Raw genomic sequence first — 57,671 nt, 5'->3', positions numbered from 1 at the left:
AAATTCTAGCTTATTTTTTATAAAAAATGGTTAAAATTATTCACATAAAAATTTAAATTTCACATCTATGTGAATAAAAAGGTGAAAAGTTTGAAAGTTTTAGGGATAGATCCTGGTTCTAGATATTGTGGATATGCTATTGTAGAAAAAATAAATAATAAAAATCAACTCATAGAAGCAGGACTTATCAAAATCAAACCCAATGATTTACAGTATCAAATCACAGAATTATGTGAAGGACTTGATCTAATCTTTAAAAATCATCAGTTTGATGAGGTAGCTATAGAAGATATATTTTTTGCTTATAATCCAAAAACGGTTCTAAAACTAGCACAATTTCGTGGAGCTTTGAGTTTAAAAATCTTACAAATTCATGGAGAATTTGCAGAATACACACCTTTACAAGTGAAAAAAACCGTAACAGGTAAAGCAAAAGCTACTAAAGAGCAAGTAGCTTTTATGGTAAAAAGATTACTTGGAATTTCAAAAGACATCAAGCCACTTGATATTACCGATGCTATCGCAGTAGCTTTGACGCATTTAGCAAATTTGAGAGTAAAAAAGTGATTTTACTTTCCATTTCCTATAAAATAAATTTCAACATCATGTAGAAGTTTTTCACATACAGCAGAATCAGTATTTTTTTCTACTACTAGGTTGATATGATTTTTGGTATCTCTAAAACTTCCTGCAGATTTTGAATTTTTTAATTCTAATTTTTGATTATCTTTTAAATATTTAATAGTTATTACAAATTTATGTGCCGCGGTAGCTTCGCCTAGATTTGTTTCTATCAAAACATTCATATTTGATGCTTTTGCTAGGGTTGCTTGAGTTTTGTTAATCACTTCTTTCATTCTTCTATTGAGTTCTAAAATTCTTGAGATGAATTTATTATCTATACTTTCAAATGCTATTTTTAGTTTATTCATAATTTCTTGATTAGTAGGTTTATCAGGTGCTACATAAACCATATAAAGTCCATTTTTAATATCTACTTTAGTGCTTTTAGTATCACGCCCACTACCAAAAACTTTTATATATATAGCATTATCAAGATATACTCTATCTATCATAGGACCATAGATTTCATATTCTCTTTTTCTTACGATTACTTCTCTTGCGGCTACTTGAATTTTTACTGAACAATCATGAATTATAGGTTCCATTTCTTTTTTTATTTCAAGTAGTTCTTTTAGCATATAACATCCTTATTATTTTTTTTAGTATTATAGATTATAACAAAAAAATGTTTTTTTCTTTGTTAATTTTAGTTTATATAATTTTTATAACATTCCAAAGTTATTTTAAAAAAAGGAAAAAAATGAAAATTAAAACTATAGTTTCAAGTTTAGTTTTAGCAAGTACTTTATTTGCTGCAAATTCTCATCATGCTCATCATGGAGCTTCTGGAAGTATTTCATCACAAATCATGATGAGTATGCATGAACCTATGATGAAAAATCCTTTAGTACAAAGCAATGACATAGAAAGAGATTTTTTAGCTAATATGATTCCACATCACCAAGGTGCTATTGACTCATCTAAGCTTTTATTAGAACATACAAAAAGTGAAGAGATGAAAAAAATCGCTCAAAATATCATAAAAGCTCAAGAAAAAGAAATTCAAGAATTTCAAGAAATTCTAGATAAAAATCTTTATACAAAAACTCAAATTGATGAAGAAACTTATAAAAAATTTGTCCAAGAAGAAAAAGAGTTAATGCAAAAAATGATGATTTTAATGAGTTCGGTTAAAGAAAGCAAAAACATCAATAAAGACTTTTTAGAAGCGATGATAGCACATCATCAAGGTGCAGTAGATGCTTCAAAACAAATTTTATTTTACTCTAAAGACAAAACTATCACTGATATTGCTAAAAAAATCATCTTAGATCAAGAAAAAGAAATTCAAGAATTTACAAATTTGTTAAAGTATATGTAAAAATAGGTAGTTTAGTAAAACTACCTAGATATCATTTTACATTTTCATAGATCATATTAAACATTGTGTTGGCTATTTTGTCTTTGAAATTATTAATTTAAATAACTTTTATAATAGTTTTTAATTAATTGATAATTACAAAACAAATAAATTATAAAATTGATATAATATAATAAATTTATATAGTTTATATTTTTTTATGATTTGTAATGTATAATCACAAAATAATAAAATATAAAATTTGAAATTAACACAAATTATTCATAAAATTCATAAATGTATTGAAATTAAGAGAACTAAAAATATTATAAAAAAAGAATTTTAAAAAGTTTATATAGAGTATTTATAGAAACTAATAAATCATTTGTTATAAAATTAGTTTAAATATGTTATTGTAATTAAAAAATGATGGTTATTATTAAGTATGAGAGAGCGTAAATAGTGGAAAAGCAAAATGAAAAATATACTTGTATCGACTTATTTGCTGGTGCTGGTGGATTATCATTAGGTTTTAAACAAACAAATAGATTTGATATATTAGCCCACATTGAATGGGAAAAGCCTATGGTTGAAACTCTTAGAAATGATTTAGTAAGGCGTTTTAATTTTACTTTAAAAGAAGCTAAAAAAATAGTTATTAGATTTGACATTCAAAAGGTTGATGAATTAATAAATGGCTCATGGAGTGAAGAATCGTTAAAAAATTATATTAATGACAATGATGAAAATATTGCAAAATATGGATTAAATGGTTTATTAAATGGTAAAAACATTGATATAATCATTGGAGGTCCACCTTGTCAAGCTTATTCTATTGCAGGTCGAGCTCAAGATAAAAATTCTATGAAAAATGATTATAGAAATTATCTTTTTGAGAGTTTTGCAAAAATTGTAGATTATTATAAGCCAAAGTGCTTTGTTTTTGAAAATGTACCTGGTATGTTAAGTGCTAAACCTGGTAATAAATTTATAACACATAGAATTTATAGTGCTTTTGCTAAAATTGGCTATGATATAAAAAACCCAAATCAAATGAAAGATATAATTTACAATAGTAATGATTATGATGTACCACAAATTAGAAATCGTGTAATAATTTTTGGTGTTAAAAAAAATAATGAAAAAAAACAAAAACTGACAGATTTCTACACAATACTTGATAATCTAAAATCAAAAAATCCACCACTTACGCTAAAAGATGTGTTAAAAAATCTTCCTAAATTTAAACCATTAAAAACACCAATTAAAATAGATGGTAAAAATATATCTCATGAATTAGTTGGTAATTTTAATTTAACTCAAAATTTTCCTCGATTTAATAATCAACGTGATTTAAAAGCTATGAAATTTTGGATAGAAAATAGTATGAATAATGCTACTATAAAAGAAAAACTTGATTTTTATACTAAAATTACAGGGAAAATCTCAAAACATAATAAATATCGAAATTTAGAATGGGATAAACCAAGTCCTACACTTGTATCACATTTACAAAAAGATGGTTTTATGTTTATTCATCCTAGTCCAAAACAAAATCGTTCTATTACGATAAGAGAAGCTGCTATTTTACAAACTTTTCCAAATGATTTTGAGTTTATAGGTTCACAAGGATCTTGTTTTAAAATGATAGGTAATGCAGTCCCTGTGAATTTTGCAAAACATATAGCACTAGCAGTGGCAAAGGTTTTAGATGAGAAAAATTAATATAATAGTGGCTTGTGAAGAGAGTCAAAGGGTATGTATCGAATTTCGTAAACTCGGTTTTAATGCTTATAGTTGTGACCTTTTAGAGTGCAGTGGTAATCATCCAGAATGGCATTTTAATCATGATATTTTTAGTATTATAAAAAATAAAGGTGGTATAACACAAAGTGGAATAAATATTAATGTAAAAAAGTGGGATATGATGATAGCACATCCACCTTGTACTTTTTTAGCAGTTAGTGGTGCAAAATGGTATTATCATCCTGATGATAAAGATTTACCGATAGCAAAGCGCAGACCACATCCAAAATTTCCAAATAGAGCAAAAGATAGAGAAATAGCAGTTAAATTTTTCATTGACTTAACAAAGGTAGAAATCCCATATATTGCTATAGAAAATCCTATAGGTATTATGAATACTCGTTACCGTAAAGCAGACCAAATAGTTCAACCCTATCACTTTGGTGACAGTGCGAGTAAAAAGACTTGTCTTTGGCTAAAAAATCTACCACCGCTTAAATATACAAATATAGTTGAACCAGGTGAATTTATAGAGTTTAAAAGTGGTAAACGTATAGCCAAATGGTATAGTGATGGATTAACTAAAACAAAATCAGCCAAAGAAAGACAAATTTGGCGAAGTAAAACTTTTCCTGGATTTGCTAAGGCAATAGCTGAACAATGGGGTAAATTTATAAAAAATGAATTAAATAAAAAGGATAAAAAGTGAAAATTTATTTAAGAAAAGTAGATAAACAGTGTATTGAAAAACAAATCAGTATAAAGCAATATATATTACATGGTTTTTTTGGTAGTGCAAAAGATCAAGAAATAATATCAATGAAAGGTACTTTATCAAACGAAAGTAGCGAAGTAAAAATACTAACATCAACAGATCCACGACTTGGTGGAGACATTAAAAAGATTATAAATGCAGAAGTTGCTGAAATTGTCCAAACTGAGCCTAGTTATCAACTTAGTATTAATGATATATTACTGTTTGCATATATTGGATCAAAAAAATATATGCTTGAAATTATTACAAAAAATGATGCAAGATACCAAGTTTTATTAGATTTGGTAAATAATCCACAATTTAAGACTAGAAACGGATGGGATAATTTACACTTACTCGCTTATAGTGATAGCGAAGAGACAAATTTTCTTAACAACACTAGCAATAACGACAGTGTAGAAATTGATGAAAATTTAAGAGAAAAAGGTGGAGAAAATATCATCTTGTATGGTGTGCCAGGTAGTGGTAAAAGTCATACTATAAAAATAAAGTATCCACAAAATGAATATATCTTTGAAAAATTAGTTTTTCATCCTGACTATTCATATAGTGATTTTGTAGGACAAATAATGCCTATTGTAAAAGATGAAATCGTAAGCTATGATTTTATACCTGGACCTTTTACAAATATTTTAAAAAAAGCATACAATAACCCAAGTAGTAAATATATTTTAGTTATTGATGAAATAAATCGTGGCAATGCTCCTGCAATATTTGGCGAAGTTTTTCAACTACTTGATAGAGATAAAGATGGAAATAGTAATTATACTATAAATAATGATAATATAGCAAAAATAGTTTATAAAGGTAATACACAAAGACATATAAAGATTCCATCAAACCTATGGATAATTGCCACAATGAATACAAGCGATCAAAATGTCTTTACACTTGATACCGCTTTTCAGCGTAGATTTTCTATGCAACTTATTAGAAATTCTTTTGATAAAAATAAAAAAGAGTTTGAAAGTGAAGAAAAATACAATGAATATAAAAATTTTATAGATAAGAAAATTTTAAATACCGATGTTACTTGGCAAAAATTTTGTAAAACTATAAACTCAATCATATCCAAAAGCGATAATGATGTTAACTCCATGGAAGATAAAAGACTTGGTGTATTTTTTGTAAGAAATGATGACCTAGAAAGTAAAGAAAAATTTGCTCACAAAGTTTTAAAATATCTTTGGGATGATGTTTTTAAATTTGACAAAGATAAACTTTTTAATAAAAATAAATACCACACACTAGAAGAAGTCATTGAAAGATTTGTTAACGAAGATGGAAAATCTCAATTTGATATTTTTATCGATGATGTTAAGGCTATGTTATATGTTTAATTTAAGGGAGCATTGCTTTATGGACAATGAATTAGATGATAATTTTGTTGGTATTAGAAGTAAAGAAAATAAGCTTCAAATTTGCTTTCCACTAGGGATTAACTTAGATTGTGATGACAAGAATATAAGAACAGATATTAGAAAACTAATATCTGTTCTTTTAAAATTTAACAAATCTCATACAAAATCTTATTTTGTAGATAATAAAAACGAACAGATCGAGCAATCATTTCCACTTATTGCGTATAAAAATATCATAGAATATTTTCTTTCTCACGGTTACTATACCGAGCGAGAAAATATCTATCAAACCACTACAAAAGGTAAGATAAGCTTTGCTAGAACGATTAATAAAAATCGCCCTAACATCCAAAATAATAACTCTGTAATTTATATGCAGTTTCAAGCTAAAAAAAATCAAGCCAATAAAAATGGGTTAATTACAGCTATAAATAGATATTGTGTTTACGAGGCATTTTGCAAATTTGGTTTTGCTTACAATTCATTTATGCCACCAAAATACAACTTACCAATAAATAAAAATCAATGTCTTTATGTTTTGCAAAGTAAACTAAATAATACATTTGATGATAAAAAACGATTGCTTTTTAGTTCTATGAGAGATATGCTTTTACAAAGTGATAAATCTTTAAAAGAGAGCGAGTTTAAATTTGGAACAACGGCTTTTCATGCTATCTGGGAAAAGATGATAGATAGAGCATTTGGTACTACAGATAAGGATGAATATTTTCCAAAAACTCAGTGGAAATTAAAATATACAGATAATAAAGATAATAGCTCATTACAACCCGATATTATTATGATTAATGATGACAAAATTTATATATTAGATGCAAAATACTACAAATATGGTGTAAAATTAAAAGGATTGCCACAAAGTAGTGATATAATTAAACAGGTAGCTTATGGCGAATATGCAGAATATCGAACAAAAAATAAGAAGATATATAATGTTTTTTTGATGCCGTATAACAAACAAAATAATAATTTTGAAGTTAAAATAAATGGTATTTTTGAAAATATTGGAAAAGCTACTATGGAATGGAAAAACAGCAAAAGCTACACAGAAATTCAAGGCCTCTTAGTAGATACTAGATTTTTAATTTATAATTATGATAAGATTGGTTCTACACATAAAGAACAATTAATTACAGCAATTAGCGATATTGACCACTAGGATATACAAAAATATAAAGCTCTTTTGGATTACCTACAGCTTTTTTGTATCGTTTATCACTAGGTTTTAAATTTCTAATATCTTTATCTTGTAAGCTTTGTTTTGCTATGTTTGCCATTATTTTCCTTTAAAGAACCCTATTAGGTTTTAAGAACCCTAATAATGACCTTAATTAATTGAAAATAATTATAACACAAAAGAAATTAATTGAAATCAAAGATCATTTAGTTTGTTTATATATAGCATTTTAAAAGCATTTTTTGGAAATTAAAGAAATCGAAAGAAATAAAAAATGGTGGCTCCGATTGGACTTGAACCAACGACCACCACCATGTCAAGGTGGTGCTCTACCAACTGAGCTACGGAACCTTAAAAAACAAAAATTATATAAAAATATTTTTACATTGTGCTTAAAATCACTTTTTAATTTTTTTCATATCATTTAGCCATAAATCTAGTTGTGCTTCAAAACCTATACCTTTGCTATGATAAAATTTCAAATCTTTTTCTAGGTATCTTTGCTTAACCCATCCTCCAAAATCATGCGGATAAAGGTAGTTTTTTCTTTGTGGGCTGTTATTATCAAGATAAGGAAGTATTTTTAATGCAGGATTATTTTGTACATAATTTAGTGCTTTATTTATAGCAAGATAGCTTGAGTTTGACTTAGGCGAACTTGCTAAAAATACCACACATTGAGCTAAGATGATCCTAGCTTCAGGATAGCCTATGTTTTTTACTGCTATGAGTGTGCTTGTGGCTAGATTAAGTGCTTGTGGGTTTGCATTTGAGATATCTTCACTTGCAAATATCACTAATCTTCTAGCGATGAAATCCGCACTTTCACCCCCATCGATCAACCTCGCAAGATAATACAAACTCGCATCCACATCACTTCCTCTTAAACTTTTTATCATAGAACTAGCTAGTCTATAGTGTGTATCTTTACTTGAAGTGCCATCGCTTAAAACATTTGCTCTTAATTTTTTTAAAGTTTCAAGCGTGATATGAGTGCTATCTAAAGCCAAAGCAAACTCACATAAATTTAAAAAGCTTCTTGCATCATTTGCACTAGAAGTGATTAAAAAGTCTTTAGCATCATCATCGATTTTACATTGGAGTTTTTCTTGCACTTTTGTGGCAAGTTTTTCTAAGTCTTTATACTCTAAACCTTTAAATTCAAAAAGCATACTTCTGCTTCTTATGCCTGAAGTTAAAGTAAAGTAGGGGTTTTCAGTGCTTGCGCCTATGAAAAGGCATTTTTGATTTTCCAAAGGGATTAAAAGCATTTCTTGCTGGGTTTTTGAAAGCCTATGTACCTCATCAATAAATATCAAAGGTTTATATAAAGAATTTTCATAATTACTTAGTATTTTTCTAAGTTCTTCAAGTTTAAAATTCCCTCCATCAAACTCATAAAAGTCTAGTTTATACTCATACGCTATTGCTCTTGCAAAAGAAGTCTTCCCGCAACCTGCTGGGCCAAAAAATACACTATGAGGGAGTTTTGAAACTTGTATGAATTTTTTAAAAATTTCTACTAAATTTTCTTGTCCTAAAACCTCATCTAAAGTTTTAGGACGAAAAGTTAAGCTTAAATTTGTCATTGTGGATTTATGGTAAGTCTTTCACCATTAATGATAGTTGTAACATCACTTTTATTAGAATCATCATAGATAAAATCAAGCATATAAGAGCCATTATTATCTACGAAATAAGTATCAAAATTTGCAAAATCAGGCCAAATTTGACTAGGAAGAATTTCTGTGTTTGCATGAAATTGTGATTTTATATTGTTTTCAGTGAAAATAGTTTGTCCATTTGCGTCAAATTTTTTACCTTCTTTTTCAAAACTTAGATTATTTAAGATGATTTGTGGGTTTGCTTTTAAAAACTGACTTGCCAAAAGCATCATAGAAAAAATATCAGTGTTTGAATTTTGCATTAAGCTATCATAAGCTTTTTTAGAAAGATTATTAAAATTCATATCTAAATTAATATTATTTAACATAAAGTTTTCATTTGCAAGATTAAATTTAGCTAAATCTAGTTTTAAAACACTATCATAATCGTTTTGAACATTTTGAGCTGTTTTTGCAAAAATTTTTAATTTATCAAAGTCAAAAGCAATAGAACTTATAAAACTAGCACTATCAATGCTTATATTTTGTTCACTATTTCTACTAGGACTAAAGATATCATTAAAGCTTAATTTTTGTATAGGAAATTCAGAAATTTTGATATTTTTTGCTTCTAATTTTTCTTTATGAGATAGTTGTTCTAATAAAACATAACCTAGATTAAGTTCCATATTTTTTACAAATTCATCAGAACCTATAATCTTAAATGATGTATTATTTAAAACTAAATTTGTATCATTGCGTGTGAAATTAATATCATTTATTTTTGCATTGATGTTAATGTCACCACCTTTGACGCTAACTAAGATTTTAAAGATTTCTTCGTTTGGAAAAATGCCTTTTAAGTCTTCATTTTCATTTAAAATAGAAACGATAGCATTATTACTTGCAAAAAAATTATTGGAAAAATCCACATTCACTTTAAAACTATAAGGTAAATCATTAAGTGTAGCTATAAAACTTCCTTTGGAATTTAAAAGTCCTTTAGTGTAATTAGTATCTTCAACATTATAATATGCTGTATCTTGACTCATTTGTGCAAAGATTTTTTCATTGATTGAGTTAATATAAGAAGCTGAGGTAAAAAACCCTATAACTAGTAAAATTACTACTACAACCCCTGCGATGATTTTTTTCATTCATTTTCCTTAAGTGAAATTTTAAAAATTATATATTTTTATTACTAACTAATGCTTATAAAATTCTCACATTTATACATTACTTAACTTTTTTACTTATAATTGCACTATTTAAAATCAAAGGTAAAAAAATGAAACTTTTTGGAACAGATGGAGTACGCGGTAAAGCGGGGGAGTTTTTGGATTCATTTTTAGCAATGCGTTTGGCTATGGCTGCTGGAATTTATTTTAAAGACAAAGCCCTTACAAACAATATCTTAGTAGGAAAAGATACAAGAAGAAGTGGTTATATGATAGAAAATGCTATCGTTTCAGGACTTACTTCTATAGGTTATAATGTTATAGAAATAGGCCCTATGCCAACACCTGCTATTGCGTTTTTAACTGAAGATATGCGTTGTGATGCAGGGATTATGATATCAGCTTCACACAATCCTTACTATGATAATGGCATTAAATTTTTTGATGCACACGGAAATAAACTTGATGAGCAAGCAGAAGCGAAAATAGAAGAAATTTATTTTAATGATAAACTCATAGAAGAGGCAAGAACAACAAAATCACAAATTGGTCAAGCAAAAAGAATTGATGATGTGATAGGAAGATATATTGTTTCTATAAAAAATTCTTTTCCTAAAGAGCTGACTTTAAAGTCTTTACGCGTTGTGTTAGATGTGGCTCATGGAGCTTCTTATAAGGTAGCACCTACGGTTTTTAAAGAACTTGGTGCAGATGTGATTGTGATCAATGATAAGCCAAATGGTTTAAATATCAATGAAAATTGCGGGGCTTTACATCCTTTAAATTTAGCTTTAGAGGTAAAAAAATTTAGAGCAGATGTGGGTTTTGCTTTTGATGGGGATGCGGATCGTTTGGTTGTTGTGGATGAAAAAGGCGAAGTAGCTCATGGAGATAGTCTTTTGGGTGTTTTAGCTTTATTTTTGAAAAAACAAGGCAAGTTAAAATCAAGTGTAGTTAGCACTATAATGAGCAATGGTGCTTTAAAAGAGTTTTTAACTAAACATAAAATCACACATGAAACTTGCAATGTAGGCGATAAATATGTACTTGAAAAACTCAAAGAATGCGGTGGAAATTTTGGCGGTGAGCAGAGTGGGCATATTATTTTTAGTGACTATGCAAAAACCGGAGATGGTTTGGTAGCTGCTTTACAATTTAGTGCTTTAATGCTAAGTGAAGTAAAAAGTGCAAGTGAAATTTTAAATCAAGTTAAACCTTACCCACAGCTTTTGCATAATCTTAAAATTTCAGAGAAAAAAGACTTAAGCAAGCTTGCAGGCTTAGAAGAATTGAAAAAAGATTTAGAAAAAAAAGGAATTGCTAGTTTGTTTAGGTATTCAGGTACAGAAAATTTAATACGCTTATTACTTGAAGCAAAAGATATTAAGCTTTTAGAAAAAGAAATGAAAGCTGTTGAAAGCTTTTTTATGAAAGCATTGAATGCTTAAAATTTTATCTTTAAAATTTTGGCTTGTTTTTGCTTTAGTTTTTATACTAGATCAAGTAAGTAAGTATTTGTTTTTGCAAGGGCTTGAATATAAGGGTGAAATTTTTGATTTAGTTTTAACCTATAATACCGGTGTAGCCTTTTCAATGTTTGCATTTTTAGGAGAGTATTTAAAATACATACAACTTGTTTTTATTTTGGCTTTGTTTGTGTATTTGCTTTATCAAAAAGAATTTTTTAAAACACATTTGATCGCTTTTGCTATTATGCTATCTGCTGGGTGTTCAAATTTACTTGATCGCTTTGTGCATATAGGTGTGGTGGATTTTGTATTTTGGCATAAGTGGTTTGAATTTGCTGTGTTTAATTTAGCTGATGTGATGATAAACATTAGTGTAGCTTTGATTTTAATAAAAGAAATTTTTAATAAAAAAGGAGAAAAATGTTAGATTTTTTAACTGACTGGTATTTGTGGATTAAAATGGTGCATTATTTAGCTTTTGTTTCTTGGATGGCTGGATTGTTTTATTTACCAAGACTTTTTGTCTATCATACAGAGCATAAAGATAATAAAGGCTTTGTAGAAGTGGTAAAAATTCAAGAAAGAAAATTGTATTTTTATATCCAAACTCCTGCGATGATAGTAACTTTAATAAGTGGAAGCTTGATGTTGCATGTAAATAAAGTTTTGATGGTTGGATCAGGATTTATGCATGCTAAATTAACCTGTGCTTTGCTTTTGATTATTTATCATTTGCAAAATTATTATTATTTAAAACAACTTCAAAATGATACTTGCAAAAAGAGTGGGAAATTTTTTAGAGCTTATAATGAAATTCCAACGATATTATTTATAATTATCGCTATTATGATGGTGGTAAGACCATTTTAGTAAAAAGCCTTTAAAGGCTTTTTATCCTTTAAACTCCATACTTTTAAAATCAAGTGGATCAACATTTTCTTGCATGATATTAATGTGTTCTTTATCTTGTAAGCGTTTATTATCTCTAAATACAGCACGCACTAAATCCATACCGGTGTAAAAATCTTTCATTAATACCATAAACAAATAACGCCCAAATTCACTTGTGTATAAAGTATTATTTTCTTTTTTTATAGCCTTGCTTAGCTTAAGACCTAAAAGCTCTATGAAAAGATCTTTTTCTAAATTGCAATCTAAAGTTTTGTTAAATTTATCGATCTCGATTTTACCGGCAAACATTTCAGTTAAAAAGACATATTTGATGATTTCTTTTTTACCAAAATTAGCTTTAGCAATATTTGCATTTTGCTTTTCTTTGATGAGTTTAGAATAATCATTTAAATTAAAAGCATTGATTAAAAGCTCTCCATCTAAAAAGCTAAAAGCCCCACTTCCTACACCCAAATACTCATGATGGCTACTTACATACTCATCATTAAAGCTACTTTTTTCTAAAGAAAATGACCATGCATTATTTCTTTCATAATCTTTGAAAAAATCTATAATGATTTTATAAAACTCAAATTCATTATCTTTAAAACTTACTCCTAGAGTTTTTGCGATATTATCTTTTGTGAGGTTTGATTTCATTAAAGGATAAGTTGTGATTTGTTGAGGTTTTAAATTTTTGGCTATTTCTAAATCATTGAGTAATTGCTCTTTAGTTTGAGAAGGAAAGTTAAAAATCAAATCAAGACTCATAATAGGAAGCACGCCTATAGCTTTAGAAAGCTTTTCTTGAAGCTCTTTACTTGAACCAAATTTATGATATCTTGCTACTTTTTTTAAAGTATCATCATCAAAACTTTGTATACCACAACTTAAACGATCTATAAGCCCTTTAAACATTTCTAGCTTTTTAGGTTCGATATGATTAGGATCGCTCTCACAAGAAATTTCTTTAATATTAAATAATTTTTTGCAAAGTTCTAAAGTTTTAGCAAGTTCTTCTTCGTTGATCAAAGTAGTGCCGCCACCCACATACATAGAAGTAAAATCAAATCCTTTGTCTTTGATTTGTTTGATTTCTTCTCTTAAGCTTTCAAAATATCTTTTTGCTAAATCTTCACTATAATAATACTTATGAAAACTACAATATGGACAAAAAGTATGGCAAAATGGTATATGAGCATAGAGCATATAAGATTTTTTTGGATTAACTTTTTTTTCTTGTCCTTCTTTTAAAAGTTTCACATCAAAACCATTCTCTAAAGATTTTTGCATGGCTTTATGTGAGTAAGAAAGAGCTAAGTTTTGTAAAAAATTCATATTTTTCCTAAAAATTTCATTTTGTAGTTATTTAAAAAGACTATAATTGTATCATATTTTTACAAAGGCTTTATAATGAAAAATATTTTTATAGCATTTTTTATATTTTTATTAGGGCTTATAAGCGTGTCAAATTCTGCACCTTTAGATGAAATTTTTCAAGATGTTAATGTTTCAGGTAATATGCGTTATCGTTTTGAGCATAATAGCCCAAAAGATAGAGGAAATAATAATTTTAATCAAAGAATTCAAATTCAAATGCATTAACAACTAAGCCTTAAGGCTCAGTTGTTATAAAAGTTTTCTTTTAAGTTTTCTTCCATAGCTTTGATATTTTCTTTTGATTCTTCTTTAGCGTTAAATCCACCACCAAAGGCTTTCATAACATCTACAATGGAATTTGCAAGCTCGTAAGATGAGTTAGTGTAAGAAAGTTTAGCATTTAGGTAATTTCTTTGATCTTGTAAAAAATCAGCTAAATTAATCACGCCATTTTCATATCTTAAGGTAGAAATTTCATAAATTTTACTTTGAGCTAGAAATAAATTTTTATAATTTTGCTCATTTTCATAATAGCCTTGGTGGTTAAATAAAGCAAGTCTTATTTCTCCAAAGGCTGTTTTTAAGGTGTTTTCATATTGTAAAAACGCTTCATCTTTGGTAAGTTTTGCGATATTAACATTATTCATAATCTCACCCCAATGAAAAATCGGCATTGCAAAATTTCCAGCCACATTCCAAGTATTGCTTCCATGTTTGACTAAAAGATCTAAATCATTACTTTGAAAGCCCAAAAGTCCTGTTAAAGAAAGGTTTGGTAAAAATGCAGTTCTGGCTACTCCAACAAGATAGTTTTTTTCTTCTAAAATTTTTAAACTAGCTTGCACATCAGGTCTTTGAAGCAAAATTTCACTACCAATGCCCTCAGGTATGCTAAGCTCGTATTGTCCTATTTTTTTATACTCTATGCTATTATAAAGTATATCATCAATATCATTTGAAGTTAAGATTTTTAAAGCTTTGATATTAGCTTCTTTTTGAATTTTAGCATTTGTGAGTAAAACTCTTGAATTTTCAAGTTCAGCTTTAAATTTGTTAAGCTCATACTCACTAATTACTCCAAGTTTAAAATGCTCTAATTTTAACTCATAAGTTTTTTGGTAACTTTGGGTTGTTTCTTCTAAAATTTTTACTTGCTCACTTAAGCTTGCTAGATTAAAATAAGTTTTTACTACATTAGAAATTAAGCTTAATCTTGCACTTTCATAGTCAAACTCACTAGCTTGTAATTTTGCTTTTGAAGCATTATAAGTATCTCTGTATTTACCCCATAAATCTACTTCATAACTTAAATTTAAACCCATATTAAAATCATTGCCATAGACAAATTCATTACTTTTGTTGCTTGGAGCATTGATGCTAGTTTTTGCTCTTGCTCCGCTAGCACTTCCATCTAGTTTAGGAAGCAGATCGCTTCTTGCTATACCTAAAGCCTCATAAGCTTTTTGTAAATTCATATATGCAATTTGCAAGTCGTTATTGTTTTTTAAAGCTTGATCGACTAAGGTGTTTAAATAATTATCATCAAAAGCTTTCCACCATTGTTTGTTAATGCTAATGTTTTGATCTAAGCTTTTAGTGTAATTTACATCTTTAATTTCTAAATTTGGTTTTAAACTGCAAGCTGTTATTAAAAAACAACTTGCAAAAATTATTAACTTACGCATTGATTTTACCTCTTTTTTTATCAAGCCATTTATTAAAACTTTCTAGTAAATAGAAAAATAAAGGTACAAAGAAAATGGCTATAGTAGAAGCTGCTATCATACCACCTATAATACCTGTACCTATCGCATGGCGGCTTGCACTTCCTGCTCCATATGCAAAGAAAAGCGGTAAAATACCACAAATAAATGCCAATGAAGTCATTACAATAGGTCTAAATCTCAATTTTGCTGCACTAATAGAAGCTTCAAAAATACTCTTTCCTTTTTTAAGATGCTCTTCCATAGCAAATTCAACAATCAAAATGGCATTTTTAGCAGAAAGGCCTATTAAAAGTAAAAGTCCTGTTTGAAAATATATATCATTTTCTAATCCTCTAAGCCATACAAAAAGCAAAGAACCAAATACTGCAAAAGGCACAGCCGTAATTACTGCTAAAGGCATGAGCCATCTTTCATATTGTGCTGCTAGAATTAAAAATACAAATAATAGTCCTAGCATAAATGCTATTTGTCCAGCACCGCTACTTGTAACTTCTTGATAAGCTGAACCTGACCAAGCAATAGAATAATCCTCTCCTAAAGTTTCTTTTGCCACTTGAGCAATAGCATCAATGGCTTGTCCTGAAGTATAGCCAGGAGCAGGATCACCTTGCACTAAAGCCGATGGAAACATATTAAAGCGTTTTACATCATCAGGACCAACACTTCTTTGTAATGTTAAAACGCTATCTAGAGCTATCATAGAACCATCTTTTGATCTAACAAAGATGTTTTTTAAGGCATTTTGAGTATTTCTAAAATCTCCAATTGCGCTTATATTTACACGATAATTTTTTCCAAGCATAGAAAAATCATTTACATAATAAGTTCCTATGGTGGCATTTAGAGTGCTAAATACATCAGCTAAATTTAAACCATAAAGTTTTACTTTATCGCGATCAATTTCTAGTTTTAATTGCGGAAAATTAGTATCAAGCGTTGTTCTTACATTGTGAAGTTCGGGACGCTTGTTTGCTGCTTCAACTAATTTATTTACATCAACTTGAATTTGATCATAACTTTTTCCGCTACGATTTTGTGCATACATCTCAAAACCACCAGTTAAGCTTAAACCTTGGATTGGTGGTGGATTAACAAAGAAAGTTTGAAAATTTGGATTTAAGAAGTATTGTTTGTTATAAGATCCAACTAAATCAAAACTACTAATATCTCTATCATCCCAATTTTTCAAATTAACAAACATTGCGCCAGAATTTTCTTTTAAAGAACCTGTAAAAAGATCATAGCCTATAAGTCCTACCACATTAGTTACATTCTCATTTTTGCGGATTTCTTCTGCCATAGCATCCATTGATTGAGTAGTTCTATTAAGCGAAGATGCTGCGGGTAGATTGACAATAGTTAAAAAGTTTCCTTGATCTTCATTTGGAACAAGTGAATTTGGAACAAGTTTGAAAAGTCCATATAAACCACCCAAAAAGATTACAAAAATTAACATAAAACGCACTGTTCTTTTAAGTATATAAGCCACACCAGCGCCAAAAACTTCGGTAGACCAATCAAAAATATCATTAAATTTTTTCACAAAATAAAAAGGTTCACCTTCATTTCTTCTTAAAAAAATTGCACATAAAGAAGGAGTTAGTGTTAAAGCTACAAAGCCTGATATAGTAACAGATATTGCTAAGGTTATGGCAAATTGTTTTTGAATTTCTCCCACAAAACCTGATATAAATGAAACGGGTATGAAAACCGCACAAAGTACAAGAACTATAGAAACAACAGGTGCAGCAACTTCATCCATAGCTTTAATAGCTGCTTCTTTTATGCTTATATTTGGATCTTCATGCATAATTCTATCGATATTTTCAACTACTATAATTGCATCATCAACAACAATACCAATAGCCAATACTAAGGCAAAAAGTGTAAGTAGATTGATACTAAAACCTAAGACATATAATCCTGCAAAAGTTCCCAAAATAGAAACAGGAACAGCAATCATTGGTATAATAGTTGAGCGGAAATTTTTTAAGAACAAATACATTACAATTACAACTAAAATTAATGCTTCAAAGAAAGTTTTTACCACTTCTTTAATGGAAGCTTTAATAAATATAGTTGTATCATAAGGCACTTTATAAGTTAATCCTTCAGGGAAATTTTTAGAAAGTTCTTCAAATTTTTTCTGCACTAATTCTGCTGTATTTACAGCATTTGCTCCGGTTTGTAAGAAAATCAAAATAGGAGTAGCGTCATTTCCATTTAATCTACCTTTAAAAGTATATTCTCTTGATCCTAAAGAAACTTCGGCTACATCTTTAAGTCTTAAAAAAGAGCCATCACTATTTGCTCTTATGATAATATCTTCAAATTCTTTAGTATTTTTTAATCTTCCTTGCATAGTTACTGAATACACATAAGGAGATCTTTCCACCACAGGTTCTTGACCTATCTTACCAGTAGCATATTGAGCATTTTGCTCGCTAATTGCAGCAATAACATCAGTTGCAGTAACTTGATATTTGTTTAATAAATCAGGATTAAGCCAAATTCTCATAGAATAATTTCTTGCACCAATAGCTACGGCATTACCCACACCAGGAACCCTAGCAAGATCATCTAAAATATTTAATGCAGCATAATTATACACTTCGAGTGAATCCATAGAGCCATCAGGAGAATATAAAGTAGCAACTTCTAATATACTTGAACCGGTTTTTCTTACACTAACACCAGTTTTTTTAACATCTTCAGGTAGTTTTGCCATAGCAGCTGAAATTCTATTATTAACATCAACTGTTGCTTGGTCAGGATCTGTACCTATATTAAAATATACACTTAAGCTCATATCTCCTGAAGAGCTTGAAGTTGAATCCATATAAATCATATTTTCAACCCCATTGATTGCATCTTCAAGAGGAATAGCCACCGTTTGAGCCACCGTTTGAGCATCAGCTCCTGAGTAAGTTGCACTTACCTTAACAACGGGTGGAGTTAAGGAAGGATATTGCTCCACGGGTAAAGAATAAAGTCCTATAATACCTGCTAAAGAAATGATAATAGCTACAACAGAAGCAAATACAGGTCTTTCTATAAAGAATTTAGAAAACATTATTTATTCTCCATTACGCTAACACTTGCACCAGGACGGATTTTTTTGAAGTTATTTAAAATCACTTTATCCCCATTTTTTAAGCCCTTATCAATAATTGCTTTATCAGAAGTTTGATAAATAACATTAACAATAGTTTTAACTACTTTTCCATCTACAAGGGTATAAACATAAGTAGCACTATCATCTTGCAAAAGCGCAACTTGAGGAATTTCAAAACCATCTTTTTGAACAAAACCACCAACATGAACATTTGCGAAAGAGCCAGGCATTAAGTTTGAATTGTTGTTATCAAAAATAGCTTTTGCTTTTACTCCACCACTATGAGTATCTATAACGCTATCTACGAAATATAATTTTCCATTGAAAAGTTCTCCACCAACATTAGCTTGCACTTGGATATTTTCTAATTTCCAATTGCCGCTTTGAATATTTTTATTCATATTGATTTTATCTACATCAGAAATATAAAAATCTGCAAAAATTGGGTTAATGTTTGTAATGCGTACAAGTTCAGTAGATGAAGCATTTACATAATCACCCACATCCATTAACGCATCACCTAAAATTCCATCAAAAGGAGCACTTACTATGGTGTATTTTAAGTCTAATCTTGCATTAGCAAGTTTTGCTCTAGCGCTTTCTAGATTAGCTTTTGTGGAGTTAAATTTAGCCAAACTTGCATCAAATTCTTTTTGTGAAATAGCATTTTTTTCTATTAAAATACTATCTCTTTTAAAATTTTTTTCAGCATCATCAAAATTAGCTCTTGCTACCAAAGCTTCTCCATAAGCCATATTTACACTTGCTTGGTATTTGTCAGGTTCTATAAGAAAAAGCTTATCGCCTTTTTTTACAGCTTGACCACTTTTGAAGTATTTTGCTTTGATTTCACCGCTTACTTTAGGTTTGACTACTACATCTAATTCAGTACTTAATCTCGCAGGATAAGTAAATTCTAAAGGTAAATTAGCGCTTTGCATAGTCATAATACTAACAGGTTGAGGAGGGAGTTGTTTAACTTGTGCATTTTTATCATCTGAACATGCTATAAAGATAAGAGAAGCACAAGCTAGAGTTAAAAGTTTTGTTTTCATTTGTTTCCTTAAGTTATTTATTTAGCTAAATAAAAAGTAATTTATATTACAAAATTAATAAATACTATTTTATCAATCTTTAGTTAATTAAAATTAACAAGACCTTGAGTAAAAAGCTTTACGATTTTTTTTGCATGGCTTTGTTGTTCTTTTTTATTCATTGAAACTTTATTTTCAAAAGTGCTTTGTATAAAAAATGTCCCTCTAAGCATAGCGCAAAAAGTATAACTTAAAAATTCAGCATTTTGAGCTAAAATTTCATTTTCTTCTTCAAATCTTTTTCGAAGAACATATTCTACTTCTTTTCTATTGCTTCCTTTAAACCATTTTCCAAAATCAAATTTTTCATTATAAATTTCAGAATACAAAAGTCTTACTATAGCTATAGTTTTGGTGTCGTTAAAAATCCCTAAATAAGCTTTTGCAAATTGATATAAGAATTCTTCTAAATTAGCATCAGGTGAAAGTCGCATATTCTTTTTCAAAATAGCTAAAAAATGATTTTCTGCAAAATCATTTAAAACCGCTTCAAATAAACCTTCTTTACTTTTAAAATGCTCATATACGCAAGAAAAAGATCCACCAGCTTGTTTGATAATATCTTTAAGATTAGTTGCTTCGTAGCCATTTTTTAAAAATGACTCCGCAGCGATTTGTTTGATTTTTTCAAGCCTTGCTTGAGATTTTGAAGAAATTCTTTTTTTCATTTTAGTATTTTTTATGCTCTATAATTGAGTTTTTAGGATACACAAAATTACTCTCGCGTAATATGACAATATTTTTATCATCAAGTGCATAGGCTTTGATGGTTAATGGTATTACAGTGTCTTTTCTATCATTATCGGCTAGTTTTTTAGTAGCTTTTAAAACAACTATATGTTTATCTTTTTCGCCAGCTTTTAGTTTAAAAGATTTTTTAGGTCTAATGATTTCTAAGCCATCTTCAATGCCTTGTAATTTCACATCAAAATAATACTCATGAGTTTTATTATCGGTGTTTTGAAATAAAAATACATAAGCATTACTAATAATTAATTCTCCATCATGGGTTTTTCTGATTTGATAAAGCTCACTAGAACGGTTGATATTTAAAAGCATATTTTCTTTTTTACTTCCCATTAAAACTAAAGCCACAAAAACACCACACAAAACAACCAAATATCCAATAGTTCTAAATCTAAAATATTTTACTTTTTCCCTTGTTTCAATAGCTTTTGCACTAGTCCAATTAATTAAGCTAGGACGATTAAATTTGGCTTGAACTTTTGAACAAGCATCGGCACATTCAAGACAATTAATACACTCAAGTTGCATTCCTTGGCGTATATCTATATGTGTAGGACAAATTTTTACACAGGCTTCACATCCTATACATTCACCTTGTGGTGGCTTTTGATAAAGTTTGGTATGTCCATCATAAATCATACCTCCTCTTTTATCATCATATATTACTTGAACGGTGTTATTATCAAACATTACAGATTGAATTCTTGCATAAGGACATACATAAACACAAAATTTTTCACCCAAATATACTATATCAAAAGTAAAAGCCAAAGAAGCGCAAAATAAAATCCCTAAAAGTAATAAATGATCAGCAGGATTTTGAATGTATGTAAAAAAATCTTCAGGTGGTACAAAATACCATAAAAATGCACTCATCATTAACAATGAAAAAAGATAAAAAATCACAATACTTAAAGCTTTTTTGACGAAAAATCCACTGACTTGCTTTTGTTTATTTGCTGTGCTTTTATGAATTTTAAAGATTTTTGTTTGCAAAAGATCTCTATAAATAACTCTAGCAATAGTTTGAGGACAGCTCCAAGCACACCAAATTCTTCCTGCTAAAGTAGTAACAAAAAGTATAGTTAAAAACATACCCATGATAACAAAAGGCATTAAATACAGCTCTTGAGTATCAAAAGCGATAAAAAATAAATTAAGTTTTTTATGATCAAAGCTTAATAAAAAGAAATGATTTCCATTTATTTTTATAAAAGGTAGTGCTATAAAAATGATCATAGAAATGATATAAGCTATATATCTTTTTTTAGTATAGTTTGTGATGTGAGCATTCATTTTATTTTCCTTAGAAATATTTCTTTATATTGTAGTATTAGAAAAATTAAATCAAACTTTGTCTTAATTAATAATTTATATTTAATTTTTATTTATATAATTATTACAAAAATAAGTTTTATTTTCAAGAAAATTATGATATAATCCTTATTTTAAAATTTATTTAAAGAAAGGTGGTGAGGGTCGTGCCAGGAATCAAGGTACATCCTAATGAGTCTTTTGATGAAGCGTATAGAAAATTCAAAAAGCAAGTAGATAGAAATCTAGTTGTTACTGAAGTTCGCGCTAGAAGATTTTTTGAGCCTATGACTGAAATTCGCAAAAAACAAAAAATTTCAGCACGCAAAAAAATGCTTAAAAGACTTTATATGCTTAGACGCTACGAGTCAAGACTCTAATACCAAAAAAGCCGAGAAATCGGCTTTCTTCGTTAAAATATTTATGTTTTTTTGGATTATAATTATTCATTTTTTCGGACTTATTTTACCAGGACCTGATTTTTTCTTAGTAAGTTCATATGCATTAAGAGAAGGGGTTAAAAGTGCTTTAAAGGCAAGCTTGGGAGTAAGTTTAGCTGTTAGTATATGGATTATACTTTCTATACTCGGATTAAATGTCGTTTTTCATAAATTCCCATTTTTACAAATTATACTATCAAGTTTTGGAGCATTTTATCTTTTGTATTTATCTTTTAAGATTTACAAGAATACAAAAAATGACAAAATTAAAGTTCAAAAAACTTATATATCTGCATTTTTAAGTGGAATGATTACAAATTTATCTAATCCTAAAGCAATTTTTTATTTCGCCAGTGTTTTTGCAAGTTTTGATTTTACACAAATGCGATGGATGCTGATAGTCTTGATATTTGTTTTGATTTTAGAAACTATAATTTATTTTTCTTTGATTTCTTTATTATTTTCTAAACCATTTATGGTAAGAATTTATCAAAAGAATTTAAAACTTATTGATTATCTAAGTGCTTTTATATTTTTTGTTTTTGCTGTGTTTATTTTAAGTAGTAATTTAATGACTATGATAAACTAAAACAATTAATTTTTATTAATACTTTTTTTGTTAAAATCTTATTAAGTTAAATTTATAAATTTTTATAGGAAAGATTATGAAACATATTAAAACTATACTCAAACTTAGTATGATAAGTGGTATTGCTGCAATTAGTGCAGGTGCTTTAAGTGCATGTAGTAATAATACAAATGATTCTAGCAATAACGCTTTAAGTCAAGCGGCAAATACTCAAGGGGCCTTTGTTATTATTGAAGAAACCGCTCCAAATCAATACAAAATCAAAGATCAATTTCCAAGTGATGAAACTAGGGTAGTCTTAAAACAACTTGATGGAACTGAAAGGGTTTTAAGCAAAGAAGAAATGGATAAATTAATCCAAGAAGAAGCCGCTAAAATAGACAATGGTACTTCAAATTTAACAAATCCAAACAATGCCCAAATGAGTAGCGGGGGGCTTTCTTTAGGCGAGACATTGCTTGCGAGTGCAGCTGGAGCTATTTTAGGAAGTTGGATAGGTTCAAAGCTTTTTAACAATCAAAATTTTGCAAATCAACAAAGAGGAGCATTTTCAAATCAAAGTGCTTATCAAAGAAGTGTAAATAGCTTTAATAAAGCAAGTACAAGTGCTACTTCAGGATCAAATGCAAAAAAATCAGGCTTTTTTGGTGGTGGCTCTAAAGCTACTTCAAGCTCTACAAATTCTTTTGGCTCTTAAAAGGTGAAAAAATGAATTTTTTAAAAGTAAATCCTTTAGAAAAATCTTATTTAGAGCAAATAGGTTTTTCATGGCATACGGATAATGATGGAAGTGATTATTTAGATTCTAATTTAGTTTGTGTAAGGGAAGATGAAGCAAATGCATACTATGAAGCAGTTAATGAGCTTTATGATATGTTTGTAGCTGCTGCACAAGAAGTGATTGATAATGATCGTTTTGACGAGCTTGGAATTCCTTTTAATTTGGTTGATGCGATTAAGATGAGTTGGGAAAATGATGTGCATTGGCATTTATATGGTAGGTTTGACTTAGCAGGTGGGCTTGATGGTAAGCCTATAAAACTAATAGAATTTAATGCTGATACTCCAACATCTTTATTTGAAAGTGCTATTTTGCAATGGGCTATTTTAAAGCAAAACAACTTAGATGAAAGCTCGCAATTTAATAATATATATGAAGCTTTAAGAGATAATTTTAAAAGACTTATAACCTTAGAAGAAGATGTAAGTGAATTTGAAAAATATTATGAAGGTTGGAAAATATTGTTTTCTTCAATTGCAGGTAGTGATGAGGATATGATTACAACAAAACTTTTAGCACACATTGCTAGTGAAGCTGGTTTTGAGAGTGAATTTTCTTATATTGATGAGGTAGAATTTTCACCCGAAGGAATTTTTAAAAATGATATAAATTTTGAGTATTTTTTCAAACTCATTCCTTGGGAAAGTATAGCTATAGAAGAGGGTGAACTTGCTATGCTCTTAACTCAAATTATGCAAAATCAAAAAGCAATTATTTTAAATCCTGCTTATACTTTACTTTTTCAAAGCAAGGGTATAATGAAAATTTTATGGGAGCTTTATCCAAATCATCCTTTATTGCTTGAAACAAGTGATGAACCTTTAGTGGGTAAAAAATGTGTTAAAAAGCCTGTTTTTGGTAGAGAAGGAGCAAATGTTTCTATTATAGAAGCTAATGGAGATATAAGTTTTGAAACAAGTGGAGATTATCAAAACAATCGTTTTGTGTATCAAGAATTTGCTGAGTTTAATCAAAATGAAAATGATTATTATCAAGCAGGAGTTTTCTTTGCTTATGAGGGTTGTGGTTTAGGTTTTAGAAAAGGTGGTTTGGTGCTTGATAATTATTCTAAATTTGTAGGGCACATTGTTAAAGGATAAAAAATGAAAATAGTATGTTTAGATGCTGCTACTTTAGGTGGAGCTGATTTAACAGCTTTTGAAAGTATTGGGGAATTTATAAGTTATGAACTTACATCTAAAGATGAGGTTATCTCAAGAATATCTGATGCACAAGTTGTGATGATAAATAAAGTCATCATTGATCAAGAAGTTATAGATAACACCAATTTAAAGCTCATTTTGCAGCTTGGCACAGGGGTAAATAATATAGATGTAGCTTATGCAAATTCTAAAGGTATAATAGTAAAAAATGCAGCTGGGTATTCTACCAAAAGTGTTTTAAGTCATACATTTGCTTTGCTTTTTGCTTTTTTAAATCAAATCCCATATTATGATGGATGGACCAAACAAGGGCTTTGGGTAAAAAGCCCAATATTCACTGATTTTAGTAGAACTTTACATACTCTAACAGGAAAAAAACATGGTATTATAGGGCTTGGAGTTATAGGTAAAGAGGTAGCTAAGGCTTCGCAAATATTTGGAGCAAATGTTTGTTATTATTCTACCTCAGGGGTTAATAATGATGATACATATGAGAAAGTAAGCCTTGAAGAGCTTTTAAAAACTTCTGATGTGATAAGTATCCATGCACCTTTAAATGAAAAAACAAAAAATTTATTAAATAAGAAAGAATTAATGCTTTTAAAAGATGAGGCCATTTTAATTAATGTAGGTCGTGGTGGGATTATTAATGAAGTAGATTTAGCTCAAATTATGGATGAAAAAAATATTAGAGTAGGGCTTGATGTACTTGAAATAGAACCTATGGTTGAAAATCATCCTTTGCTTAATATAAAAAATAAAGAAAATTTAATTATCACTCCACATGTTGCATGGGCTAGTGAAGAATCCATACAAAATTTAGTCCAAATCGTATTTAATAATCTTAAGGAGTTTATAGAAAATGGCAAATGAACATAGTTTTGACATTAGTGGGGAAATTGACAAACAAGAGCTAAAAAATGCTTTAGAGCAAGCTAAAAAAGAGCTTGATAGCAGATATGATTTAAAAGGTATTAAAAGTGAAATAGAGCTAAATGAAAAAGAAAGTATTTATAAGCTTACTTGTTCAAGTGAAGCAAAAATTGAAGTGCTAAAAGATATTGTTATTTCAAAACTTATCAAAAGAGGGATTAACCCTAATGGTATTAAAGAGTTAAACAGGGAGAGTGGAGCAAATTTTAGATTGAATTTAAAAGTTAATGATGCCATTGATGCTGATAGTGCTAAGAAGATTAATAAAGCTATAAAAGATAGTAAGTTAAAGGTAACTTCAAGTATTAGAGGCAATGAAATTCGCGTAGTTGGTAAGCAAATTGATGATTTACAAAGCGTGATGAAAATAGTAAAAGAGTTAAATTTAGAACTTAATCTTAGTTTTAAAAACCTTAAATGATAAAGTTACTTCAAATAATTTTTTTGTGTTTTGTGTGTGTTTTTTTAAGCTCTTGTGCTTTAAAAAGTAAAACACAATCACAAAGTGCTTATATTGTTTTAAAAACCCCTCAATTTAGATTTGCTGATTATGGCTTTTTATATGAGGGAAAAAATTTTACAAGTTTAGAACTTTATAGTGCCTCTAAGGCTTTACTTGAGTTAAAAATCATGGATAAAATTTGCATTAATGGTGTTTGTTATGCAAAAACTTTTTTTAATAAAAGATTTTTTAATAATGAATATTATGATGATTTTTTGCAAGATTTAATTTACAAAAAACCTATTTTTTATGGGAAAAATAAGCAAATCACTTCTTGTGGTTTTACTCAAAATATTATAAGCAAAAATTATGATATTTTTTATGAGGTTTGTGATAAAAATATGAGTTTTAGTGACAAAAAATCTAAAATTAAATTTAGCATAAAATCAATATAAAGGAAAATATGAAAGATTTAAAACTTTTTCTTAATGATACTTTTAAAAGCAATATTTATAAAAACTTACAATGCAGTGAAGATGAAATTTTAATTTTAAAGCATTTGTGTAAAAATTATTTACAAGCAAATGTAAGCATTAATGCCTATAATCTTCTTAGTGAAGTTTTTAAAAATGATGAATATGAGTATTTAGATCATTTAAAAGATCTTAAAAATCTTATAGAAAAAGGTTTTATTATTCAAATTTTTTCTGATTTTAAATCGAGTAAAAACTCAAGTTTATTTTTAAATTTGTTACAATGCGAGTTAAGTTTAAGTGAGGTTTTTTTACAAATTTTAGAAAATAAAACTATACAAGATTTTATGCAAGATCAAATTTATGAAGATCATATTGCATATTTAAAAGATGAATTTTTTAAAATCGAGCTATATCAAAGATTGCGTTTTTTTGCTAAAAGCTCTCAAAGTAAGAATATTAAAAAAGATATAGCTATATTTGAAGCATATATTAAAGAGCGTTTAAAAAAGAGTAAAATTTCTAATGTTTTGGCAGATATTTTTAAAGAGTATGCTTTAAACGATAAAGAATGTTTGATATTTATTAGTTTATTAAAAGAAGAGTATTTGCTAAATACTGAAAATTCTTATAGTAGAGATTTTAATTTTTTACTTCATTTAATTAGCGAAGATGATGTTCAAAAACAAGAAAACAAAGTCTTACTAGAAGAAGATTCTAAGCTACTTAGTTCAAATCTTTTAGAATATGATGAATTTGTTAATTCTTTGGGTGATATAACTAAGATTTTTTATTTAAGTGATGATATTTTACAAAGAATTATTAATTTTAAAGAACCAAAGAAGAATAAAAAAATTAAACTTCAAAATTTAGTTAAAGAACAAGATATTTTTGAGCTAATTGAGCCAAATATTAATATAGATGATGTTATTATGCCCCAAAGCACTAAAGATCTATTGGAAAGTATATTAAAACAACAAGATAAAAAGGTTTTGGAAAGATTAAATAAATGGGGTATAAAAACAAATAAAAATATAGAAGCTAAGATAATTTTCTATGGTCCTGCTGGCACGGGTAAGACTATGAGTGCGCTAAGTATGGCAAAAGCTATGAAAAAATCTATTTTGAGTTTTGATTGTTCTAAAATTTTAAGCAAATATGTGGGCGAGAGCGAGCAAAATGTAAGAAAAATTTTTGATACTTATAAAGAGCTTTGTCAAACAAGCAAACAAAGTCCTATTTTGCTTTTAAATGAAGCTGATCAATTTTTAAGTACTAGGGTAGAAAGTAGTGGCGGTGCTGATAAAATGCACAATCAAATGCAAAATATTTTTCTAGAACAAATTGAGCGTTTTAGCGGAGTTATCATAGCTACGACTAATTTTTTAGAAAGTTTAGATGTGGCTTTTTCAAGAAGATTTGAGTATAAAATAGAATTTAAAAAGCCAAATTACGAACAACGCTTGATGATATGGCAAAAAGCTTTACCTAAAAATACTAAATTTGATGATAATTTTGATTTAAAAAACCTTGCTTTGTATGAGCTAAGTGGAGCTCAAATTGCTATGGTAGTTAAAAATACAGCTTTGAAAGCAGCTATTTCTAAGGATGGTGTTTTTAAAATGAGTGATTTTTTACATACAATAGAAAAAGAAATAGAATCTTCATTTGATAAAAATAAAATAGTTGGTTTTAAAAATTAAATTCACATAAATTTCACAAGCAGTTAATATCATTTTTTACTTTTATTTAAAGGAGAAAAAATGAAAATAAAATTAATGTTAGCTAGTTTAGTTTGTGCAAGTTCTATGTTTGCAGATATGGTTGTAAGTCCAAATGCTCTACCTCAAAAAGCTCAAGAGTTTTTAAACACTCATTTTAAAGGTGTAAATGTAGGTTATGTAAAACAAGATGTAGATTCTTATGAAGTAAATTTAGTTGATGGGACTGAAATTGACTTTATCATCAATGGAGACTGGAAAGAAGTTGATGGTAAATACAAAGGCATTCCAACAGGATTTATCCCAAAAGAAATTATTGCAAAAGTACAAGCAGTACAACCAAATGCAGCTATTGTAGAAGTAGATAAAAAAATAAATGGCTATAAATTTAGAACAAACAATATGATGGAAATTTATACAGATTTTAAAGGTAATATTTTAGGCCAAAAATTCGACGATTAATAATCACCAACCCCAGCTTAGCAATTAACACTTAAAATCTTATATCACTCAAACTAAACCCTTAATGGGTTTAGTTTAATTATTTAAAACTTTTTCTTCCTAGCATCTTCTAAGATATCATTAGCTATCTTATTAACATTATCAGAAATTACAGCACTATCTTTTGCTATTTTTAAATTCTCTTGAGTTACATGATCAATTTGAGCTACAGCATCATTAATTTGAGTAATACCTGTAGTTTGTTCTTTAATACTCTCACCCATTTCATTAATAGATTGAACTAAGATATTAGTATTAGCTTCAATCTCACCTAAAGACTTTTGAGTTCTTTCTGCTAAGTTTCTAACTTCATCAGCAACAACAGCAAAGCCACGACCATGTTCTCCTGCACGAGCTGCTTCAATAGCTGCATTTAATGCAAGTAGGTTAATTTGATCAGCAATATCACCTATTATAGAAGTAACATTTTTAATCTCTTCACTTTGAGCAATAACTTCACTAGTTTTATGAGATACATTTTGCATAGAAGAAGTAATCTCTTCTAATGCTGCTGCTGTTTCTTCTAAAGAAGAAGCTTGAGAAGATGAAGAATCTGTTAAGTCTTTAACAGCACTTTGTAATTTACCACTCTCATCTGCTAATAAAGAAGCAAATTCAGATGATTGTCTTAGCATAGCTACTATTTCTTGACCTAATACATTAGTAGTTACTTCAACTCCACCTTTAGCATTTTTAACTTCAGTAGTAAAGTCTAATGCCTTATAGCTATCAAATACTCTATTGATTTCATTCATATTAGAACCAACTTTTGCTTGTAATACATCAAGCATATCATTTAATACATTTTTTAATTCTATTAATTGAGGATTAGCAGGAATTGCTGTTATTCTTGCTGTTAGATTACCACCTTCTATTTCTTTAGCTGTATCAACTGATTGTTCTACTGCTTTAGCATCTTGTTCTAATGCATTTTTAGTTTTAGTGATGTTTTCATTGATGGCTTTGGCCATAACTCCAAATTCATCATTAGTCTTAACATCTATCATAGCAGAATCTTTTGTTTTATGATTGATAAAGTCAAAGAAAGAGTTAAGGCCGATTTGGATTTTTTGAAGTGGAGAAAGATTATAATTAATCATAAATCTTATAATTACAAGAGCAATTACCAAGCTTATAACACCAATAATGATTTGTTGTATTAAAGCTTTATTTACCGGGTCTTTATAGATTTTTTCATCTGCAATCACACAAACATTATATCCTGTTGAAGATTTCTGACAAATCACAGCCTTGCGAGGAGCATTTCCATCTTCAATTAACATTGGTGAGCTTGAAAGAAGTCCTGATTTTCCTTCAGGTGTTGAAAGATATGATTTTACTATATTTTGACTTAATTCATTTTTTGTTAATAATGCCTCAGAAGATTCATGAAAAAGTATAGTTCCATCATTATCTAAAACCACAGTATATCCGCTTTGTGACCTTCCCATTGATAATACATTATCTGAAAAAGTATTTAAATCATAATTTCCACCTACTGCACCTATAAATTTACCATTAACAACTATAGGATATGAAAAAGATAAAGAAGGAGCTTTTAAGCTAGGGGCAATATAAGGCTTTGATATTACAACTTTGTTTTCTCCAGAAGCAACACTTGTGTACCAACTTCTTGTTCTAGGATCATAGCCATCAGATGGCATTTGATGGTTTCCATTTGATCTAATCATTGCACCATTGTGTGCAAGTCCTACATATAGCACATCAAAACGACTAGCTTCTTTTGCAACTTTAACCATAGTGTAAATTTCTTCTAAACTCGCATTAGGATTTTTTTGCAATTCAGAGGCGACAGATCTAATAGCATCGCTTCTTGAAGCAGTGTAGTCATCAAAATTCTTTAAAACATCTTGCATTGTTTTAACTTGTATATCATTGATGAGTTTTTGAACATCATGCTTTACTTCAGCATAATTAAATGCATTTGCTATAAATAAAATAGCTATAATTGCTAAAAAAACAAAAAAAGTTAATTTTCCCGTTAAACTTCTTGTAATGTTTTTCATAATGAATTATCCTTGTTTAAAAATTGTAAATTTTAAGGGAAAAATTATCTTGTATTATTTTTAATAAAAAAATGCATTATTTAAATATAAAAAAACTATTTTTTAATAAAAAAATTATAAAAAATAACAATCACATCCAATCAAAATCACCAACCCCAGCTTAGCAATTAACACTTAAAATCTTATATCACTCAAACTAAACCCTTAATGGGTTTAGTTTAATTATTTAAAACTTTTTCTTCCTAGCATCTTCTAAGATATCATTAGCTATCTTATTAACATTATCAGAAATTACAGCACTATCTTTTGCTATTTTTAAATTCTCTTGAGTTACATGATCAATTTGAGCTACAGCATCATTAATTTGAGTAATACCTGTAGTTTGTTCTTTAATACTCTCACCCATTTCATTAATAGATTGAACTAAGATATTAGTATTAGCTTCAATCTCACCTAAAGACTTTTGAGTTCTTTCTGCTAAGTTTCTAACTTCATCAGCAACAACAGCAAAGCCACGACCATGTTCTCCTGCACGAGCTGCTTCAATAGCTGCATTTAATGCAAGTAGGTTAATTTGATCAGCAATATCACCTATTATAGAAGTAACATTTTTAATCTCTTCACTTTGAGCAATAACTTCACTAGTTTTATGAGATACATTTTGCATAGAAGAAGTAATCTCTTCTAATGCTGCTGCTGTTTCTTCTAAAGAAGAAGCTTGAGAAGATGAAGAATCTGTTAAGTCTTTAACAGCACTTTGTAATTTACCACTCTCATCTGCTAATAAAGAAGCAAATTCAGATGATTGTCTTAGCATAGCTACTATTTCTTGACCTAATACATTAGTAGTTACTTCAACTCCACCTTTAGCATTTTTAACTTCAGTAGTAAAGTCTAATGCCTTATAGCTATCAAATACTCTATTGATTTCATTCATATTAGAACCAACTTTTGCTTGTAATACATCAAGCATATCATTTAATACATTTTTTAATTCTATTAATTGAGGATTAGCAGGAATTGCTGTTATTCTTGCTGTTAGATTACCACCTTCTATTTCTTTAGCTGTATCAACTGATTGTTCTACTGCTTTAGCATCTTGTTCTAATGCATTTTTAGTTTTAGTGATGTTTTCATTGATGGCTTTGGCCATAACTCCAAATTCATCATTAGTCTTAACATCTATCATAGCAGAATCTTTTGTTTTATGATTGATAAAGTCAAAGAAAGAGTTAAGGCCGATTTGGATTTTTTGAAGTGGAGAAAGATTATATTGGATTACAAGTTTAACCACAAGTAGAGCGACTGCTATTGCTATTAAACCTACTATAATTTGAGCAGATAAGGCTTTTTTAATAGGATTTGTATAAGCACGATTTTCTGTAATTGTACAAACTTTAAAATTTTGATTTATGGTAGAATTACACATTACTTCATATAATGTATTTTTATCATCTTGAACTTGAAATAAAGAGTCTCTATTATCTGGATCTAAATAGTATGACGGATTTGTGTTTATAATTTTTGATATATTTATGCCTAATTGGTCTTTTGTTAGTATTTTATCTTGATTTTCGTGAAACATTATTTCACCTTCATTGTTGTATACTACCGCATAAGTAGTAGCAGATCTACCAAAAGCTAATACATCTTTAGAAAAAGAACTTAATGCATAATCGCCACCAACAACACCTATAAATTTTCCATTTTTGTATACAGGTGCAGCATATGTCATGGTAACGGTATTATCTGTTGATGATTTATAAGGATTAGTTGTAATAACTGTTTTTGCTTGTTTTGCTTGAGTATACCAAATACTATTTTGTAAATTAAATCCATTTTCAGGATTTAAAAATTTTCCATTTGATAAAAATACACCATTTAACTCTTCAATTCCAAAAAAAGTTAGTTGAAAATTAAAAGCTTTTTGAAAAGATGAAATAAGCGATAAAATCTGTTCTCTATCATCTAATGGTGCTTTAGAGAGTTCGCTTGCTAAAGTATTTATAGCATTTCTTTTGCTTTGACCATAATTATTAAAAGTTAGAGTTACATCATCCATTGTTTTTAATTGAACATCTTTTATGAGTTCAAAAGTATTGTTTTTGGTTTGAAAATAACCCAAAATACTAACTATACTTAATATGGTGATAATTAATAGTCCAACTATTGAAGTCATTTTGCCTGATACATTCAATTTTAACATTATTTTTGTGTTCTCCTTGTTTTTGATTTTACCTTATATTTTAAAATATAATAATTTTATATCTAACTTTATCATTATATTTTAAAAAGTTTATTGTATTTACGGAATTATATTATAAAAAAATAATTTTTTTATTAATTTATAATAAAAATAATTTTTATATATATTTAAGATTAGTTTGATATAATTTCAACTTTAATGCGGGAATAGCTCAGGGGTAGAGCACAACCTTGCCAAGGTTGGGGTCGCGAGTTCGAATCTCGTTTCCCGCTCCATTATCACCCGCCCGGGTGGTGGAATTGGTAGACACAAGGGACTTAAAATCCCTCGGAATTTTTCTTCCGTGCCGGTTCAAGTCCGGCCTCGGGCACCACTTTTTGGTAACTCAAGGCGACATAGCCAAGCGGTAAGGCATGGGCCTGCAAAGCCTTGATCTCCGGTTCGAATCCGGATGTCGCCTCCAATGCGATGTTAATACTTGATATTTTTATTCTTTATACGGGAGATGGCTGAGTGGTCGAAAGCGGCGGTCTTGAAAACCGTTGAGGGTCACACCTCCAGGGGTTCGAATCCCTTTCTCCCGGCCACTTTAACATAATTTTTCATATTTTGTTTTACATTTAAAAAGATATTTCTTAATTTCTTTAAGAAATTAAGAAAATTATTCTAAGTCTAAAATCCCGCCTTTGCTAGCATTACTAACAAGCTTTTGATACATTTTAAGCCATCTTGAATTTATTTGTTTATAAGGCATTTTAAAATTTGCTTTGCGTTTAGCAATTTCATCTTGGGCTAAATTTGCATTGATGCTGTAAGTATCTACATCAATTTCTATCTCATCACCATCTTTTAAAAGCGCTATAAGTCCACCTTCTGCAGCCTCAGGAGAAATGTGGCCTATGCTAAGTCCTCTTGTAGCTCCGCTAAAACGACCATCTGTTATAAGTGCAACTTTAGCACCAAGTCCCATGCCTGTGAGTAATGAAGTCGGACTAAGCATTTCTTGCATGCCAGGTCCACCTTTTGGTCCTTCATAGCGTATCACACACACATCACCTTCTTTAACTTTACCTTTTATAATGCCTTTAATGGCTTCTTCTTGAGAGTTAAAACAAACCGCTTTTCCTTTGAATTTACGCTCGCCCATAATACCTGCAGTTTTTATCACACAGCCTTGCTCAGCTAAATTCCCAAAAAGTATAGCAAGCCCACCTACATTTGAATAGGCATTGTCTATTTTTCTTATGATGTTTTCATCTTTAATATCAGCATTCTCAATGCGCTCTTTTAAAGTTTTTCCACTAATATCTAGAGTGTCAAGTTCTAAAATATGGCCTGGTTTTTTAGCTATTTCAGCTATTACCGCACTTACTCCACCTGCTTTGTGTATATCTTCCATATAAACAGTATTTAAAGATGGAGCGATTTTGGCTATATGGGCCACATTAACACTGATGTGATTGAGTTCTTTTATATCCAAATTTACACCTGCTTCATAAGCAATAGCAAGCATATGTAAGATAGTATTTGAACTTCCACCCATAGCCATATCAACAACTAAAGCATTGTTAATGGACTTTTTAGTAATAATATTGCGAATTTTAAAACGCTCATCTAGTGCAATTTCACAAATTCTACGCGCAGCTTTTCTTAAAAGCTCTTCTCTTTCTTTGCTAAGTGCTAAAATAGTTCCATTTCCTTCTAGTGCTATACCCATAGCCTCGCATAAAGTATTCATAGAATTTGCAGTAAACATACCCGAGCAAGATCCACCACTAGGACAAGCTTTGCATTCTATATCTTTTAAATCCTCTTCATTGATTTTTTTAGCCTCATAAGCTCCCACTGCTTCAAAAACAGAACTTAGACTGATTTTTTCTCCATGTTTATTTACTCCTGCTTTCATAGGTCCACCACTAACGAAAATAGTCGGCACATTAACTCTTAAAGCCCCCATGAGCATACCTGGAGTAATTTTATCACAATTTGGGATACAAATTAGTGCATCAAGTTGGTGTGCATTCATCACTGTTTCAATAGAGTTTGCGATGATTTCACGACTTGGTAAAGAATAAAGCATACCATCATGCCCCATAGCTATACCATCATCAACACCTATGGTGTTAAATTCAAAAGGAATACAGCCATTTTTTCGGATTTCATCTTTAATGATTTTTGCATATTCATTTAAGAAAAAATGTCCTGGGATGATATCTATATAGCTATTTGCTACACCTATAAAAGGCTTATTAAAATCTTCATCATTTAAGCCACATGCTCTAAGTAAAGAGCGATTTGGTGCTTTTAAGTGTCCTTTTTTGATTGCGTCACTTCTCATTTGTATCCTTTTTTAAAGTAAAAACTATCATTTTATGCTTTTATTTTGCAATTTTTGCTTAAATTTTTTAAACTTAAATAGTATTTTAAAGAAAATTATTTAAAATGTGCAATTATTTTGATTTAAGGAATGTAATGCTTTTAACTAATCCAGTATTTATAGGCGTTTTGTTAATGACGCTTTTGTGTTTTTTTAGGTTTAATGTTTTGCTTAGTGTTTTGCTTTCTGGGCTTTTTGTAGGTATTTGGTCTAAATTTATGCATATGGAGCATTTAAGTTTGGTGGATTTTTTTACCCAACTTCCACAAGCTATGATGGATTCTATGAAGGTTTTAATCGATGGTATGCAAGGGAATTTGCAAACAGCACTAAGTTATATTTTGCTTGGAGCGGTGGCCGCTGCTATATCAAAAACTAATCTAACGGCATATTTGATTAAAATAGTTTCGCATTATATTTCACATAAAAAATACTTACTTATACTTTCTTTGGCACTTATTGCTTGTTTTTCGCAAAATTTAATCCCTATCCATGTAGCTTTTGTACCTTTGTTAATTCCACCTTTGTTGAAACTTTTTAATAAATTAAAAATAGATCGTAGAGCTATAGCTTGTGCATTAACTTTTGGACTTACCACACCTTATATGGTGGTGCCTTTAGGTTTTGGGCTTATTTTTCAAACTTTGCTTGTGGATAATTTAAATTCAAATGGGGTGCAAATTAGTCTAGGAGAAGTTTCTCAAACTATGGCTTTTGCGGCTATTTGTATGTTAGTTGGTCTGTTTTTAGCTGTGTTTGTATTTTATGCTAAACCAAGAGAATATCAAGAAGAACAAATTAGCAAAATGGACTTTGAAAATCTAAAAATGAGTAAAAAAGAATGGGGAGTTTTAGCTGGCCTTGGATTGACTTTGATTTTGCAAATTTTGACGCACAATTTACCTTTATCAGGGCTTTTAGGTTTTGTTTTGATGGTAATTTTGGGTGGAGTAGAGTATAACAAAGTTAATTTAGTTTTTGATGATGGGCTTAAAATCATGGGTTATATAGCTTTTGTAATGCTTGTTGCTTCAGGATATGGAGAGGTTTTAAAACAAAGTGGAGGTATAGCTGAGCTTGTAAAAACAAGCGTGCCTTTTATGGAGCAAAGTCACTTTTTAGCTATTTTTATTATGCTAGCTATAGGTCTTTTAATCACTATAGGTATAGGCAGTTCTTTTGGTACTATTCCTATCATCGCTGCCTTATTTTGTCCTATATGTATAGAACTTGGTTTTTCACCTGCTGCGATTATTTTTATCATCGGTGTTGCTGGAGCTTTGGGAGATGCAGGATCACCTGCTAGTGAAACGACTTTGGGAGTGAGTGTAGGGCTTAATGCAGATAAGCAAGGTGATCATATAAAAGATACTTGTATACCAACCTTTTTATGCTTTAATGGCTCTTTGCTTATCTTGGGTAGTGTTATAGCATTTTTCTTAATTTAAAATATTAAAAGTCTAAAAAGGCTTTTAATATTCAAATTCTTCCATATAACCACAATCAATTGTAAGAATTTTCATTTGAAATGATTTTATAAACTCGATTATAGGTTCAACTCCACCATAAGGAAAAGAAATGGGGTAAAAATACAATTTGGCGATATTTTCCTCTATTTTTTCTATGGAGTGAAAATAGTATTCTCCATTTCCTATGCAGTCAAAAATATCATCAAACTCCCAACAATCTTTGCTTGAGAAATATTCTAATTCTTTTTTGCTGTAAAAATTATATATACTTTTATCTGTGTATAAATCTTCTATTTGTAAATTCTCATCTTTTAAGATTTTGATATAATTAAACAAATCGCACAATCTTTTAAAAGACTTTTCATTATTAATGATAAACTTAATAAAGCAAAATTTTTCCATTTTAATACATTAACAATATTCCACTTGAAAGTCTGCTTGAAGATTTATTATACTCAATAAGACTCTCACCGTATCCGTTAAAATACTGAGTGTAAATATATAAGCCATTGTTAGAAATTTTATAAGCTCCGCTTATTTCTACTGCACCGCGGTTATTAGCAAAATTTAAATTATTACGCCACAATATATTGATAAAATAATCATCTTGGGTATAAGCAAGATTAATATCAAAATTACCTAAATATTTTTCTATGTCAGGATTATCATCTTCTGAACTTTTTTCAGGAATTCTTAGCCAAACTCTAGGTATGAACATAAAATCGCCAAAAAACCATGCATTGCTTAGATAAATTCTATTCCATGATCTTGATTTTGGATCATTTTGCCCGTTAGATTCATGTAATAAGCCTATGCGTATATCTTTTAAATTCTCAAAAGCACCATATCCGCTTATAGGAAAGTTGATAAAAAATTCAGGTAAATAGTTTGTTTCTCTAAAAGGAGCAGAATGTTTATAAAGTTGCCACCATGAAATTTGTGTATAGCCTATGTTATAACTTTCATTTAAACCCAAAAGATTTTCAAAAAGAGTTTTTTTAAGGCTTACTTGAAATTTAGTTTCAGTGCTTTTATAATCTCTCTTGCTAAAACTATAAGAAACAGGCATAAAATAGCTAAGATTATGCGTGCTAATACCAAAAGGATTGTATGATTTTTCTGTGCCAAGGTAGTTTGCTAAAGCTTCATTTTTTGGATTAATATCATCTAATTTTTTCTCTTTGGATGTATTTTGCTCAAAATTAAAAGACTTTTCTAAACTTGCTTCTTTTTGTTTTTCTTTTAAAGCTAAGCTTTTATAAATTTGCATAGCTTTTTTGTACTTACCTTGATTTTCATATTCTAAGGCTTGATTGAATAAATCCTCATTTGCTAAAGCACTAAAAGCACATACTATGGGTAGAATTGTCTTTTTCATGAAGCCACTTTTTATATTCTTTAAAATAATTTAAATTTATAAACTCATTATCATCTTCAAATTCTATAAATTCTGCTTTCATTGTATCACAAAAAAGGGCTAATTTGTGATTGTTTTCTTGTAAAAATTGCAAAGTTTTTTCAAAATTCCTACTATGATAAAATCCACATAAATAATGCTTGTGTTTTTTTGTGCTTGCTAAGAGTATATTTTGTGATTTTAGATGATCAAAAAGCTTGTAAAAACTTTCTTTGTTTATGTTTGGAGTATCCACGCTAAGGATAAATACATAGGTATTTTTAAAATGTTTAAGTATGGAATTTAAGGCAATGAGTGGAGAGTAGTTGTTTAAATCCTCATCTAAAATAAGTGCTAAGTTTTTTTGATGAAATTTATCTTTTTTGCTGCTAATAAAAACTTGATTAAAAATCCTTGACATTTTTTCATATTGATAAAGAGTTAAGTTTTTATCATCTACTTGCAATAAGCTTTTATCTTCTCCCATACGCGAAGACTTTCCGCCGCATAAAATCACACAAGGATAGGGAATTTTTTCACTCATAAAAACCTCATAAATTCATCAAAATATTTTATAATACATTTATGAAATATACAGATTTAATACAAATAAAAGATTATTTTAAACAATTTCAAAGACTAAATTATCTCAAACGCCTTGATGATAATATCTTAGAGCTTAGCTTAGATCATCAAGCTTTTATACTAGACTTAACGCGTGGAAAAAGTGGAATTTACCAAGATAAACTCCAAGCAAAAGTCTATAATGCACCTTTTGATTTTATGCTAAAAAAATACTTCTCTAACGCAAAGATTTTAAATTTAGAAGTATTAGAAAATAATAGAATTTTATCTTTTGAAGTTTTATCAGAAAAATCTTACAAAGCTTATGGGGCTAAGATTTATTTTGAATTTACAGGAAAAAACACTAATGTAATCATCACAGACACTGATGATATTATCATAGAAGCTTTGCGTCATATAGATAAAAGCTACCGCGTTGTAAAAATAGGCGAAAAACTCCAAGCTTTAAAAGCTTATGAGATAAAAGAAGAATTTGTAAAGATTGATGATTTTAATGTGTATTTTAAAGAAAGTGCTAAAAAGTTACAGCAAGATCGCTTAAAAGATATAAAAGAAAATAAACTTTTAAATATAGATAAAAAAATCTTTACTCTTAAAGAGAGTATAGAAAATTTAGAGCAAGAAAGCGATTTATTAAAAAAAGCTCAAGAATTAAGCCAAAAAGCAGATGTTTTATTTGCTAATTTAAATTCTTTAAAAGATTATCAAAGAGAATTTATTTTGCAAGATTTTAATGCAAATGAGCTTGCCTTTAAACTCGAAGATACACCTAAAAATAGTGCGAATGAATTTTATAAAATGGCTAAAAAGCTAAAACAAAAGGCTAAAAATATCAATATAGAAAGAGAAATTTTAAGTGAAAAACTTGATTTTCTAATAAATTTAAAAGACTTAATTGCTAAAAGCACTTCTTTGCGAGAATTAGAAGTTTTAATGCCTAAAAAAAGTAAAAAAACCAAAAAAGAAGAGTTAAATGCAGGGGTTAGTAGCTTTTATTTTGATGAGTTTAAAATCAGCGTAGGACGCAATGAAAAAGCTAATGAATACTTGTTAAAAATAGCTAAAAAAGATGATATTTGGTTGCATGTAAAAGATTATCCTAGTGCACATGTGATCATCACTTCAAATAAATTAAAAATAAGTCAATTAGTGCTAGAATTTGCAGCAAAGCTTTGTGTGGAATTTTCCAAGCTAAGTTCTGGAGTTTATTTGGTCGATTATACTAGTAAGAATTTTGTAAAAATAAAAGAAAAGGCTTTTGTAAATTATACAAATTATAAGACTTTAAGCGTTTTAAAGGAGTAAGTATGCCTATAAGTCCCATAGGTGGTATTCATTTTGCTAACCAAAATGCACCAGTACATTCAGCACAAGCTAGTAATGAATTGGCAAAAGATTCTTTTGCAACTTTGGTAAATATGAGTGAATTTCAAGCAAAAGAAAAGGCGGTTGAAAAACTTGAAAAAGTTAATCAAACTCATGAAGTAAGTGATGAAGTAAAAGAAAGGCAAGAGGAAGAAAAAAAGCATTCTAAACATCATCAAGAACAAGAGCAAGAAGATGAAGATGAACAAGAGGGGCAAGAAGTAGTTAAAAAAAGTTCTCATTTGCTTGATTTAAGTATATAGAAAGGATAAAAATGTTTTCAAAGACAAGAATTCTTAGTGCTATTGTGATGATAGCTGTGATAGCTGTTGTTGCTTTGGTGGATAATTTTTTGATTAATTTTGCGATTTTTGGTGTTTTATTGTTTTTGGCATTTAATGAAGCAAAAACTATGTTTAAAAGCAAACATGCAAGTGTTTTTGTGGCTTTGTGTGTTTTTGCAATAGGAGCATTTTTAGATAAACCTTTCTTTATAGGCCTCTTGACTTTGATTTTGATTTTAGGATATTTAGTTTATAAAAAAAGTGAAAATTTAAATGAACTTATGCCTTATATATATCCTACTTTGCCTATTTTAATGCTTTATCAAGTATTAAGTTATGAGGGTATGTTTGTATTATTTTGGCTTATAGTGATTGTCGTTGCTTGCGATAGTGGGGCGTATTTTATAGGAAAACTAATTGGCGAGAGAGCTTTTTCTCTAACAAGTCCAAATAAAACCTTAGAAGGTGTTGTAGGTGGCATTGTTTGTGCGGGGATTTTAGGAACCATCATAGGCTCTTTTGAATTTAGCTTGGTAAAAAGTATTTATATATCTTTAATCGTAGCTATTTTTGCTGTGATAGGGGATTTACTTGAGAGTTATTTTAAAAGACAAGCAGGTATTAAAGATAGTGGTAATTTAATCCCAGGACACGGGGGAGTTTTAGATAGAATTGATGCTGTTATCATTGCAGCATTTGCAATGGCAACTTTAGTATGATCGTACTTGGAAGCACGGGAAGTATAGGAGTTAATACTCTTTTTATTGCTAAAGAAAAAAACATAAACATAGAAGCCTTATCTTGTGGTAAAAATATCAAGCTTTTAAATGAGCAAATAGCTCTTTTTAAGCCTAAATTTGTATGTATACAAGATGAAAAAGATAAAACCTTAGTTGATCATGATAGGATTTTTTGTGGCCAAGAGGGTTTAAAAGCGATGATAGCTGAGTGCAAAAGTTCTTTAGTGGTAAATGCTATAGTAGGTTTTGCAGGCTTAAGTTCAAGTCTTATGGTGCAAAAGCTTGGTAAAATTTTAGCCTTGGCAAACAAAGAAAGCTTAGTAGTAGCAGGGAAATTTTTTGACACTTCTAAGATTAAGGCCATAGATAGCGAACATGCAGCACTAAAGTGCTTGATAGATAAAAGAAAAGATATTAAAAAACTTTTTATCACAGCAAGTGGCGGGGCCTTTTATAATTATAAAATCAAAGATTTAAAAAATGTTAGCGTAAAAGAAGCTCTTAAGCATCCTAACTGGAGCATGGGAGCTAAGATCACCATAGATAGTGCTAGCATGTGTAATAAACTTTTTGAAATCATCGAAGCTTATCATCTTTATGGTATTAAACAAATAGATGCTTTGATAGAAAGAAAGTCTTTAGTGCATGCTTTATGTGAATTTAAAGATGGTGGTATGAGTGCATATTTTTCTCATGCAAATATGCGTTTGTCTATAGCTCAAGCTATTTTAGATGAGCATGAACAAAGCTTTATAGAAAATTTGGATTTGTTAGCTATGCCAAGTTTAAAATTTGAAAAAATTAGTTTAAAAAAATATCCTATATTTTCACTTAAAGATGAGCTTTTGAAAAAGCCTGACTTGGGTGTGATTATAAATAGTGCAAATGAATATATGGTGTATCAATTTTTAGCCCAAAAAGCGCAGTTTTTAGACATAGCCAAGGGTATTTTTAAAGCATTGGATTATTTTGGTGTGCCAAAGATTAACCAAATTGAAGATGTTTTTGAGTATGATAAGCAAGTTAGGCTTTATTTAGATAAGGAAATGAAGTGAGATATTTTTTAAGTATTTTGATTTTTATAAATGTGGTTTTTGCTTTAGAGTTTAGCGTTAAAGAAAATGGAAAAAGTTTAGATGATAATAATACGGTTTTAATCCTTGGAGGTATACAAGGAGACGAGCCAGGTGGGTTTCATGCTGCTAGTTTGCTTTTGAGTGATTATAATATCACTAAAGGTAAAATTATTGTCGCACCAAATTTAGCTTTTGAAAGTATTATTGCTAGAAATAGAGGAAATTTTGGAGATTTAAATAGAAAATTTGCCCATATAGATGAAAACGATCCTGATTTTCACACTATAGAGCGCATAAAAAAGCTTATTTTGGAACCTGAGGTAAATATGGTTATAAATTTGCACGATGGAAGTGGATTTTATAGACCTCAATATGAAAGCAAAGATAAAAATCCAAATCGCTGGGGTAATACTAGTATTATTGATCAAAGTGAGGTAAATTCTACTAAATATGCAGATTTGGAAAATATTGCTAAAGAAGCAGTGGAAAATATCAATAAAGCTTTGGTTAAAGAAGAACATCAATATCATTTAAAAAACACCAAAACCCAAGAAAGCAATGATAAAGATATGCTAAAGGCTTTAACTTATTTTGTGGTGTCAAATCACAAAGCAGCCTTTGCTAATGAAGCGAGCAAAAATTTGCCAACGCATTTAAGAGTATATTATCATCTTTTGGCGGTGGAGTATTATCTAAAAAAGGCAAATATAGAATTTCAAAGAACTTTTGATTTAACTCCAAATGGAGTTTATAGAGCTATTGAAAAGCCTTTAGAGGTAAAACTTTTTAATGATAAAATTTTACTTTATCTTGATAAACCTGCTAGTGCTATAAATTTTTTACCTTTTCCTATTAATCAAGCTTTAAATTATGAAGCAAGTAATGAGATTACTGCAGTAATTTCCAATGTTAACTCATATTCAATCAATTATGGCAATAGCTTGCAAACAAGATTGTATCCTGAGTATTTTGAATTTTCAAATGCTCTAGATAGTGTTGAAGTGATAGTAGATGGAAAAAATATACAAACAAATTTTGCTCAAAAAATTATGGTAAAAGATAATTTTAAAATACCTTCTATAGCAGGTGTAAGAGTTAATGTTATAGGTTTTGATAGAGGTGTTGATGAAAGTGATATTGTTATAAGCAAAAACCAAATGCAAAGCCGTTATTCTTTGGATAAAAAAAGAAAAATTTACAGAGTAGAATTTTATGAGTTAAAGAATGCAAATTTAGCCGATCAAGTTTTAGAAAGAAAGACTAATTTTAAAGAAATTAAAAAAGCAAATATACCTGCAAAAGCCATAGAAAAAGCAGAACAAAAAGACAAATTTATCGGTATGATTTTAGTGGAATTTCAATGAGAGATTTGATTCTTGCCATAGAAAGCTCTTGTGATGATAGTTCTATTGCTATCATTAATAAAAATAGCTTTGAGTGTATCTTTCATACAAAAATTTCTCAAGAAAATGCCCATAGTGCTTATGGAGGGGTGGTGCCCGAGCTTGCCGCAAGATTACATAGTGAAGCTTTACCTAAGATTTTAAAAAAATGCCAAAAATACTTTGACAAACTTTGCGCCATAGCAGTTACAAATGAACCTGGCCTTAGTGTGAGTTTGATAGGTGGGGTAGCTATGGCTAAAATGCTTGCTATTAGTTTAAATTTACCGCTCATTGCGATTAATCATCTAAAAGGGCATATTTATTCTATGTTTTTAGATAAAAAAGCTAATTTTGATATGGGTGTGTTGCTTGTAAGTGGTGGGCATACTATGGTGCTTTTTATTAGTGAGCAAGGTAAAATCACAGAATTAGCAAGAACAACCGATGATAGTTTTGGAGAAAGCTTTGATAAAGTAGCAAAAATGATGGATCTTGGCTATCCTGGTGGAGCTATCATAGAAAATTTAGCTAAAAATGTAAAAGAAAATGATTTAGAATTTAGCATACCCTTGCTTCATTCTAAAGATTTAGCTTATAGTTTTTCAGGACTTAAAAACCAAGTGCGTTTGGAAATTTTAAAAGAAGAATTAAGTTTGGAGCGTAAAAGTAAAATTGCCTTTGCATTTCAAAAAGCAGCCATAGCTCATATTTTAAACAAGTTAGAAAAAATTTTTAAAGAGTATAAATTTAAACGCTTTGGTATAGTAGGCGGAGCTAGTGCAAATTTAAGCTTAAGAAGTCAAATAGAGCATTTATGTCAAAGTTATCAATGTGAGCTTTTGCTAGCTCCGCTTGAGTATTGTTCGGATAATGCTTTGATGATAGCAAGGGCAGCTTGTGAGGCTTATGAGCGTAAAGAATTTGTAAATATAGAAGATGATCTTATAAAGCCTAAGGTAAAAAACTTACAAGGCATATTATGAAAAAAGCTTTTACTATTATAGAGCTTGTGTTTGTAGTAATTATACTTGGAGTTTTAGCTGCGGTTGCTCTGCCAAAATTTAGCACAAGTAAAGATGAGGCAAGTGTAGTTCAAGCTTTGGGAAATTTAAAAATTTTTATTAATGATATAAGTGCTTATATATTAAAAAATGAAAGTCTTTCAAATATAGCTTTAATGAGCAATGTAGCAAATATAAAAAATGAAGATTTATCAACTTTGCAAAATTCCACCAAAGAGCTTGATTTTAGTGTAGGAAATGATGAGCAGTGTTTTAAAGTGCTTTTTGTAGATAAAGAAAGCGTTTTGCTTTTAGCGCTTATGGTAGATAATGCTCAAAAAAGCAAAGCCCAAAATATAGCAGATTTAAAAAATCAAGCTTTGAAAGATCCTAAAAATCAAAGCATAAAAACTCAATTAGATGAGGCTTTAAATGCTTTTAGTCAAAGTGAATTTGCAAGTACTTCAAAATCCAAAGCTTGTCAAGGTCTAATCCACTCTAAAGCTTTTAAAGATTTAGCTACTAGAGTGTATTTTCTAAGTGGTAGTTAAAAATACACCCCTCCACTTAAATACAATTTCATTCTATGTTCATCATCATATTTATACTGATGAACTGCTCTTGCTGCATCAAGCTTTATATAATACTCATTAGCTTTATTATAAAGTATTTGTAAGCCTACTGCATCTAAAAAATGCTCATCTGCTAATCTATCCCCTGAAGCTTTTTCATACCAAGCATAACCTACATCATAAAAGGGAGTAAAATAAAAATTAGTATTTGGTATATTTATTCTTATACCAAAGTTAGCTACTATGGTATTATCTCCATCTCCCTCTCCATTATCATAAGCTCTTACCCCATAAGCTCCACCTAAAGATGAACTTTCAGAAGAATCTAATTCAAAATTTCCTAATACCTTTTGATAGTTTATATTTAAAGTATGAGTAATATACTCATTAATACTATAATAATTATTCAAACTAGCATTGAGTTTTCTAAACCAACCCATGCCATTACTATTATTTTTATAATTAGTACCTAAAAAATTAACCCCATCGTCATAGACCTTGCCTAGGTTAATTTTGGTACTATAAATAAAAGTGTTATGAAAATTTCTAAATAAACCTTCTAAACCTATGCTACCTACATTAGAATGCTTATTAAAAGTTAAAAATCCAGCACTTGTATCACTAAGTATTTTATGATAAATACTTGAAGTAAAGTAAAATGATGAATTAGTATTAATCCACACAGGATAAGAAAAGTCTATACCGAAATTTCTAGAAGTACCATAAAATCCGGTATTTTCATAATCTTCTCCCAAGGAATAATTTCCTTTTGATACACTTGGAGTAATTTTTAAATTTCCTAAAAAGAAAGTATAACTTGCTCCATAGTTAATTTGTTTTTCATTGCTTGATTGTAAGTAAAAATTATAATAATCTCCCATATTAAATATAGAATTAAATCCCATACTGATGCCTATTCTATATTTGCCAGAACTTTCAATACCATAATTATCAGCATATAATAATACATTAGCCTTAGTATCAGGAACTACTTCTATAACTACATCAGTTTCTCCTACATTCTCTCCCGCTTGTAAGCCTGCTAGGGTTTGTACTCCATACATTTCATTGACTTTATATGCGCTATCTTCTATTAATTTAGTGGAGATAATTCTACCTTTAAGTTTTTTATCTAATTTATCTTTTATGAAATGATCTTTGATCGAGGTTTTGTTTTCTATTATGTGTTTTCCAAATACTCCTAAAGCAATGTTTAGTTCTATATTGCCATCTTCAAAATTTTGTTTTGGAATAAACACTGTTGCAGCAGGATAGCCATTAACTTGGAAATAATAAGCAACAATATTTGATACATCTTGCAAATCTTGGATATTAAATTTTTTCTGTTCATAGTTTAATATGAGATTATGTAATTCCTCTTCTTCAATTCCTAAATTTTCAAAATCAATTCCTTTGTTTGTGATGTGAAAATTATAGTGAGTAAGTATTTCTTTTTCATAATGTTCTTGGTGTGTATTTATGATTTCTCTAGCATCTTGAAATTTTTCATAATTTTGTTCAGTTTTTAAATTTTCTTTTAAAGCTTTGTTTTGTGGTATATTTCTATCAGGAGATAATTCCATTATTTTTATATTGTCATTTGTAGCTCGTAAAGCACATGTTAAAATTAAGGTGCAAACAATAATCTTATGCATTTAACTTTCTTTAATTAGCACATGGGTTCATAGCTTTAAACCCATCGCTTACAATACAAGTTTTTTTGCGAGCTTCTATATCAAGTTCCCCAATTTCTTTGATTATTATTTCATCTTTAACTAAATCATCTCCTAAAGAATTAAATAAAAATAAATTAGCAATATTGTCATTAATCATTGCAGGATAGTTTTGATTATTGTTTAAACTTGATTTTGCTTGATTGTTTTCTAGTGTAGGAATGCTAGGAATACTAGGTGTTAGATCAGTCCAAGGTAAATCAGGTTCAACAGGAATACTAGGTGTTAGATCGGTCCAAGGTAAATCAGGTTCAACAGGAATGCTAGGTGTTAGATCAATGCTTTCTAAAATAGGTTTATATAAGTCATATTGATAATCTCCCATTATTAAAAAACTACCTTTATTGTGTTGATATTCTATTTTATTTTTAATTTCTGCTAATCCTAATTTGGAAGCTATTGTTTCTTGTTGTTTTTCTAGCATATTGATATTTTTAAGTAATTGAGCTAGCTTATTAGGATCTAGTGAAGAATTGTTTTTTATATAGTCATTATAAGATTTTTCTGCTATTTGAAGTTGTAATTTTATATTTTCCAATTCTTTTAGAAGTTGTTGTGAATTTAAAACTATATCTTTTAATTCTCCTTTTAGAATTTCTAATATACTTATTTTTTTCTCAATTGTTTTGTCTATATTTGATTTTATATTGTTTTGATAAAAATCTTTTACACCTTCTTCAAATTTATCATTATTTGCATTATTTAATCCGTTGTTTTGATAAGCCATTATAAAATCTAAACTTTGAACTATCTTCAAGGCTTGTGATTTATTATTTGCTGTATCTTTGATGAAGTATTTTGCCACAAAATCTACTTTTTCATCTTCTGTCATTAGATTATAATCTTTTTCTGCTAACATATCCAATAAAACATCAATATATATTTTATAATGCTGATTGATAAGATCTGCTAGAATTTCATTTTTGATGACATCTTCATATAAATCATCTTTACCAAGGATGGCTTCTTCTTGTATGATATTGTCTATATTTGGGTAATTAATTTCTATTTTATTTGAAAAATCTGGTTTTTTTGGTAGTTCTATAATAGGTCTTGCTATTGTATTATCTTTACTTAAAAAATCTTCAAATTTTAAATTTTTATTATCATCATTATAAGTATGAATATTAATTTTCATATCTTTCCATAATTTTAAGTCGCTAAAAACATCATTAAAATCATTTTCATGATGATAAATATGTATATTCTTAAAAGCTAAATTTACATTTTTATCGTTATAGGCACTAATAAATTTTCCACTTAAATTTTTACCATCACTTGCAAAAGATTGTATTTGGGAGTCATTTTCAAAAAATAAATATATATTTTTAAAATCTAAATTAAATTTTTGAAACATTGAACGCCCTTCAATATATCCGATAAACCCAGCAGCATTGGCAAAGTCTTTTTGTCCATAAGCTTGTATATTTTTTATATCATATATGCTTATGTTAGAAAAACTTCCCTTACCTTCTTTTTGAATCCATCCTGCAAAACCTCCAACATTCACCATTCCGCTTTTGTCTTTTTCAATCTTGCCTGAAATAGTGTCAATATTTTTTATTGTGATATTTGAAAGAGATAAATTATCACTTCTATATCCTTCTATTTTTCCTGCAAAGCCACCGCTTGCAGCACGAGTGCCTTCCATGGAGTTATTATTAATGCTTTCTATTTTTTCAGCTTCTATGCTAATATTATCAAAAACACCTCCATTAGCAAAACCTACAAACCCGCCAGCATAAGCATTTCCTGTATCAAAAAAATCTTCTTCCAATGAGCCATCTTTGTTATCTTGACTAATGCTTTTTACATTTTTAACACGCACATTGATGTTTTTAAAATAAGTATCACCAGAATCAATACTTCCTACAAACCCGCCAGCATAAGTATGGCGTAAAGTAGTAAAAGTGGAGGTTATGTTGTTTATATCTAAATTTATATTTTCAAGATCAGCATAGCCTATATTACCTGAAAAACCACCTGTAACAAAACCTCCATTAATTTCATCAATTTGTCTTATATCGATATTGCTAAATTTTCCTCCCCATACTTCTCCGGCAAAACCACCCGTATATGTTGCTTTTGTTGTTTTATCATTAATAATTTTATTTATTTGTGATATGTTTATATTTTCAAATTTTCCATTGTTAATTCCACCTACAAAACCTCCAATATGTGATCTATTTTCAAGGCTAATACCGCTGATTTCTCCTATTGATTTTATATCAATCTTGTTAAAGTTAGCACCATTAACATATCCTATAAAACCTCCTGCGTAGAGATTGTTTTTATTTTGTGTAGAGATTTTAGAGATATTTTTTAACTCTATATTTTCAAATTTACTGCCACCACTTGCATATCCTACAAAACCTCCAGTATACATTGAGTTTGATAGAATAGAATTATCGTTATAATCAATTATTATATTTTTAAATTCAGAACCATTAGCATTTCCAAATATACCAACATATCTTAAAGAATCTGATAATACATTTGTATCTATGAATATATTTTTTAAAGCAAAATTTTGTCCGTCAAAAATTTTATTATAAAAGCTATTATCTTCTATAATTTCCCAATTATCATTGTAAATAGGATCTTTATATCCTACTATCATATTGGTGCAACCATATCCTTCTATACAGTAATTTGCATAGTTTTTTCCTTTAAAATCTATATCATTTGTTAGTCTGTATTCAACAGCTGTATTTCTAAAATCTTTTTTATTTTCATTCCAACCTTTGGCAAAATGCCACCAATCAACATCTGAAGATATTCCTACAAAATCATATATGTTAAAGGAGTTATTATTATGTTTTATATTTTGAAAATCAGCTTGTTTAAGTTTATCAAAAACTGCAAAAGAATTAGGATCGTAGTAATATCCACTAGCATTTAAATATATAGAACCTCTTTCTTTAGCACTTACTTCTAATTTTGATAAAGAATTTGCGTTTATATTTGATGTATCAATGTCTATTTCGTTTCCTATAAGTTTGATGTTTTTTGAGTTGATTTTGGTTAATAAATCATTTGAATTTTTAATATTTGAATTTAATAAAATTTTATTTCCTATAAAGACAACTTCTTCAGCGTTAATATTTCCCATATTAACTACATTGCCATTGTTTTTATCTAATTTTATAATGGGTGATTGTATGGTGTTTGTTTTTCCATTTGCAAATTTTTGTATTTCATCAGAACTTATTGATGAGGTTGAAGCCACAAAGCGATTAGCATTGATAGTTCCTGTTTTAGTTATGATTACTCCATTAGGATTGATTAAAAAGACATTATTGCCACTTGCATTTAATAAACCTTCTATGGTAGATTTGCTTGTCCCATGAGCAATGTTTAGGTAGTTTTTATTGCTTCCATTAAAATTTACACTTTCATTTTTGCCTATGCTAAATCCCCCCCCCCATTGTATTACAGAATTTTGCCCATTTCCGTGGATATTCATATGATTATCATTTATGCTAATAGAACCACTAGTTCCATGTGTAAATTTACCACCACTAGGTAGCGCTAGACTTTGATCAAATAAGATAGAAATAACAATACCAGATAAAAGAATATGGTTAGAAAAACTAGACATCAGCTATCCTTAAATAATTATTAATATCAATATGTAATTTTTAAATATATTATAACAAAATTTATTTATAGTTAAATAAAAATAAATAAACATAAACAATATAAATAATTTATTATGCATATTTTTGTTATATAATTTGCTTTTAGAGTTAAGGTTTAGATTAAATGAAATTTTTAGTTTTTTTATTTAAAGAAAGCAAATTAAAAATCATTCTTTTTTTGCTTTTTAGTATTTTTACGAGTATATTAGGTGTATTGACTTTAGTTTTTATCAATGAATTTTTATTAAAAGCTAATCTTGAAAACTCAAATATTATCGTGTATTTTGTGCTTTTGTTGCTTGTATTTTTTGCGAGTTCTTCTTTTGTAGAAATTGCTTTAAGCTCGTTTGGACAAAGTTTTATTTTTAAAATGCAAAGAAGGGTTGTAAAGCAAATTTTAGATACAAGTGTTTTGAGTATTTTAAATACTACTAAAGCAAAGATTTTGGCTTCTTTGAATAATGATGTGCGTAGTATTTCTTTTGGACTTTTAAGACTTCCTGAATTCATACAATCAAGTGTTTTGATTATTTGTGTAAGTGCTTATATAGCTTATCTTTCTTTAGAAATTTTCTTTTTGTGTTTTGTGTGGATAGTGTGCGTTTTTTTGGTGGATAATTTTTTAATGAGCAAGGTGTATTTTTATTTTAAAAATGCTAGGGAAAATGATGATGCTTTGCAAAAAAACTATCAAAATATTTTACAAGGGCATAAAGAATTAACCTTAAATCCTTTAAGGGCAAAGTATTATTATGAAAACGAGTTTGAAAAAAATGCTCTAAAAAAGAAAAAAAGCTCCACTATAGGAAATATTTTACATATCTTATCTAATAATTGGAGCAATAGCGCCATGCTAGCTTTAGTAGGAGTGGAGTTTTATATAGCTTTAAGCTATGAACTTGCTAGTTTGCAAAGTGCTACTACTATTGCTTTAAGTGTGCTTTTTTTAAGATCGCCACTTGGAGCTATGATAGGAAGTTTTCCTACGCTTATGATGGCAAAAATCGCTTTAGATAAAATTTCAAATTTAAATTTAGAAAATTATTCTCATGAGTTTAAAATTAGTCAAAATAAAAAAACTTGGCAAAAACTTTGTTTTAAAGATGTATCTTTTTCTTATAATGAAAATTTTGCACTAAAACCTGTAAATTTTGAGCTTAAAAAGGGCGAATGCGTATTTTTAATAGGGAAAAATGGTAGTGGTAAATCTACTTTTTCTATGATTTTAGCAGGACTTTTTATAGACTTTAAAGGGGATATTTTTTTAGATGATGAAAAAATAACTTCAGAAAATATTTATGAATATAGAAGTTTAATTAGTGCGATTTTTAGTGATTTTCATTTATTTGAGCATGTTTTAGAAGATGAGAAATTTAGCAAAGAAGACTTGGTATACTGGCTTGAAATTTTAGAACTAAATGAAAAAGTAGAGCTTGTGGAAAATACTTTTAGCACTATAAAGCTCTCGGCTGGACAAAAAAAGCGCCTTGCTATGCTTAATGCTTTACTTGAAAAAAGAGATATTTTAATCTTAGATGAGTGGGCAGCTGATCAAGATCCTATGTTTAGAAAGTTTTTTTATACTAAGCTTTTGCCACTTTTAAAGCAAAAAGGCATTACAATATTTGCTATAACACATGATGAAGTATATTTTGACATGGCTGATAGAATTTTACTCGCACAAAATGGTCAAATTTGTGAATTAAAAGGCGATATTAAAGAACTAGCAAAAAATGCAGTAGAAAAATTTTAAAGGATAAAAATGAAAAAATTATTTATTTTATGTTTATTTTTAGGAGTAAGTTTGATGGCAAAATCTTTTGAGCTTGTAAAAGAGCCTGTTCTAACTTCGCAAATGGTTGAAGGGATTTTGGATCTTGCAAAGAAAGAAGCAAGAAAAAATGGCTTTCATGTAAGTATTACCATAGTAGATAAATCTGGTCAAATTTTAGCAGTTTTAAGAGATGATAAAGCAGGTGTGCATACGATTAATGCTAGTTATAAAAAAGCCTACACAGCCACTTCGCAAAAAAGAGAAACAGCAGTTATTTTTAAAGGTGTAAAAGAGGGTAAAATACCTGAAGATATTCGTTATTTAGATGATAAGTTTTCTATTATGCCTGGTGGGGTACCGATTTTTATAGATGGAGTTGTTGTTGGTGGTATAGGTGTGGGTGGAGCACACTTAGATGAGGATGTAAAAATAGCAAAAGCGGGGATAGCGTTTTTAAAATAGGCTTTGAAAAATCAAAGCCTATTGTCACTTAGCTTTTGCATAAATTTCTTTTTCAATGTTTATGTAAAATTGTGCGATAGCTTTGTAAGCTTCTTCCCAAGCTTTTAGTGTAGTTTCATCTGCATTTAACACTACTTTAATAGCCTTTAAAAGACAAGCACCTACTATAGGGTAATGCTCTTCTTTGACATTTAATTTTGTATGAGTGATAGCTACTTTATCAACAAAGCTTCTCATATTTTCTAAATTTTCTACATTTTTTGCTGCCATTAAAATAGCCATTGCTAAAGCTTTTGGTTGCTCGCCTGAAGCTTGTTTTTCCATATTAAACATAGGTTTTACTTCAGGATATTCTTCAAACATGATTTTATAAAATTCTTTTGTCAAAACTTCACCATTTTTTTGTAAAATTGGTACACAATCTTTGATGATTTGAATTTGCTCTTGTGTCATTTTATCTCCTTTGTATATTGTATTCTTGATGATTATATAAAAATAAGAGAAAAAATATCTTGATTTATGTTAATTTTGTATTATTTTATTTTAAATTGATTATGTATATCAATTTAAGTAAATATAAAGTGAATTATTAATATAATAATCCTTATCAATTTCAAAATTTAAAATTAAGGAAATTTATAAAATGAAAGCAAAAGTAGTTTTACTATCTTTACTAGCTGCTATGAGCTTAAGTGCTCAAGAGCTTACGATTTATTCTCATCGTCATTATGATTCTGATAAAGGAATTTTCAAATTATTTCAAGAAAAAACAGGTATTAGTGTAAATGTGGTGCAAGCTAAGGCTAATGAGCTTGCTAAAAGATTAGAAGTTGAAGGTAAAAATTCAAAAGCAGATTTATTTATGACTGCTGATGCGGGAAATTTAGAACAAGTTCGCACAAATAATCTTTTTGTTTCAGTTAGCTCGCCTGAGCTAGAAAAACTTTCTCCAAAAGAGCTAAGAGGCAAAAATAACGAATGGTATGCTTTTACAACAAGAGCAAGAATCATCATCGCTTCTAAAGATAGAATTAAAGATGGAGAGATTAAAACTTATGAAGATTTAACTGATCCTAAATTTAAAGGTAAGGTTTTAGTAAGAAGTTCAAATAATGTTTATAATATTTCTTTGTTAAGTGCTATGATAGATACTTTGGGCAAAGAAAAAGCAAAAGAATGGGCACAAGGCATAGCAAATAATCTTGCACGCACTCCAAAAGGTGGGGATCGTGATCAAATTCGTGCAATCTATGCAAAAGAAGGCGATGTGGCTATATCAAATAGTTATTATCTAGGACATTTAGCAAATTCAAAAAATCCTAAAGATGTTGAAGCTGCAAATTCAGTAAAAGTGATTTTTCCAAACCAAGATGATAGAGGAACACATATCAATGTAAGTGGTATAGGTGTTTTAAAAACTTCTAAAAATAAAGAAGCTGCGGTTAAATTTATCGAGTTTATGCTTTCAAAAGAAGCACAAGAAATTTTAACAAACCAAAACTATGAGTATCCAGTAAATAAAGAAGTAAAACCTGCTAAAATTTTACAATCTTGGGGCGAGTTTAAAGTAGAAAAGCCAAATTTCGAAGCTTATTGGGGTAATGCTAAAGAAGCTTTAATGATTTTTGATGAAGTTCAATGGAAATAATTTTAAGGAAAAATAAAATTTGAAATTTTTAAGTTTAAGGTGGTCTTTTGCCACCTTTTTTTTCTGTAGTTTAATCATACTGCCTATACTTGCTATTATTTTACACCTTCCTTTTATAGATATTAATACCTTAAAACATTTGAGTAAAAATGTCTTACCAAGGTATATTTTTGGTAGTGCTTTTATATTGTTTGGGACTTTAGTGTTGTGTTTGATTATAGGTTTAGTTAGTGCTTATTTGATAGCTTTTTATAAATTTTTTGGCTCGAAATTTTTTGAATGGTTTTTGATTTTACCTTTGGCTATACCTTCTTATGTAATGGGTTTTGTTTGGATTGATTTGTTTGAATTTCAAGGCTTAATTCCCACGCTTTTAGGTGTTGATAGGCGTATAGATATCATGAATGCATATGGGGTGATTGTGATTTTATCTTTTGCTCTTTATCCTTATGTGTATTTTTTTGCTAAAAATACCTTTGCTTATGGACTTGGAAATATCATTTTAAGTGCCAAAACACTTAAGGCTTCTAATTTAAAAACATTTTTTAAAGTGATTTTGCCATTTTGCCGTGTGGGTATAGTGGGTGCTTTGCTGTTGGTGGCTATGGAGGTTTTGAGTGATTATGGCTTGGTGGCGTATTTTGGCGTAGATACTTTTAGCGCAGGAATTTTTAGAACATGGGGAAGTGGTGGCGATGAAGTCAGTGCTGTGGCTTTAAGCGTGACTTTACTTGTATTTATCGCACTTTTAATGCTTTTAGAAAAAATTCAAAGAGGTAAAAAAGGCTTTAATCAAAATGTGTTTTTGCCTACTCCAAAAGATGAGTTAAAAGGCTTAAAGGCATTTTTAGCCTTTTTATGGTGCTTTTTAGTGGCATTTTTAGCCTTTGTCGTGCCTATTATGTGGCTTGTTTATTGGGCCGGGTTTGATTTTATGCAAAATTTAAGCAATGTCTTAACACCTGCATTTTATAGTCTTAGTGTGGCTTTGGTGAGTTCTTTTGCTATTGTGGGAGTGGCATTTTATTTATGTTTTATAGTGCGTTTAAACGATACAAAAGCTTCTAAAATCATCCTTTGGCTTACGACTTTGGGGTATTCTTTACCTGGAGCTGTGGTAGCTGTGGGAATTTTAGTGATTTTGGGTGTGTTAAATTATATTTTTGATCTTTTGTCTTTTGAGTATGCCATAGGTGGTGGATTTTTAGTGCTGTTTTTTGGATACTTTGTGAGATTTTTAGCTTCTGGAATTTTTGCAACCCAATCAGGCTATGAGAGAATTTCTAAAAATATAGACTATGCAAATTTAACCTTAAAATCAAAACCACTTAAAATTTTCACTCAAATTCATTTTCCTTTGATGAAGCATTATTTAGCTTTGGCTGTGGTGATTATTTGTGTGGATATTTTAAAAGAATTGCCTATTTCAACTATACTTTCACCTTCAGGTTTTCAAACGCTTTCATCGCTTGTATTTGCTTATAGTGAAAATGAGTTAATTTATAATGTTTCTTTGCCATCTTTGATTATAGTGTTATTTGGGATTATCCCTACATTTTTAATGCATTATTTGCAAAATAAAAACAACCAAAAAGGACAATAATGGAAATCTTAAAAATTGACAATCTTTACAAATCTTTTGGAAAAATAGAGGTCTTAAAGGGAATTTCTTTGAGCTTAAAAGAAGGCGAGATTGTCAGTATTTTGGGAGAAAGTGGCTGTGGTAAGAGTTCTTTGCTTGGTTGTATAGCGGGTTTTTTTGAAATCAATGATGGTAGTATTTATATAGGGGATAAACTAGTTGCTTCTAAGAGTATGTATTTAGCCCCACAAGAGCGTGATGTGGGGGTTTTGTTTCAAGATTATGCTTTGTTTCCGCACTTAAATGTAGAAGAAAATATATGCTTTGGTATAAGCTCTTTAGGTAAAAACGAGCAAAAACAAAGGCTTGATGAGGTTTTGGAAATTTTAAATTTAAATACACTTTTAAAACGCTATCCAAATGAGCTAAGCGGTGGGCAAGCTCAAAGAGTAGCACTAGCAAGAACCATAGTTGCAAGACCAAAAATTATACTTTTTGATGAACCTTTTTCAAATTTAAATCACACTTTAAGCGTTAAAATGCGCAAAGAAATCAAAAATATTTTAAAAGAGCATAAGCTTAGTGCTATTTTTGTTACGCATGATAAAGACGATGCTTTTTATTTATCAGACAATATCGCTTTGATTAAGGATGGAAAAATTTTAGACTATGGAAGTGCTAAAGAGCTTTTTTATAAGCCTAAAAATATAGATAGTGCTTGTTTTTTGGGCGAAGCATTTTTTATAGATCCAAATACAATTTTAGATGAGAATTTTAAAGCATATTTACAAAGTAAAAATGGCATTTTACGCCCTAATGATATACAAATTTCAACCTCACAAACTCCTTTAAAGGCTAGCGTTTTAGAATGTGTGTTTTATGGGGATTTTTATGAGCTAGGCGTGAGTTTGGAAGGACATATTTTTAGCATTTATCATCATAAAGAGCTTAGTAAAAATGATGAGGTTTATCTTAAGTTAAGTGATATAGAAAGCTTTTAATCACTCTAATTCATTTTCAAGCATATCTAAAATTTGCTAAAGATTATAAAATAAAGTAAAATCACAGCAAAAAAAGGAAATAAATGATTAGTGTAGAATTGATAGAGCATATTTTTAAAGCTGCTTCTATATCAAGGTGGAATGATTATCCTAGAATGACAAATTTAGTCGAGCTTGATAAACAAGCACATAAATTTATCATTGCTTATTTCATTGCTAAAATGGAAAAAGATGTCAATATGCGTTTTATCATAGAAGCAGGAATTTTTGAGTTTTTAAGTAGGGTGGTAGTGACTGATATACGCCCTGATGTGTATCATGAGATAACGCGTGCAAAAAATGAGCAAGTAAGTGCTTGGGTGTTAAGTAAAATCGCACCGATGATTCAAGATATTGAAAATGGTGAGTTTTTAAAACGCTATGAGCTTTTTTTGCAAGGTAAAGATTGTGCAAAAGAAAGGCTTGTTTTAAAAGCTGCTTCGTATTTTGCGACAAGGTGGGAGTTTAATATAGTTTATCAAACTAGTTCATTTTTAAGTGATATTGATGAGATTAAGGCTAAGGTTGAAGAAGAATTAGAAGATTATTATGAGTTAATTGGCGCAAGAAAAATAGCCCTTAATCGAAAAATTTCTAAAATAATCGATCTAAGCGGACGCTTGCGTTTTCAAAAAAGATGGGCACAAACTCCAAGGATTCCAGAAACTGCGGTTTTAGGACATATGCTTGTGGTAGCTATTTTGTCTTATTTTTATTCTTTAGAAGTAAAAGCATGCGATGGTAG

General features: G+C 29.3%; 49 protein-coding genes, 5 tRNA genes and 5 pseudogenes (1 of these 59 only partly in view). 37 read left to right on the top strand and 22 right to left on the bottom strand.

Annotation, left to right across the window (positions count from 1 at the left end; genetic code table 11):
* Window positions 1-90 precede the first annotated feature (90 nt).
* Window positions 91-567: a crossover junction endodeoxyribonuclease RuvC gene (gene ruvC / locus E2O22_RS02455; protein WP_133319080.1), complete on the top strand. Its 477-nt coding sequence runs from the start codon at window positions 91-93 to the stop codon at window positions 565-567.
* 2 nt (window positions 568-569) lie between these two features.
* Here the strand turns inward: ruvC and E2O22_RS02450 are convergent, their stop codons facing one another.
* Window positions 570-1,202 (bottom strand): hypothetical protein, encoded by a 633-nt coding sequence (locus E2O22_RS02450; protein WP_133319079.1) that lies wholly within the window; start codon window positions 1,200-1,202, stop codon window positions 570-572.
* 122 nt (window positions 1,203-1,324) lie between these two features.
* Here E2O22_RS02450 and E2O22_RS02445 point away from each other — a divergent pair, with 122 nt between their 5' ends.
* The 5 genes and pseudogenes from E2O22_RS02445 to E2O22_RS02425 all read left to right on the top strand — a co-directional run bounded on the left by E2O22_RS02445 (window position 1,325) and on the right by E2O22_RS02425 (window position 6,983).
* A complete protein-coding gene (locus E2O22_RS02445; RefSeq protein WP_133319078.1) occupies window positions 1,325-1,945 on the top strand; it encodes a DUF305 domain-containing protein in 621 nt (206 codons plus the stop codon).
* A 441-nt stretch (window positions 1,946-2,386) separates the two neighbouring features.
* Complete coding sequence (locus E2O22_RS02440) at window positions 2,387-3,649, top strand: DNA cytosine methyltransferase (RefSeq protein ID WP_133319077.1); 1,263 nt, start codon at window positions 2,387-2,389, stop codon at window positions 3,647-3,649.
* Window positions 3,636-4,404 (top strand): annotated as a pseudogene (locus tag E2O22_RS02435) (hypothetical protein). The gene E2O22_RS02440 and the pseudogene E2O22_RS02435 overlap by 14 nt, the downstream one beginning before the upstream one ends.
* Window positions 4,376-5,785, top strand: a complete 1,410-nt coding sequence (locus tag E2O22_RS02430; RefSeq protein WP_133319075.1) for an McrB family protein — start codon at window positions 4,376-4,378, stop codon at window positions 5,783-5,785. Before E2O22_RS02435 ends, E2O22_RS02430 begins: the two are co-directional and overlap by 29 nt.
* Window positions 5,778-6,983, top strand: a complete 1,206-nt coding sequence (locus E2O22_RS02425; RefSeq protein WP_133319074.1) for an LlaJI family restriction endonuclease — start codon at window positions 5,778-5,780, stop codon at window positions 6,981-6,983. The genes E2O22_RS02430 and E2O22_RS02425 overlap by 8 nt, the downstream gene beginning before the upstream one ends.
* Here E2O22_RS02425 and E2O22_RS02420 read toward each other — a convergent pair.
* The 4 genes from E2O22_RS02420 to E2O22_RS02405 form a co-directional block, all read right to left on the bottom strand.
* Window positions 6,964-7,101: a hypothetical protein gene (locus tag E2O22_RS02420; RefSeq protein ID WP_232017389.1), complete on the bottom strand. Its 138-nt coding sequence runs from the start codon at window positions 7,099-7,101 to the stop codon at window positions 6,964-6,966. The two genes, E2O22_RS02425 and E2O22_RS02420, sit on opposite strands and share 20 nt — an antisense overlap.
* A 175-nt stretch (window positions 7,102-7,276) precedes the next feature.
* Window positions 7,277-7,352, bottom strand: a tRNA-Val gene (locus E2O22_RS02415).
* A gap of 47 nt (window positions 7,353-7,399) precedes the next feature.
* The gene (locus E2O22_RS02410; protein WP_133319073.1) at window positions 7,400-8,590 is read right to left on the bottom strand and encodes a replication-associated recombination protein A; all 1,191 of its coding nucleotides are present in this window, start codon (window positions 8,588-8,590) and stop codon (window positions 7,400-7,402) included.
* Window positions 8,587-9,762 carry a YdgA family protein gene (locus E2O22_RS02405; RefSeq protein WP_133319072.1) on the bottom strand — a complete coding sequence of 392 codons (1,176 nt, stop codon included), beginning with the start codon at window positions 9,760-9,762 and terminating at the stop codon, window positions 8,587-8,589. Before E2O22_RS02405 ends, E2O22_RS02410 begins: the two co-directional genes overlap by 4 nt.
* Before the next feature lie 131 nt (window positions 9,763-9,893).
* Here E2O22_RS02405 and glmM point away from each other — a divergent pair, with 131 nt between their 5' ends.
* The 3 genes from glmM to hemJ are packed head-to-tail and all read left to right on the top strand — an operon-like array spanning window position 9,894 to window position 12,122.
* Window positions 9,894-11,231: a phosphoglucosamine mutase gene (gene glmM, locus E2O22_RS02400; RefSeq protein WP_039619503.1), complete on the top strand. Its 1,338-nt coding sequence runs from the start codon at window positions 9,894-9,896 to the stop codon at window positions 11,229-11,231.
* On the top strand, window positions 11,224-11,679 hold the full coding sequence (lspA, locus tag E2O22_RS02395; RefSeq protein WP_133319071.1) for a signal peptidase II: 456 nt from the start codon (window positions 11,224-11,226) through the stop codon (window positions 11,677-11,679). The genes glmM and lspA overlap by 8 nt, the downstream gene beginning before the upstream one ends.
* Window positions 11,673-12,122: a protoporphyrinogen oxidase HemJ gene (gene hemJ / locus E2O22_RS02390; RefSeq protein ID WP_039629243.1), complete on the top strand. Its 450-nt coding sequence runs from the start codon at window positions 11,673-11,675 to the stop codon at window positions 12,120-12,122. The genes lspA and hemJ overlap by 7 nt, the downstream gene beginning before the upstream one ends.
* 21 nt (window positions 12,123-12,143) lie before the next feature.
* Here the strand turns inward: hemJ and E2O22_RS02385 are convergent, their stop codons facing one another.
* Window positions 12,144-13,481 (bottom strand): coproporphyrinogen III oxidase family protein, encoded by a 1,338-nt coding sequence (locus tag E2O22_RS02385; protein WP_133319070.1) that lies wholly within the window; start codon window positions 13,479-13,481, stop codon window positions 12,144-12,146.
* A gap of 75 nt (window positions 13,482-13,556) precedes the next feature.
* Here E2O22_RS02385 and E2O22_RS02380 point away from each other — a divergent pair, with 75 nt between their 5' ends.
* Window positions 13,557-13,748 carry a mini-MOMP protein gene (locus E2O22_RS02380; protein ID WP_133319069.1) on the top strand — a complete coding sequence of 64 codons (192 nt, stop codon included), beginning with the start codon at window positions 13,557-13,559 and terminating at the stop codon, window positions 13,746-13,748.
* A 17-nt stretch (window positions 13,749-13,765) separates the two neighbouring features.
* Here E2O22_RS02380 and E2O22_RS02375 read toward each other — a convergent pair whose 3' ends face one another.
* From E2O22_RS02375 to ccoG, 5 genes are all read right to left on the bottom strand, one after another.
* Window positions 13,766-15,208: an efflux transporter outer membrane subunit gene (locus tag E2O22_RS02375; protein WP_133319068.1), complete on the bottom strand. Its 1,443-nt coding sequence runs from the start codon at window positions 15,206-15,208 to the stop codon at window positions 13,766-13,768.
* Entirely contained in the window at window positions 15,201-18,323 is a 3,123-nt protein-coding gene (locus E2O22_RS02370; protein ID WP_133319067.1) for an efflux RND transporter permease subunit, read from the bottom strand. Before E2O22_RS02370 ends, E2O22_RS02375 begins: the two co-directional genes overlap by 8 nt.
* Window positions 18,323-19,420 carry an efflux RND transporter periplasmic adaptor subunit gene (locus E2O22_RS02365; protein WP_133319066.1) on the bottom strand — a complete coding sequence of 366 codons (1,098 nt, stop codon included), beginning with the start codon at window positions 19,418-19,420 and terminating at the stop codon, window positions 18,323-18,325. The genes E2O22_RS02370 and E2O22_RS02365 overlap by 1 nt, the downstream gene beginning before the upstream one ends.
* Window positions 19,421-19,503: 83 nt before the next feature.
* Window positions 19,504-20,127 (bottom strand): TetR/AcrR family transcriptional regulator, encoded by a 624-nt coding sequence (locus tag E2O22_RS02360; RefSeq protein ID WP_133319065.1) that lies wholly within the window; start codon window positions 20,125-20,127, stop codon window positions 19,504-19,506.
* 1 nt (window position 20,128) lies between these two features.
* Window positions 20,129-21,502: a cytochrome c oxidase accessory protein CcoG gene (gene ccoG, locus E2O22_RS02355; RefSeq protein ID WP_133319064.1), complete on the bottom strand. Its 1,374-nt coding sequence runs from the start codon at window positions 21,500-21,502 to the stop codon at window positions 20,129-20,131.
* Between the two features lie 185 nt (window positions 21,503-21,687).
* Here ccoG and rpsU point away from each other — a divergent pair, with 185 nt between their 5' ends.
* From rpsU to E2O22_RS02310, 9 genes are all read left to right on the top strand, one after another.
* A complete protein-coding gene (rpsU, locus tag E2O22_RS02350; protein ID WP_002780697.1) occupies window positions 21,688-21,900 on the top strand; it encodes a 30S ribosomal protein S21 in 213 nt (70 codons plus the stop codon).
* A gap of 43 nt (window positions 21,901-21,943) precedes the next feature.
* On the top strand, window positions 21,944-22,549 hold the full coding sequence (locus tag E2O22_RS02345) for a LysE family transporter (protein ID WP_133319063.1): 606 nt from the start codon (window positions 21,944-21,946) through the stop codon (window positions 22,547-22,549).
* 76 nt (window positions 22,550-22,625) lie between these two features.
* On the top strand, window positions 22,626-23,246 hold the full coding sequence (locus E2O22_RS02340; RefSeq protein WP_133319062.1) for a UPF0323 family lipoprotein: 621 nt from the start codon (window positions 22,626-22,628) through the stop codon (window positions 23,244-23,246).
* An 11-nt stretch (window positions 23,247-23,257) separates the two neighbouring features.
* Entirely contained in the window at window positions 23,258-24,430 is a 1,173-nt protein-coding gene (locus E2O22_RS02335; protein WP_133319061.1) for a glutathionylspermidine synthase family protein, read from the top strand.
* 3 nt (window positions 24,431-24,433) lie between these two features.
* A complete protein-coding gene (locus E2O22_RS02330; protein WP_133319060.1) occupies window positions 24,434-25,366 on the top strand; it encodes a D-2-hydroxyacid dehydrogenase in 933 nt (310 codons plus the stop codon).
* Window positions 25,356-25,847 carry a YajQ family cyclic di-GMP-binding protein gene (locus tag E2O22_RS02325; protein ID WP_133319059.1) on the top strand — a complete coding sequence of 164 codons (492 nt, stop codon included), beginning with the start codon at window positions 25,356-25,358 and terminating at the stop codon, window positions 25,845-25,847. The genes E2O22_RS02330 and E2O22_RS02325 overlap by 11 nt, the downstream gene beginning before the upstream one ends.
* On the top strand, window positions 25,844-26,323 hold the full coding sequence (locus E2O22_RS02320; protein ID WP_133319058.1) for a hypothetical protein: 480 nt from the start codon (window positions 25,844-25,846) through the stop codon (window positions 26,321-26,323). The genes E2O22_RS02325 and E2O22_RS02320 overlap by 4 nt, the downstream gene beginning before the upstream one ends.
* An 8-nt stretch (window positions 26,324-26,331) precedes the next feature.
* Complete coding sequence (locus E2O22_RS02315; RefSeq protein ID WP_133319057.1) at window positions 26,332-28,044, top strand: ATP-binding protein; 1,713 nt, start codon at window positions 26,332-26,334, stop codon at window positions 28,042-28,044.
* Window positions 28,045-28,104: 60 nt separating this feature from the next.
* Complete coding sequence (locus E2O22_RS02310; RefSeq protein WP_133319056.1) at window positions 28,105-28,524, top strand: PepSY-like domain-containing protein; 420 nt, start codon at window positions 28,105-28,107, stop codon at window positions 28,522-28,524.
* Between the two features lie 83 nt (window positions 28,525-28,607).
* Here E2O22_RS02310 and E2O22_RS08200 read toward each other — a convergent pair.
* The 4 pseudogenes from E2O22_RS08200 to E2O22_RS08255 form a co-directional block, all read right to left on the bottom strand.
* Window positions 28,608-29,000, bottom strand: a pseudogene (locus tag E2O22_RS08200) (methyl-accepting chemotaxis protein); the annotation flags it as partial.
* Between the two features lie 855 nt (window positions 29,001-29,855).
* Window positions 29,856-30,590: pseudogene (locus E2O22_RS08195) on the bottom strand (cache domain-containing protein); the annotation flags it as partial.
* 226 nt (window positions 30,591-30,816) lie between these two features.
* A pseudogene (locus E2O22_RS08260) lies at window positions 30,817-31,209 on the bottom strand (methyl-accepting chemotaxis protein); the annotation flags it as partial.
* A gap of 879 nt (window positions 31,210-32,088) precedes the next feature.
* Window positions 32,089-32,769 (bottom strand): annotated as a pseudogene (locus tag E2O22_RS08255) (cache domain-containing protein); the annotation flags it as partial.
* Between the two features lie 227 nt (window positions 32,770-32,996).
* Here E2O22_RS08255 and E2O22_RS02295 point away from each other — a divergent pair.
* The 4 genes from E2O22_RS02295 (at window position 32,997) to E2O22_RS02280 (ending at window position 33,383) form a co-directional block, all read left to right on the top strand.
* Window positions 32,997-33,071 (top strand) — tRNA-Gly (locus tag E2O22_RS02295).
* 9 nt (window positions 33,072-33,080) lie between these two features.
* Window positions 33,081-33,169: transfer RNA gene (locus E2O22_RS02290), tRNA-Leu, on the top strand.
* Between the two features lie 16 nt (window positions 33,170-33,185).
* A tRNA-Cys gene (locus E2O22_RS02285) sits at window positions 33,186-33,259 on the top strand.
* A gap of 36 nt (window positions 33,260-33,295) precedes the next feature.
* Window positions 33,296-33,383: transfer RNA gene (locus E2O22_RS02280), tRNA-Ser, on the top strand.
* Window positions 33,384-33,457: 74 nt separating this feature from the next.
* Here the strand turns inward: E2O22_RS02280 and ilvD are convergent.
* Complete coding sequence (gene ilvD, locus E2O22_RS02275; RefSeq protein ID WP_133319053.1) at window positions 33,458-35,134, bottom strand: dihydroxy-acid dehydratase; 1,677 nt, start codon at window positions 35,132-35,134, stop codon at window positions 33,458-33,460.
* A 134-nt stretch (window positions 35,135-35,268) separates the two neighbouring features.
* Between ilvD and E2O22_RS02270 the strand changes: the two genes are divergently transcribed.
* Complete coding sequence (locus E2O22_RS02270; protein ID WP_133319052.1) at window positions 35,269-36,621, top strand: Na+/H+ antiporter NhaC family protein; 1,353 nt, start codon at window positions 35,269-35,271, stop codon at window positions 36,619-36,621.
* A gap of 24 nt (window positions 36,622-36,645) precedes the next feature.
* Here E2O22_RS02270 and E2O22_RS02265 read toward each other — a convergent pair whose 3' ends face one another.
* From E2O22_RS02265 to E2O22_RS02255, 3 genes are read right to left on the bottom strand one after another with little or no spacing between them, the layout of a single operon-like run.
* On the bottom strand, window positions 36,646-37,044 hold the full coding sequence (locus tag E2O22_RS02265; protein ID WP_039629213.1) for a hypothetical protein: 399 nt from the start codon (window positions 37,042-37,044) through the stop codon (window positions 36,646-36,648).
* Between the two features lies 1 nt (window position 37,045).
* Complete coding sequence (locus E2O22_RS02260) at window positions 37,046-38,020, bottom strand: phospholipase A (protein WP_133319051.1); 975 nt, start codon at window positions 38,018-38,020, stop codon at window positions 37,046-37,048.
* Complete coding sequence (locus E2O22_RS02255) at window positions 37,983-38,582, bottom strand: molybdenum cofactor guanylyltransferase (protein WP_133319050.1); 600 nt, start codon at window positions 38,580-38,582, stop codon at window positions 37,983-37,985. The genes E2O22_RS02260 and E2O22_RS02255 overlap by 38 nt, the downstream gene beginning before the upstream one ends.
* A 41-nt stretch (window positions 38,583-38,623) precedes the next feature.
* Here E2O22_RS02255 and E2O22_RS02250 point away from each other — a divergent pair, with 41 nt between their 5' ends.
* From E2O22_RS02250 to E2O22_RS02220, 7 genes are read left to right on the top strand one after another with little or no spacing between them, the layout of a single operon-like run.
* Window positions 38,624-39,928: an NFACT RNA binding domain-containing protein gene (locus E2O22_RS02250; RefSeq protein WP_133319049.1), complete on the top strand. Its 1,305-nt coding sequence runs from the start codon at window positions 38,624-38,626 to the stop codon at window positions 39,926-39,928.
* Between the two features lie 2 nt (window positions 39,929-39,930).
* The gene (locus tag E2O22_RS02245) at window positions 39,931-40,251 is read left to right on the top strand and encodes a hypothetical protein (RefSeq protein WP_133319048.1); all 321 of its coding nucleotides are present in this window, start codon (window positions 39,931-39,933) and stop codon (window positions 40,249-40,251) included.
* Window positions 40,252-40,262: 11 nt separating this feature from the next.
* A complete protein-coding gene (locus E2O22_RS02240; protein WP_133319047.1) occupies window positions 40,263-40,991 on the top strand; it encodes a phosphatidate cytidylyltransferase in 729 nt (242 codons plus the stop codon).
* Window positions 40,988-42,067, top strand: coding sequence for a 1-deoxy-D-xylulose-5-phosphate reductoisomerase (gene dxr, locus E2O22_RS02235; RefSeq protein ID WP_133319046.1), 1,080 nt, complete (start codon window positions 40,988-40,990; stop codon window positions 42,065-42,067). Before E2O22_RS02240 ends, dxr begins: the two co-directional genes overlap by 4 nt.
* A complete protein-coding gene (pgp1, locus tag E2O22_RS02230) occupies window positions 42,064-43,452 on the top strand; it encodes a peptidoglycan D,L-carboxypeptidase Pgp1 (RefSeq protein ID WP_133319045.1) in 1,389 nt (462 codons plus the stop codon). Before dxr ends, pgp1 begins: the two co-directional genes overlap by 4 nt.
* Window positions 43,449-44,456, top strand: a complete 1,008-nt coding sequence (gene tsaD, locus E2O22_RS02225) for a tRNA (adenosine(37)-N6)-threonylcarbamoyltransferase complex transferase subunit TsaD (protein WP_133319044.1) — start codon at window positions 43,449-43,451, stop codon at window positions 44,454-44,456. The genes pgp1 and tsaD overlap by 4 nt, the downstream gene beginning before the upstream one ends.
* On the top strand, window positions 44,453-45,025 hold the full coding sequence (locus E2O22_RS02220; RefSeq protein WP_133319043.1) for a type II secretion system protein: 573 nt from the start codon (window positions 44,453-44,455) through the stop codon (window positions 45,023-45,025). Before tsaD ends, E2O22_RS02220 begins: the two co-directional genes overlap by 4 nt.
* Here the strand turns inward: E2O22_RS02220 and E2O22_RS02215 are convergent.
* Together E2O22_RS02215 and E2O22_RS02210 are read right to left on the bottom strand one after the other, a co-directional pair.
* Entirely contained in the window at window positions 45,022-46,701 is a 1,680-nt protein-coding gene (locus E2O22_RS02215; protein WP_133319042.1) for a ShlB/FhaC/HecB family hemolysin secretion/activation protein, read from the bottom strand. The two genes, E2O22_RS02220 and E2O22_RS02215, sit on opposite strands and share 4 nt — an antisense overlap.
* 10 nt (window positions 46,702-46,711) lie before the next feature.
* Complete coding sequence (locus E2O22_RS02210) at window positions 46,712-50,380, bottom strand: two-partner secretion domain-containing protein (protein ID WP_133319041.1); 3,669 nt, start codon at window positions 50,378-50,380, stop codon at window positions 46,712-46,714.
* A 164-nt stretch (window positions 50,381-50,544) separates the two neighbouring features.
* On the opposite strand from E2O22_RS02210, the gene E2O22_RS02205 reads away from it, so the two are divergent.
* Window positions 50,545-52,173 carry a multidrug ABC transporter permease/ATP-binding protein gene (locus tag E2O22_RS02205; protein ID WP_133319040.1) on the top strand — a complete coding sequence of 543 codons (1,629 nt, stop codon included), beginning with the start codon at window positions 50,545-50,547 and terminating at the stop codon, window positions 52,171-52,173.
* Between the two features lie 9 nt (window positions 52,174-52,182).
* A complete protein-coding gene (locus E2O22_RS02200; protein WP_133319039.1) occupies window positions 52,183-52,656 on the top strand; it encodes a GlcG/HbpS family heme-binding protein in 474 nt (157 codons plus the stop codon).
* Between the two features lie 24 nt (window positions 52,657-52,680).
* Here the strand turns inward: E2O22_RS02200 and cgb are convergent, their stop codons facing one another.
* Window positions 52,681-53,109: a single-domain globin Cgb gene (gene cgb, locus E2O22_RS02195; RefSeq protein WP_133319038.1), complete on the bottom strand. Its 429-nt coding sequence runs from the start codon at window positions 53,107-53,109 to the stop codon at window positions 52,681-52,683.
* A gap of 190 nt (window positions 53,110-53,299) precedes the next feature.
* Here cgb and E2O22_RS02190 point away from each other — a divergent pair, with 190 nt between their 5' ends.
* The 4 genes from E2O22_RS02190 to E2O22_RS02175 all read left to right on the top strand — a co-directional run.
* Window positions 53,300-54,304: an extracellular solute-binding protein gene (locus E2O22_RS02190; protein WP_133319037.1), complete on the top strand. Its 1,005-nt coding sequence runs from the start codon at window positions 53,300-53,302 to the stop codon at window positions 54,302-54,304.
* Window positions 54,305-54,323: 19 nt separating this feature from the next.
* Window positions 54,324-55,907 carry an ABC transporter permease gene (locus tag E2O22_RS02185; protein WP_133319036.1) on the top strand — a complete coding sequence of 528 codons (1,584 nt, stop codon included), beginning with the start codon at window positions 54,324-54,326 and terminating at the stop codon, window positions 55,905-55,907.
* Window positions 55,907-56,887 (top strand): ABC transporter ATP-binding protein, encoded by a 981-nt coding sequence (locus E2O22_RS02180; RefSeq protein ID WP_133319035.1) that lies wholly within the window; start codon window positions 55,907-55,909, stop codon window positions 56,885-56,887. The genes E2O22_RS02185 and E2O22_RS02180 overlap by 1 nt, the downstream gene beginning before the upstream one ends.
* Window positions 56,888-56,970: 83 nt before the next feature.
* On the top strand, window positions 56,971-57,671 hold the 5' portion of the coding sequence (locus E2O22_RS02175) for an HD domain-containing protein (RefSeq protein WP_133319034.1). The gene runs 523 nt beyond the window's last position; 701 of the gene's 1,224 nt are visible here — the first part of the coding sequence; it begins with the start codon at window positions 56,971-56,973; its stop codon lies beyond the right edge, outside the window.

The sequence above is a fragment of the Campylobacter lari genome (genome assembly GCF_004357905.1).
GTDB lineage: Bacteria > Campylobacterota > Campylobacteria > Campylobacterales > Campylobacteraceae > Campylobacter_D > Campylobacter_D lari_D.
Note: the sequence above shows the minus strand (reverse complement) of the source record. Positions and strands in the feature narration are given on the sequence as shown.

What these genes read in the sequence shown, in the direction of transcription:
- E2O22_RS02420 (WP_232017389.1), bottom strand. Translation starts at nt 7,101, where the DNA reads ATGGCAAACATAGCAAAACAAAGCTTACAAGATAAAGATATTAGAAAT.
- tsaD (WP_133319044.1), top strand. Translation starts at nt 43,449, where the DNA reads ATGAGAGATTTGATTCTTGCCATAGAAAGCTCTTGTGATGATAGTTCT.
- lspA (WP_133319071.1), top strand. Translation starts at nt 11,224, where the DNA reads ATGCTTAAAATTTTATCTTTAAAATTTTGGCTTGTTTTTGCTTTAGTT.
- E2O22_RS02260 (WP_133319051.1), bottom strand. Translation starts at nt 38,020, where the DNA reads ATGAAAAAGACAATTCTACCCATAGTATGTGCTTTTAGTGCTTTAGCA.
- E2O22_RS02370 (WP_133319067.1), bottom strand. Translation starts at nt 18,323, where the DNA reads ATGTTTTCTAAATTCTTTATAGAAAGACCTGTATTTGCTTCTGTTGTA.
- E2O22_RS02410 (WP_133319073.1), bottom strand. Translation starts at nt 8,590, where the DNA reads ATGACAAATTTAAGCTTAACTTTTCGTCCTAAAACTTTAGATGAGGTT.
- E2O22_RS02240 (WP_133319047.1), top strand. Translation starts at nt 40,263, where the DNA reads ATGTTTTCAAAGACAAGAATTCTTAGTGCTATTGTGATGATAGCTGTG.
- E2O22_RS02310 (WP_133319056.1), top strand. Translation starts at nt 28,105, where the DNA reads ATGAAAATAAAATTAATGTTAGCTAGTTTAGTTTGTGCAAGTTCTATG.
- ilvD (WP_133319053.1), bottom strand. Translation starts at nt 35,134, where the DNA reads ATGAGAAGTGACGCAATCAAAAAAGGACACTTAAAAGCACCAAATCGC.
- E2O22_RS02360 (WP_133319065.1), bottom strand. Translation starts at nt 20,127, where the DNA reads ATGAAAAAAAGAATTTCTTCAAAATCTCAAGCAAGGCTTGAAAAAATC.
- E2O22_RS02220 (WP_133319043.1), top strand. Translation starts at nt 44,453, where the DNA reads ATGAAAAAAGCTTTTACTATTATAGAGCTTGTGTTTGTAGTAATTATA.
- cgb (WP_133319038.1), bottom strand. Translation starts at nt 53,109, where the DNA reads ATGACACAAGAGCAAATTCAAATCATCAAAGATTGTGTACCAATTTTA.
- E2O22_RS02180 (WP_133319035.1), top strand. Translation starts at nt 55,907, where the DNA reads ATGGAAATCTTAAAAATTGACAATCTTTACAAATCTTTTGGAAAAATA.
- E2O22_RS02315 (WP_133319057.1), top strand. Translation starts at nt 26,332, where the DNA reads ATGAAAGATTTAAAACTTTTTCTTAATGATACTTTTAAAAGCAATATT.
- E2O22_RS02325 (WP_133319059.1), top strand. Translation starts at nt 25,356, where the DNA reads ATGGCAAATGAACATAGTTTTGACATTAGTGGGGAAATTGACAAACAA.
- E2O22_RS02380 (WP_133319069.1), top strand. Translation starts at nt 13,557, where the DNA reads ATGAAAAATATTTTTATAGCATTTTTTATATTTTTATTAGGGCTTATA.
- E2O22_RS02205 (WP_133319040.1), top strand. Translation starts at nt 50,545, where the DNA reads ATGAAATTTTTAGTTTTTTTATTTAAAGAAAGCAAATTAAAAATCATT.
- E2O22_RS02190 (WP_133319037.1), top strand. Translation starts at nt 53,300, where the DNA reads ATGAAAGCAAAAGTAGTTTTACTATCTTTACTAGCTGCTATGAGCTTA.
- glmM (WP_039619503.1), top strand. Translation starts at nt 9,894, where the DNA reads ATGAAACTTTTTGGAACAGATGGAGTACGCGGTAAAGCGGGGGAGTTT.
- E2O22_RS02445 (WP_133319078.1), top strand. Translation starts at nt 1,325, where the DNA reads ATGAAAATTAAAACTATAGTTTCAAGTTTAGTTTTAGCAAGTACTTTA.
- E2O22_RS02335 (WP_133319061.1), top strand. Translation starts at nt 23,258, where the DNA reads ATGAATTTTTTAAAAGTAAATCCTTTAGAAAAATCTTATTTAGAGCAA.
- E2O22_RS02405 (WP_133319072.1), bottom strand. Translation starts at nt 9,762, where the DNA reads ATGAAAAAAATCATCGCAGGGGTTGTAGTAGTAATTTTACTAGTTATA.
- E2O22_RS02330 (WP_133319060.1), top strand. Translation starts at nt 24,434, where the DNA reads ATGAAAATAGTATGTTTAGATGCTGCTACTTTAGGTGGAGCTGATTTA.
- E2O22_RS02450 (WP_133319079.1), bottom strand. Translation starts at nt 1,202, where the DNA reads ATGCTAAAAGAACTACTTGAAATAAAAAAAGAAATGGAACCTATAATT.
- E2O22_RS02425 (WP_133319074.1), top strand. Translation starts at nt 5,778, where the DNA reads ATGTTTAATTTAAGGGAGCATTGCTTTATGGACAATGAATTAGATGAT.
- E2O22_RS02385 (WP_133319070.1), bottom strand. Translation starts at nt 13,481, where the DNA reads ATGAATTTTTTACAAAACTTAGCTCTTTCTTACTCACATAAAGCCATG.
- E2O22_RS02345 (WP_133319063.1), top strand. Translation starts at nt 21,944, where the DNA reads ATGTTTTTTTGGATTATAATTATTCATTTTTTCGGACTTATTTTACCA.
- E2O22_RS02215 (WP_133319042.1), bottom strand. Translation starts at nt 46,701, where the DNA reads ATGCATAAGATTATTGTTTGCACCTTAATTTTAACATGTGCTTTACGA.
- E2O22_RS02340 (WP_133319062.1), top strand. Translation starts at nt 22,626, where the DNA reads ATGAAACATATTAAAACTATACTCAAACTTAGTATGATAAGTGGTATT.
- E2O22_RS02200 (WP_133319039.1), top strand. Translation starts at nt 52,183, where the DNA reads ATGAAAAAATTATTTATTTTATGTTTATTTTTAGGAGTAAGTTTGATG.
- E2O22_RS02210 (WP_133319041.1), bottom strand. Translation starts at nt 50,380, where the DNA reads ATGTCTAGTTTTTCTAACCATATTCTTTTATCTGGTATTGTTATTTCT.
- E2O22_RS02270 (WP_133319052.1), top strand. Translation starts at nt 35,269, where the DNA reads ATGCTTTTAACTAATCCAGTATTTATAGGCGTTTTGTTAATGACGCTT.
- E2O22_RS02375 (WP_133319068.1), bottom strand. Translation starts at nt 15,208, where the DNA reads ATGCGTAAGTTAATAATTTTTGCAAGTTGTTTTTTAATAACAGCTTGC.
- E2O22_RS02255 (WP_133319050.1), bottom strand. Translation starts at nt 38,582, where the DNA reads ATGAGTGAAAAAATTCCCTATCCTTGTGTGATTTTATGCGGCGGAAAG.
- E2O22_RS02245 (WP_133319048.1), top strand. Translation starts at nt 39,931, where the DNA reads ATGCCTATAAGTCCCATAGGTGGTATTCATTTTGCTAACCAAAATGCA.
- dxr (WP_133319046.1), top strand. Translation starts at nt 40,988, where the DNA reads ATGATCGTACTTGGAAGCACGGGAAGTATAGGAGTTAATACTCTTTTT.
- ccoG (WP_133319064.1), bottom strand. Translation starts at nt 21,502, where the DNA reads ATGAATGCTCACATCACAAACTATACTAAAAAAAGATATATAGCTTAT.
- E2O22_RS02320 (WP_133319058.1), top strand. Translation starts at nt 25,844, where the DNA reads ATGATAAAGTTACTTCAAATAATTTTTTTGTGTTTTGTGTGTGTTTTT.
- hemJ (WP_039629243.1), top strand. Translation starts at nt 11,673, where the DNA reads ATGTTAGATTTTTTAACTGACTGGTATTTGTGGATTAAAATGGTGCAT.
- E2O22_RS02250 (WP_133319049.1), top strand. Translation starts at nt 38,624, where the DNA reads ATGAAATATACAGATTTAATACAAATAAAAGATTATTTTAAACAATTT.
- E2O22_RS02365 (WP_133319066.1), bottom strand. Translation starts at nt 19,420, where the DNA reads ATGAAAACAAAACTTTTAACTCTAGCTTGTGCTTCTCTTATCTTTATA.
- E2O22_RS02265 (WP_039629213.1), bottom strand. Translation starts at nt 37,044, where the DNA reads ATGGAAAAATTTTGCTTTATTAAGTTTATCATTAATAATGAAAAGTCT.